Annotated in this window: 51 protein-coding genes and 1 pseudogene; 34 read left to right on the top strand and 18 right to left on the bottom strand. The window is 66.2% G+C overall.

The features are described 5' to 3' along the window. The 8 genes and pseudogenes from BRAO375_RS23940 to BRAO375_RS23905 form a co-directional block, all read left to right on the top strand. Nucleotides 1-288 (top strand): annotated as a pseudogene (locus BRAO375_RS23940) (carbohydrate ABC transporter permease); the annotation flags it as partial. A 14-nt stretch (nt 289-302) separates the two neighbouring features. Further along, nucleotides 303-1,310, top strand: coding sequence for an ABC transporter ATP-binding protein (locus tag BRAO375_RS23935; RefSeq protein ID WP_009030032.1), 1,008 nt, complete (start codon nt 303-305; stop codon nt 1,308-1,310). Nucleotides 1,311-1,358: 48 nt separating this feature from the next. Beyond that, nucleotides 1,359-2,132, top strand: a complete 774-nt coding sequence (locus BRAO375_RS23930) for an SDR family NAD(P)-dependent oxidoreductase (RefSeq protein ID WP_009030031.1) — start codon at nt 1,359-1,361, stop codon at nt 2,130-2,132. A 29-nt stretch (nt 2,133-2,161) separates the two neighbouring features. Next, nucleotides 2,162-3,808 (top strand): FGGY-family carbohydrate kinase, encoded by a 1,647-nt coding sequence (locus BRAO375_RS23925; RefSeq protein ID WP_009030030.1) that lies wholly within the window; start codon nt 2,162-2,164, stop codon nt 3,806-3,808. 2 nt (nt 3,809-3,810) lie between these two features. Beyond that, on the top strand, nt 3,811-4,758 hold the full coding sequence (locus BRAO375_RS23920) for a carbohydrate kinase family protein (RefSeq protein ID WP_009030029.1): 948 nt from the start codon (nt 3,811-3,813) through the stop codon (nt 4,756-4,758). Between the two features lie 144 nt (nt 4,759-4,902). Continuing rightward, nucleotides 4,903-6,168 (top strand): glucose-1-phosphate adenylyltransferase, encoded by a 1,266-nt coding sequence (gene glgC, locus BRAO375_RS23915; protein ID WP_009030028.1) that lies wholly within the window; start codon nt 4,903-4,905, stop codon nt 6,166-6,168. Beyond that, nucleotides 6,165-7,631: a glycogen synthase GlgA gene (gene glgA, locus BRAO375_RS23910; RefSeq protein WP_009030027.1), complete on the top strand. Its 1,467-nt coding sequence runs from the start codon at nt 6,165-6,167 to the stop codon at nt 7,629-7,631. The genes glgC and glgA overlap by 4 nt, the downstream gene beginning before the upstream one ends. A gap of 353 nt (nt 7,632-7,984) precedes the next feature. Beyond that, complete coding sequence (locus BRAO375_RS23905) at nt 7,985-9,451, top strand: N-acyl-D-amino-acid deacylase family protein (protein ID WP_009030026.1); 1,467 nt, start codon at nt 7,985-7,987, stop codon at nt 9,449-9,451. Nucleotide 9,452: 1 nt separating this feature from the next. Here BRAO375_RS23905 and BRAO375_RS23900 read toward each other — a convergent pair whose 3' ends face one another. From BRAO375_RS23900 to BRAO375_RS23890, 3 genes are read right to left on the bottom strand one after another with little or no spacing between them, the layout of a single operon-like run. Next, nucleotides 9,453-10,202 carry a CoA-transferase gene (locus BRAO375_RS23900; protein WP_009030025.1) on the bottom strand — a complete coding sequence of 250 codons (750 nt, stop codon included), beginning with the start codon at nt 10,200-10,202 and terminating at the stop codon, nt 9,453-9,455. Further along, the gene (locus BRAO375_RS23895; RefSeq protein WP_035641892.1) at nt 10,199-11,017 is read right to left on the bottom strand and encodes a CoA transferase subunit A; all 819 of its coding nucleotides are present in this window, start codon (nt 11,015-11,017) and stop codon (nt 10,199-10,201) included. The genes BRAO375_RS23900 and BRAO375_RS23895 overlap by 4 nt, the downstream gene beginning before the upstream one ends. Nucleotides 11,018-11,051: 34 nt before the next feature. Beyond that, nucleotides 11,052-12,134, bottom strand: coding sequence for a LacI family DNA-binding transcriptional regulator (locus BRAO375_RS23890; RefSeq protein WP_083842522.1), 1,083 nt, complete (start codon nt 12,132-12,134; stop codon nt 11,052-11,054). Nucleotides 12,135-12,256: 122 nt separating this feature from the next. Between BRAO375_RS23890 and BRAO375_RS23885 the strand changes: the two genes are divergently transcribed. Further along, a complete protein-coding gene (locus BRAO375_RS23885) occupies nt 12,257-13,558 on the top strand; it encodes a M24 family metallopeptidase (RefSeq protein ID WP_009030022.1) in 1,302 nt (433 codons plus the stop codon). 135 nt (nt 13,559-13,693) lie between these two features. Beyond that, complete coding sequence (locus tag BRAO375_RS23880; protein ID WP_009030021.1) at nt 13,694-14,659, top strand: NAD(P)-dependent oxidoreductase; 966 nt, start codon at nt 13,694-13,696, stop codon at nt 14,657-14,659. A 199-nt stretch (nt 14,660-14,858) separates the two neighbouring features. Here BRAO375_RS23880 and BRAO375_RS23875 read toward each other — a convergent pair whose 3' ends face one another. From BRAO375_RS23875 to BRAO375_RS23865, 3 genes are all read right to left on the bottom strand, one after another. Continuing rightward, nucleotides 14,859-16,172 (bottom strand): tetratricopeptide repeat protein, encoded by a 1,314-nt coding sequence (locus BRAO375_RS23875; RefSeq protein WP_009030020.1) that lies wholly within the window; start codon nt 16,170-16,172, stop codon nt 14,859-14,861. Nucleotide 16,173: 1 nt separating this feature from the next. Continuing rightward, complete coding sequence (locus BRAO375_RS23870; protein ID WP_009030019.1) at nt 16,174-17,184, bottom strand: aldo/keto reductase; 1,011 nt, start codon at nt 17,182-17,184, stop codon at nt 16,174-16,176. A gap of 191 nt (nt 17,185-17,375) precedes the next feature. Then, the gene (locus BRAO375_RS23865; protein ID WP_009030018.1) at nt 17,376-17,798 is read right to left on the bottom strand and encodes a PaaI family thioesterase; all 423 of its coding nucleotides are present in this window, start codon (nt 17,796-17,798) and stop codon (nt 17,376-17,378) included. A gap of 79 nt (nt 17,799-17,877) precedes the next feature. Here BRAO375_RS23865 and BRAO375_RS23860 point away from each other — a divergent pair, with 79 nt between their 5' ends. Both BRAO375_RS23860 and BRAO375_RS23855 read left to right on the top strand, forming a co-directional pair. Next, nucleotides 17,878-18,507 carry an NUDIX hydrolase gene (locus tag BRAO375_RS23860; RefSeq protein WP_009030017.1) on the top strand — a complete coding sequence of 210 codons (630 nt, stop codon included), beginning with the start codon at nt 17,878-17,880 and terminating at the stop codon, nt 18,505-18,507. Nucleotides 18,508-18,532: 25 nt separating this feature from the next. Continuing rightward, complete coding sequence (locus BRAO375_RS23855) at nt 18,533-19,708, top strand: hypothetical protein (protein ID WP_009030016.1); 1,176 nt, start codon at nt 18,533-18,535, stop codon at nt 19,706-19,708. A gap of 117 nt (nt 19,709-19,825) precedes the next feature. Here the strand turns inward: BRAO375_RS23855 and BRAO375_RS23850 are convergent, their stop codons facing one another. Continuing rightward, nucleotides 19,826-20,128, bottom strand: coding sequence for a hypothetical protein (locus BRAO375_RS23850; RefSeq protein ID WP_009030015.1), 303 nt, complete (start codon nt 20,126-20,128; stop codon nt 19,826-19,828). 172 nt (nt 20,129-20,300) lie between these two features. Between BRAO375_RS23850 and BRAO375_RS23845 the strand changes: the two genes are divergently transcribed. From BRAO375_RS23845 to BRAO375_RS23825, 5 genes are all read left to right on the top strand, one after another. Next, a complete protein-coding gene (locus tag BRAO375_RS23845) occupies nt 20,301-20,777 on the top strand; it encodes a hypothetical protein (protein WP_009030014.1) in 477 nt (158 codons plus the stop codon). Nucleotides 20,778-20,984: 207 nt separating this feature from the next. Beyond that, entirely contained in the window at nt 20,985-21,947 is a 963-nt protein-coding gene (locus BRAO375_RS23840) for a TAXI family TRAP transporter solute-binding subunit (RefSeq protein ID WP_009030013.1), read from the top strand. A 153-nt stretch (nt 21,948-22,100) separates the two neighbouring features. Then, the gene (locus BRAO375_RS23835) at nt 22,101-24,194 is read left to right on the top strand and encodes a TRAP transporter permease (protein WP_009030012.1); all 2,094 of its coding nucleotides are present in this window, start codon (nt 22,101-22,103) and stop codon (nt 24,192-24,194) included. Beyond that, on the top strand, nt 24,191-24,565 hold the full coding sequence (locus tag BRAO375_RS23830) for a DUF1850 domain-containing protein (RefSeq protein WP_009030011.1): 375 nt from the start codon (nt 24,191-24,193) through the stop codon (nt 24,563-24,565). The genes BRAO375_RS23835 and BRAO375_RS23830 overlap by 4 nt, the downstream gene beginning before the upstream one ends. Before the next feature lie 23 nt (nt 24,566-24,588). Continuing rightward, complete coding sequence (locus tag BRAO375_RS23825; protein WP_009030010.1) at nt 24,589-25,389, top strand: SDR family NAD(P)-dependent oxidoreductase; 801 nt, start codon at nt 24,589-24,591, stop codon at nt 25,387-25,389. A 161-nt stretch (nt 25,390-25,550) separates the two neighbouring features. On the opposite strand, the gene BRAO375_RS23820 is transcribed toward BRAO375_RS23825, so the two are convergent. After that, nucleotides 25,551-26,321: a hypothetical protein gene (locus BRAO375_RS23820; RefSeq protein WP_009030009.1), complete on the bottom strand. Its 771-nt coding sequence runs from the start codon at nt 26,319-26,321 to the stop codon at nt 25,551-25,553. A gap of 340 nt (nt 26,322-26,661) precedes the next feature. Here BRAO375_RS23820 and BRAO375_RS23815 point away from each other — a divergent pair, with 340 nt between their 5' ends. From BRAO375_RS23815 to BRAO375_RS23795, 5 genes are all read left to right on the top strand, one after another. After that, entirely contained in the window at nt 26,662-27,390 is a 729-nt protein-coding gene (locus tag BRAO375_RS23815) for a tetratricopeptide repeat protein (protein WP_009030008.1), read from the top strand. Nucleotides 27,391-27,473: 83 nt separating this feature from the next. Next, nucleotides 27,474-28,856: a tetratricopeptide repeat protein gene (locus BRAO375_RS23810; RefSeq protein ID WP_009030007.1), complete on the top strand. Its 1,383-nt coding sequence runs from the start codon at nt 27,474-27,476 to the stop codon at nt 28,854-28,856. Nucleotides 28,857-28,975: 119 nt separating this feature from the next. Next, on the top strand, nt 28,976-30,880 hold the full coding sequence (locus tag BRAO375_RS23805) for a propionyl-CoA synthetase (protein WP_009030006.1): 1,905 nt from the start codon (nt 28,976-28,978) through the stop codon (nt 30,878-30,880). A gap of 296 nt (nt 30,881-31,176) precedes the next feature. Continuing rightward, nucleotides 31,177-31,449: a hypothetical protein gene (locus BRAO375_RS23800; RefSeq protein ID WP_052536127.1), complete on the top strand. Its 273-nt coding sequence runs from the start codon at nt 31,177-31,179 to the stop codon at nt 31,447-31,449. A 194-nt stretch (nt 31,450-31,643) separates the two neighbouring features. Further along, on the top strand, nt 31,644-32,375 hold the full coding sequence (locus BRAO375_RS23795) for an OmpW/AlkL family protein (protein WP_009030003.1): 732 nt from the start codon (nt 31,644-31,646) through the stop codon (nt 32,373-32,375). Between the two features lie 359 nt (nt 32,376-32,734). Here BRAO375_RS23795 and BRAO375_RS23790 read toward each other — a convergent pair whose 3' ends face one another. Next, nucleotides 32,735-33,430, bottom strand: coding sequence for a DUF1013 domain-containing protein (locus BRAO375_RS23790; RefSeq protein ID WP_009030002.1), 696 nt, complete (start codon nt 33,428-33,430; stop codon nt 32,735-32,737). 300 nt (nt 33,431-33,730) lie between these two features. Here BRAO375_RS23790 and ispH point away from each other — a divergent pair, with 300 nt between their 5' ends. From ispH to rnhA, 3 genes are all read left to right on the top strand, one after another. Further along, on the top strand, nt 33,731-34,699 hold the full coding sequence (gene ispH / locus BRAO375_RS23785; RefSeq protein ID WP_035641886.1) for a 4-hydroxy-3-methylbut-2-enyl diphosphate reductase: 969 nt from the start codon (nt 33,731-33,733) through the stop codon (nt 34,697-34,699). 157 nt (nt 34,700-34,856) lie between these two features. Further along, nucleotides 34,857-35,828: a homoserine kinase gene (locus BRAO375_RS23780; protein ID WP_009029999.1), complete on the top strand. Its 972-nt coding sequence runs from the start codon at nt 34,857-34,859 to the stop codon at nt 35,826-35,828. Further along, a complete protein-coding gene (rnhA, locus tag BRAO375_RS23775; protein ID WP_175345358.1) occupies nt 35,819-36,289 on the top strand; it encodes a ribonuclease HI in 471 nt (156 codons plus the stop codon). Before BRAO375_RS23780 ends, rnhA begins: the two co-directional genes overlap by 10 nt. A 129-nt stretch (nt 36,290-36,418) precedes the next feature. Here the strand turns inward: rnhA and BRAO375_RS23770 are convergent, their stop codons facing one another. The 5 genes from BRAO375_RS23770 to BRAO375_RS23750 form a co-directional block, all read right to left on the bottom strand. Continuing rightward, a complete protein-coding gene (locus BRAO375_RS23770; protein ID WP_035641883.1) occupies nt 36,419-36,904 on the bottom strand; it encodes a peroxiredoxin in 486 nt (161 codons plus the stop codon). Between the two features lie 141 nt (nt 36,905-37,045). Beyond that, entirely contained in the window at nt 37,046-38,737 is a 1,692-nt protein-coding gene (locus BRAO375_RS23765) for a long-chain fatty acid--CoA ligase (protein WP_009029996.1), read from the bottom strand. 197 nt (nt 38,738-38,934) lie between these two features. Further along, nucleotides 38,935-40,353: a D-alanyl-D-alanine carboxypeptidase family protein gene (locus tag BRAO375_RS23760; RefSeq protein ID WP_009029995.1), complete on the bottom strand. Its 1,419-nt coding sequence runs from the start codon at nt 40,351-40,353 to the stop codon at nt 38,935-38,937. Between the two features lie 173 nt (nt 40,354-40,526). After that, on the bottom strand, nt 40,527-42,314 hold the full coding sequence (locus tag BRAO375_RS23755) for a glucan ABC transporter ATP-binding protein/ permease (RefSeq protein WP_009029994.1): 1,788 nt from the start codon (nt 42,312-42,314) through the stop codon (nt 40,527-40,529). Between the two features lie 90 nt (nt 42,315-42,404). Beyond that, nucleotides 42,405-43,460 (bottom strand): ABC transporter substrate-binding protein, encoded by a 1,056-nt coding sequence (locus tag BRAO375_RS23750; RefSeq protein ID WP_035641896.1) that lies wholly within the window; start codon nt 43,458-43,460, stop codon nt 42,405-42,407. Between the two features lie 273 nt (nt 43,461-43,733). Between BRAO375_RS23750 and BRAO375_RS23745 the strand changes: the two genes are divergently transcribed. From BRAO375_RS23745 to BRAO375_RS23725, 5 genes are all read left to right on the top strand, one after another. Continuing rightward, the gene (locus BRAO375_RS23745; protein WP_009029992.1) at nt 43,734-44,132 is read left to right on the top strand and encodes a hypothetical protein; all 399 of its coding nucleotides are present in this window, start codon (nt 43,734-43,736) and stop codon (nt 44,130-44,132) included. A 105-nt stretch (nt 44,133-44,237) separates the two neighbouring features. Continuing rightward, on the top strand, nt 44,238-44,639 hold the full coding sequence (gene hisE, locus BRAO375_RS23740) for a phosphoribosyl-ATP diphosphatase (protein WP_009029991.1): 402 nt from the start codon (nt 44,238-44,240) through the stop codon (nt 44,637-44,639). A 75-nt stretch (nt 44,640-44,714) separates the two neighbouring features. After that, complete coding sequence (locus tag BRAO375_RS23735; RefSeq protein ID WP_009029990.1) at nt 44,715-45,296, top strand: YqaA family protein; 582 nt, start codon at nt 44,715-44,717, stop codon at nt 45,294-45,296. A gap of 1 nt (nt 45,297) precedes the next feature. Next, nucleotides 45,298-45,933 (top strand): hypothetical protein, encoded by a 636-nt coding sequence (locus BRAO375_RS23730; RefSeq protein ID WP_009029989.1) that lies wholly within the window; start codon nt 45,298-45,300, stop codon nt 45,931-45,933. Between the two features lie 148 nt (nt 45,934-46,081). Beyond that, nucleotides 46,082-47,050, top strand: a complete 969-nt coding sequence (locus tag BRAO375_RS23725) for an NAD(P)H-dependent flavin oxidoreductase (protein WP_009029988.1) — start codon at nt 46,082-46,084, stop codon at nt 47,048-47,050. Between the two features lie 293 nt (nt 47,051-47,343). On the opposite strand, the gene BRAO375_RS23720 is transcribed toward BRAO375_RS23725, so the two are convergent. The 4 genes from BRAO375_RS23720 to BRAO375_RS38680 form a co-directional block, all read right to left on the bottom strand. Then, on the bottom strand, nt 47,344-48,915 hold the full coding sequence (locus BRAO375_RS23720; protein ID WP_244423259.1) for an ABC transporter substrate-binding protein: 1,572 nt from the start codon (nt 48,913-48,915) through the stop codon (nt 47,344-47,346). Between the two features lie 216 nt (nt 48,916-49,131). Further along, entirely contained in the window at nt 49,132-50,655 is a 1,524-nt protein-coding gene (locus tag BRAO375_RS23715; protein WP_009029986.1) for an ABC transporter substrate-binding protein, read from the bottom strand. Between the two features lie 139 nt (nt 50,656-50,794). Further along, nucleotides 50,795-52,405, bottom strand: coding sequence for an ABC transporter substrate-binding protein (locus BRAO375_RS23710; protein ID WP_009029985.1), 1,611 nt, complete (start codon nt 52,403-52,405; stop codon nt 50,795-50,797). Nucleotides 52,406-52,450: 45 nt separating this feature from the next. Next, nucleotides 52,451-53,092, bottom strand: a complete 642-nt coding sequence (locus BRAO375_RS38680; RefSeq protein ID WP_244423257.1) for a hypothetical protein — start codon at nt 53,090-53,092, stop codon at nt 52,451-52,453. A gap of 518 nt (nt 53,093-53,610) precedes the next feature. Here BRAO375_RS38680 and minC point away from each other — a divergent pair. The 4 genes from minC to BRAO375_RS23685 are packed head-to-tail and all read left to right on the top strand — an operon-like array spanning nt 53,611 to nt 56,209. Beyond that, nucleotides 53,611-54,306: a septum site-determining protein MinC gene (minC, locus tag BRAO375_RS23700; protein ID WP_009029983.1), complete on the top strand. Its 696-nt coding sequence runs from the start codon at nt 53,611-53,613 to the stop codon at nt 54,304-54,306. A gap of 20 nt (nt 54,307-54,326) precedes the next feature. After that, on the top strand, nt 54,327-55,142 hold the full coding sequence (gene minD / locus BRAO375_RS23695; protein WP_035641881.1) for a septum site-determining protein MinD: 816 nt from the start codon (nt 54,327-54,329) through the stop codon (nt 55,140-55,142). After that, nucleotides 55,139-55,414 (top strand): cell division topological specificity factor MinE, encoded by a 276-nt coding sequence (gene minE / locus BRAO375_RS23690; protein ID WP_009029981.1) that lies wholly within the window; start codon nt 55,139-55,141, stop codon nt 55,412-55,414. Before minD ends, minE begins: the two co-directional genes overlap by 4 nt. Nucleotides 55,415-55,435: 21 nt before the next feature. Then, a complete protein-coding gene (locus BRAO375_RS23685) occupies nt 55,436-56,209 on the top strand; it encodes a thioesterase family protein (RefSeq protein ID WP_175345357.1) in 774 nt (257 codons plus the stop codon). Nucleotides 56,210-56,273 lie beyond the last annotated feature (64 nt).

Genomic DNA, 56,273 nt, shown 5'->3' with positions numbered 1-56,273 from the left:
GGCCGCGAGCTGATCTACGTGCTGACGCCGATGGCGATCCCCGGCCTTGCCTCGACCCTGCTGCTCAACCTGATCCTGGCGTGGAACGAGGCGTTCTGGACCTTGAACCTGTCGACGTTGGAGGCGGCGCCGCTGACCACCTTCATCGCCTCCTATTCGAGCCCCGAGGGCCTGTTCTGGGCGCGGCTGTCGGCGGCCTCGACGCTCGCGATCGCGCCGATCCTGATCATCGGCTGGTTCAGCCAGAAGCAACTCGTGCGCGGGCTGACCTTCGGCGCAGTGAAGTAACGAAAGGGCTGATCATGGGACGGATCACGCTGGAAGGTGTGCAGAAATCGTTCGGGCCGGTGCACATCATCAAGGGCGCCGATCTCGACATTCCCGACGGCGCCTTCGTGGTGTTCGTCGGCCCCTCCGGCTGCGGCAAGACCACGCTGCTGCGATTGATCGCGGGGCTGGAGGATGTCTCCGGCGGGCGCATCCTGATCGACGGCAACAACGTCGTCGACGTGCCGCCGGCCAAGCGCGGCCTGTCGATGGTGTTCCAGTCCTATGCGCTGTATCCGCATATGAGCGTGCGCGGCAACATCGCGTTCGGCCTGAAGATGGCCGGCCTGCCCAAGGCCGAGATCAACCAGAAGGTCGAGGCCGCCGCGGCGACGCTGAACCTGACGCCCTATCTCGACCGCAAGCCGCGCGAGCTCTCCGGCGGCCAGCGCCAGCGCGTCGCGATCGGCCGCGCCATCGTGCGCGAGCCCAAGGCGTTCCTGTTCGACGAACCCTTGTCCAATCTCGACGCCGCGCTGCGCGTGCAGATGCGGCTGGAGGTGACGCGGCTGCAAAAGCAGCTCGGCACGACCGCAATCTACGTCACTCACGACCAGGTCGAGGCCATGACCATGGCCGACAAGATCGTGGTGCTGAACGCCGGCCGCATCGAGCAGTATGGCTCGCCGATCGAGCTGTATCAGCGGCCTGCGAATCTGTTCGTCGCCGGCTTCATCGGCTCGCCGAAGATGAATTTCATCGTCGGCGACGAAGCCGCGCAGCGCGGCGCCACGACGATCGGCGTGCGGCCCGAGCATATCGCGATCGTCGATGACGGCGGCGAGGGCTGGCGCGGCAAGGTGCTGATCGCCGAGCATCTCGGCAGCGACACGTTCCTTTACGTCGACGCCGGCGCGCTGGGCACGCTGACGGTGCGCTGCGTCGGCGAGAAGCGGCTCAGTGCCGGCGATGCCGTGACGCTCAGGCCGGAACCGAACCGCATCTACCGCTTCGACGAGAGCGGCCATTCCATTTTCGCATGACAGGTGACGTCCCCTCCGGGCGTCAACGACAACCAACGGACGACGACGATGTATCTGGAAAAATTCAAGCTGAACGGCAAGACGGCGCTGATCACCGGCGGTGCGCAGGGCATCGGCCTTGCCTGCGTCGAGGCGCTGGCGGAGGCGGGCGCGCATGTGGTGATCGCCGATCGCGATACAAAGGCGGCGGTGGATGCACAGGCCGCGATGAAGGCCAAGGGCTTCTCGTCCGAGACCGCGCAGATGGACGTGACCAATTCGGCGCAGGTGAGCGCGGTGGCCGATGATCTCGTCGCCCGCCACGGCAAGGTCGACATCCTCGTCAACAATGCCGGCATCGCCCGCAGCGAGACGCCGGCGGAGACGGTCACCGACGAGCACTGGCTCAACGTGCTCGACGTCAATCTCAACGGCACCTTCTGGTGCTGCCGCGCCTTCGGCAAGCACATGCTGGCGGCGAAGAGCGGCACCATCGTCAATATCGGCTCAATGTCCGGCTTCATCGTCAACAAGCCGCAGGAGCAGTGCTTCTACAACGCCTCCAAGGCCGCGGTGCATCATCTGACCAAGTCGCTGGCGGCCGAGTGGGGCGCGCGCGGCATCCGCGTCAATGCGGTGGCGCCGACCTATATCGAGACGCCGCTGAATGCCTTCGTGAAGAGCAACCCGCGCATGTACGACGCCTGGATTGGCGGAACCCCGATGGGCCGGATGGGACAGGTCGAGGAGATCGCCTCGGTGGTGCTGTTCCTCGCGTCGGAGGCGGCAAGTTTGATGACCGGCAGTGTCGTCGTTGTCGATGGCGGCTACACTTGCTGGTAAGCTCGCGTCAAATTTGACGGGAGCGAAACATGCTGCAGGCCTTTGTCGGTGTCGATGTCGGCACAACCAGCACGCGCGCCGGCATCTTCGACGAGAGCGGCCGCCTGCTTGCCGCGGCGCGGCACCCGATCCAGACCTGGCATGAGGCCGGCGATGTCGTCGAGCAGTCCTCCGACGACATCTGGCGCGCCTGCTGCGCGTCGGTCAAAGCCGCGATCGCGGAAGCGGGACTTGCGCCCGAGCTGATCAAGGGCATCGGCTTCGATGCGACGTGCTCGCTCGTGGCGCTCGATCCGCACGGCGCGCCGGTCACCGTCAGCAGCTCCGGCAACGCCGCCCGCAACGTCATCGTCTGGATGGATCATCGCGCGCTTGCGGAAGCCCGCGACATCAATGCGACCGAAGACGACGTGCTGCGCTATGTCGGCGGCTCGATCTCGCCGGAAATGGAGATGCCGAAGCTGCTCTGGCTGAAGCGGCATCTCCGCACGAGCTTTGACCGGGCCGGGCACTTCTTCGACCTCGCCGATTTCCTCACCTGGCGCGCGACCGGCTCGCTGGCGCGCTCGATGTGCACGGTCACCTGCAAGTGGAACTATCTCGCGCACGAGACGCGCTGGAGCGGCGACTATTTTCGCCGTATCGGGCTCGGCGACTTTGTGAGTGAGGACTATGCGCGGATCGGCACCGAGATCGTTCCGCCTGGTACGCCGCTCGGGCGCGGGCTGTCGCGCGAGGCGGCAGCAGAGCTGGGCCTTGCCGCAGGCACGCCGGTCGGCGCGGCGCTCATCGACGCGCATGCCGGCGGCATCGGCGCGATTGGCGGCCGGGGTGCCGAGGGCGGCGAGGTCGATGTCTGTGACCGCCTCGCCTACATCATGGGGACCTCGGCCTGCATCATGGCGACGACGCGCGCGCCGTCCTTCGTGCCTGGGGTCTGGGGGCCGTATTATCAGGGCATGGTCCCCGGCTTCTGGCTCAACGAGGGCGGCCAATCCGCCGCGGGCGCGGCGATCGACCATCTGCTGCGCTCGCATCCGGCATCGGCGGAGGCGACGTCTGCCGCACGGGCCGAGGGGCTCGATCTGATCAGCTACCTGGAAAAGCGCATCATGGCGCGCGCGCCGAGCGCCGGCGCGGCCGCACGGCTCGCGCGTGACGTGCATATCCTGCCCGAGTTTCTCGGCAACCGCTCGCCCTATGCCGACCCGGCTTCGCGCGCCGTCATCGCCGGCCTCGATCTCGACGCCGATATCGGCGCGATGGAGCGGCTGTTCGTCGCGGGCCTCTGCGGCCTCGCCTATGGGCTGGCCGACGTCATCGACGCCTTCGCGGCCAATGGCGTCACAAGCCGCACGCTGGTGATGGCCGGCGGCGCCTCGCGCAGCCCGTTGGTGCGCCAGATCATGGCCGACACGACCGGGATGACGGTGGCGCTGCCGGGCACCCAGGAGCCGGTGCTGCTCGGTGCGGCCATGTTAGGGGCGGTCGCCAGCGGCGCCTTCCGCTCGATCGGCGACACGATGGCCTCGATGTCCACGCTCGGCCGCCTGAGTGACCCGACCGAGCCGGCCATTGCCGACTTCCACCGCCGCAAGCGCCGCATCCACGGCCTGCTGCGGGCGCTTGATCGGGACAGCCGTTCCGTGATGCAAGGGGCCGGCGGGGAGGCGTGACCATGATCCTGAGCTGCGGCGATGCGCTGATCGATTTCGTCCCGGCCAGATCGGCCGATGGACGCGACGTCCTCAGGCCTGTCGTCGGCGGCTCCTGCCTCAACGTCGCCGTTGGGCTGGCACGGCTCGGCGCGCCGACCGGCTTCGTCGGCGGCATCTCGACCGACCTGTTCGGCACCATGATCGCCGCGCATGCTCAAGGCTCCGACGTCGATCTCGCTTATGCCATCCGCAGTCCCGACCAGACCACGCTGGCCTTCGTCCGTCACGTCGGCAACGAGGCGCAATACGCGTTCTATGACGCCGAGACCGCGGCGCGGAAATGGGCGTTCCGGCCGGGCAGCATCCCCTTTGCCGATATCGACGCCATCCATGTCGGTTCAACCACGCTGATCCATGAGCAGGGCGCCCGGGAAACGCGCGCGTTGATTGCCGCAACCCAAGGCGCGGTGACGATCTCCTTCGATCCGAACTGCCGGCCGAACCTCGTGACCGACAAGGCGGCCTACATTGCCGGGATGGATGGGTTCGCAGCGACCGCCGACCTGATCAAGATGTCGGACGTCGATTTCGACTATCTGCATGGCCATGACGATTACGCCGCGCGGGCCGCGGCGCTGCTGGCGCGCGGCACGAGCCTGGTCGTCGTCACGCGTGGTCCCAAGGGCGCGCTTGGCTGGCATGCGCAGGCCGGCGCGGTGGAGGTCGCGGTCCCCAAGGTTAATGTTGTCGATACGATCGGCGCCGGCGACACCTTCCAGGCCGGGATGCTGTTCGCGTTGCGCAAGCTCGGACGGATCGGCCGGGAGGCCCTTCAGGGATTTAGCCAGGCCGAATTGCGCCAGGTGCTGGCCTTTGCGGCCGCCTGCGCCGCCGTGACCTGCACGCGCGAGGGCGCCGACCCGCCGCGCTGGAGCGAAATGGCTGCGACCTGGGACCGCCTGGGCTGAAGCACCCCATTGCACTCGTCATTGGGAACTGGTTGGCTATTTCTCCGTCATATCTCTGAGTACCGACGGGTGGCTCGCGGTCGCAAGCCGCTCGCGCCGGGCCGCGGAATCATGACGCGACAACGAGTTGCAGGGAGGAGAACCATGGCATCCGCCGCAAGGACCGAGCCGCTGTCCCGTCACGCGCTGGCCTTCGTTCTGGCCGGCGGACGCGGCAGCCGCCTGCTGGAGCTGACCGACCGGCGCGCCAAGCCCGCGGTGTATTTCGGCGGCAAGTCGCGCATCATCGATTTCGCGTTGTCGAACGCCGTCAATTCCGGCATCCGGCGCATCGCGGTGGCGACCCAGTACAAGGCGCACAGCCTGATCCGGCATCTGCAGAACGGCTGGAACTTCTTCCGCCCCGAGCGCAACGAGAGCTTCGATATCCTGCCCGCGAGCCAGCGCGTCTCGGAGACGATGTGGTACGTCGGAACGGCCGATGCCGTGTACCAGAACATCGACATCCTCGAGAGCTACAATTCGAAATACATCGTCGTGCTCGCCGGCGACCACATCTACAAGATGGACTACGAGCTGATGCTGCAGCAGCACGTCGACCAGCGCGCCGACGTCACCGTCGGCTGCCTGGAGACGCCGCGGGCGGAATCCTCGGGGTTCGGCATCATCCACATCAACGAGGACGAGACGATCCGCGACTTCATCGAGAAGCCGGCCGATCCGCCGCCGATTCCCGGCAAGCCCGACAAGTCGCTCGCCAGCATGGGCATCTATGTGTTCGATGCCAAGTTCCTGTATGACGAGCTCAAGCGCGACGCCGCCGACCCCAACTCGAACCATGATTTCGGCCGCGACATCATCCCCTATATCGTCAAGAACGGCCGCGCGGTGGCACATCAGTTCAATCGTTCCTGCGTGCGCACCGAAAACGATCCGCGCAGCTACTGGCGCGATGTCGGCACGGTCGATGCCTACTGGGCTGCCAATCTCGACCTCACGGATGTGACCCCCGAGCTCGATCTCTACGACCGCGCCTGGCCGATCTGGACCTATTCGGAGATCACTCCGCCGGCTAAGTTCGTCCATGCCGAGGACGGCCGCCGCGGCGAGGCAGTCTGTTCACTCGTGTCCGGCGGCTGCATCGTCTCCGGCGCCTCGGTGCAGCGCTCGCTGCTGTTTACCGGCGCACATCTGCATTCATATGCGAAAGTACACAATGCGGTGCTGTTGCCCTACGTCAATGTCGCGCGGCACGCGCGGCTGAGCAACGTGGTGGTCGATCGCGGCGTGCAGATCCCTGAAGGGCTGGTCGTGGGTGAGGATCCGGAATTCGATGCCAAGCGCTTCAGGACGACGGAGAACGGCGTCACCCTGATCACCCAGCCGATGATCGACGGGCTCAATTCATGACGCCATTGCGCGTTCTGTCGGTCGCGTCCGAAGTCTATCCCATCATCAAGACCGGCGGCCTCGCCGACGTTGCCGGCGCACTGCCATGGGCGCTGATGGCGGAGGATATCGAGGTCCGCACCTTGATCCCCGGCTACCCCGCCGTGATGAAGGCGCTGGAGCAGGCCAGCGAGATCAGCTCGCTGCCGAACTTCTTCGGCGGCAATGCGCGGCTGCTCGGCGGCAGCCACGGCGCGCTCGACCTGTTCGTGCTCGACGCGCCGCATCTCTACGATCGCGAGGGCAACCCGTATCTCGGACCCGACGGCAAGGACTGGCCGGACAACCCGTTCCGTTTCGCGGCGCTGGCACGCGCGGCGTCCTATATTGGCCTGGGCGCTGTGCCGAGCTTCGTGCCGGATATCGTCCACGGCCACGACTGGCAGGCCGGGCTGGTGCCGGCCTATCTGCTCTACAGCCACCGGCCGCATCCCGGCACGGTCATGACCGTGCACAATTTGGCTTTCCAGGGCCGCTTTCCGCGTCACTTCCTGCCGCCGCTCGGCCTTCCGCCGGAATCGTTCTCGATCTACGGGCTCGAATATTACGGCGACATCAGTTTCCTGAAGGCGGGGTTGCAATTCGCCGACAAGATCACGACGGTGTCGCCGACCTATGCGCGAGAGATCCAGAGCGACGAGCAGGGCATGGGCCTCGGCGGCCTGTTGCGCCAGCGCTCGTCGGATCTCGTCGGCATTCTCAACGGCATCGACACCCATGTGTGGGATCCCGGCAGCGATCCCGCGATCCCGTCGCATTTCGGAATCGAAAAGCTCGAGGCGCGTGCGCCCAACAAGGCCGCGCTACAGACGCGCATGGGCCTGCAGGAGTCACCGGAGACGTTCCTGCTCGGCGTCGTCAGCCGCCTGACCTCGCAGAAGGGGCTCGACCTGCTGCTGTCGTGCCTGCCGACCTTGACCAGCGCCGGCATCCAGCTGGCGCTGCTCGGCGATGGCGAGGCCGAGTTGCGCGACGCGTTCCGCGCCGCGGCTGCGCGTCACCCCGGTCAGATCGGTGTTCTCATCGGCTATGACGAGCAGCTCGCGCATCTGATCCAGGCCGGCTGCGACGCCCTGGTCGTACCGTCGCGCTTCGAGCCCTGCGGACTGACGCAGCTCTGCGCACTGCGCTACGGCGCGCTGCCGATCGTCACGGCCGTGGGTGGCCTCGCCGATACCGTGATCGACGAGACCGAGGCCGGCGTCGCCGCCACCGGATTCAAGTGCGCGGCTGTCACCGCCGAGGCGCTCGACCAGACCCTGCGCCGCGCCGCCGCCGCGTTCTACGCCGCCCGCAGCAACGCCTCGAACTGGACCCGCATGCAGCTCAACGCGATGCTGACGGACGTGTCATGGCGGCATCGGGCCGGACGGTACGCCGAACTGTACCGGCAGATCGTCGCGCAGCGGCGGCCGGCGGGATAACGCCCAGCGGCTTCTGTGGACGCGAGCATTGCGTTGCTTGCGTCGCCTAACCTCTCCCCGCGCGTGGGGTCGCGACGAGCTGCGCTCGCGCTGAGAGGTCGGATTGCATCGCCAATGCAATCCGGGTGAGGGGGGCTCTCCGCGGGGGCGGTGGGTGTGGCTGCCCCTCACCCCAGCCCTCTCCCCGTGAAGGACGGGGAGAGGGAGCACACCATCGATGACGCGCGAGTTCGGGCTTAGCCGCCATTCAGGCAGGCCAGCCCAGCGTGAGGATCATATGGATCGCACTGGACGCATCGCGATGGCCCGCTGATAGTCACGGCCAGTTTTCATGCCGCGCTGTGCGAGACCTCATGCCCGACACCACGCCTTCGTCCTCCTTCGACCTCATCATCCGGGGCGGCACCGTCATCGATGGGACGCGAGCGCCGCGGTTCGAGGCGGATGTCGGCATCAAGGATGGCCGGATCGTCGCCATCGGAGAACTCGGTGGTCCGGCTCAGCGCGTGATCGACGCCACCGGCCGCATCGTCGCGCCCGGCTTTATCGACGCCCACACCCATGACGACAGCGCCGTGCTGGTCGATCCCGGCATGACCTGCAAGGTGTCCCAGGGCGTGACATCAGTGGTGACAGGCAATTGCGGCGTCAGCATCGCGCCGCTGAAGCCGGGCTCGCCGCGACCGATGCCGCTCGGGCTGCTGTCGCCTGGCGATGGCCGGATTGCGGAGTATGCCTCGTTCGCTGATTACGTGGCGGCCTTGCGCGCGGCGCCGGCCGCGGTGAACGTCGCGCCGATGGCCGGCCATACTTCACTGAGGGCTTCTGTCGTGCGCGATCTCGGCCGCGCGGCAACCGACGCAGAGATCGCCGAGATGCGCGATTACGTGCAGGAGGCGCTCGACGCCGGCGCGATCGGCGTCTCCACCGGAACGTTCTATCCGCCCGCCGAGGCGGCGCCGACCGAGGAGATCATCGAGGTCTGCCGTCCGCTGACAGGCAGCGGCGCCGTTTATGCGACGCATATGCGCAACGAGGCGGATGATGTCGTCAAATCGCTGGAGGAGAGCTTTGCCATCGGCAAGGCGCTCGACGTCCAGGTCGTGATCTCGCACCACAAGGTGGTGGGCCCGGCAAACTTCGGCCGCACCAGGGAAACGCTGCCGCTGATCTCCAAGGCGATGAGCTGCCAATGCGTGGCGCTCGACTGCTATCCCTACAATGCGTCGTCGACAATGCTGCACACGGACCCGGCCAAGCTGCAGGTCAAGGTCGTCGTCGCGGCGTCAGGGCCGCATCCGGAAGTCGCGGGCCGCGATCTCGCCGACATCGCCGCCAGCTGGGGCGTCGACCGGCTGGAAGCGGCGAAGCGGCTGCAGCCGGCCTCCGCCATCTATTTCTCGATGGACGAGGCCGACGTGCGGACGATCCTCGCTTTCGAGCCGACCATGATCGGCTCCGACGGCCTGCCGTTCGGCGAACGGCCGCATCCGCGGCTCTGGGGCACGTTCCCGCGCGTGCTCGGCTATTACTGCCGGGAGCTCGAGCTGTTCTCGCTGGAAACGGCGGTGTGGAAGATGAGCGGGCTGACCGCGCAGAACTTCGGCATCAAGGACCGCGGCACGCTGGCTGTCGGCAACCACGCTGACATCACGATCTTCGATGCCGCCCGCGTGCGTGACAGCGCGACCTATGACGAGCCCTGCGTGCCTGCCGCCGGCATCGAGGCGGTCATCGTCAATGGCGCGCTGACGTGGTGGCAGGGCGCGCACCAGAACGCGCGCGCCGGGCAGGTCATCCCGCGACGCGCGCGGCCGTGAGCTAAGCCGCCGCAGCCATGGTGCGTGCGAATTCCGGATAGCATTCGGCCAGCTCGTCGACGATCCGGCCACGAATCAGCTCGACCGTCGCCCGGTCGGGCATGGGTGTCGGCGGCACGATCTCGGGCGCCGCATAATCGAAACCGGTGCGATCGCGGACGTCGTCGGCGGTGTAGCCCGGATGCACCGAGCGCAGCCGGAAGCCGCCGCGCTCGCGATCGAAATCGAACAACGCGAGGTTCGTCAGCAGCGCATGCGGCCCGCCGCGTCGCTTCACCTCGGGTGTCACAGCGGCGGCGCTGACGAAGTCGACCTTCGGCACCAGCACGCGCGGCGAATGCTCCTCGCGAAACAGGATCACGCGCGGGATCAGGTGATAGAGATAGGCCGAGCCGAACGATCCCGGCCAGCGCACGTCCATGCGCGGATAGTCGCCGGTGCCGACCAGGTTGATATTGCCAGCGCCGTCGATCTGGCCGCCGCCGAGAAAGAACGCATCGACACGTCCCTGCGCCGCGCAGTCGAACAGCTCGACGCCGCCATTGGTGAAGAAGTTGTGCCGGCTCGAGCCGAGGATCGAAATGCTGATCGGCGGCTTGCCTTGTTGTTCGTTGCGGGCGCGCAGCAGCATCGCCCCGGCCGCCGGGATGGGTGAGGAGGCGCCGACCGCGACATGGCGGATGCCGTCGAGCAGGCCGGCGATGATGGTGATCAGCAGCTCCTTGCGCGCGCGATCGTCCTGCATGGTCATGCCACCTGCTTGCTGCGGCTCAGGAAAGCCGAGAGATAGGCGCGGAAGCCCTCATCCGTGCGCGCCATCGCGGCGTAGCGCGAAAGCTCCGCGCCATCGGTCTCGTATTCATCCCACAGCGGCAGCGGCCAAGCGCCGTTCTCTGCGACAGCGATGGCGTCGACATAGAGCGCCGGCAGCACGCCGGCCGCGGAGTCCTCGGTGGCCATCAGGTCGCGATCGACGATACGCTCGACGGTGACGAGCGTGCGCTTGGCTGCGTAGGCCATGGTCGCCAGCTCGCGGTAGCGTCCGATGCGGACATTGCCGAAGCGGTCCGCCTCCGGCGCATGAAACAGCGCGACGTCAGGCGTGATCGCGGGCACCACGACGACCTTGCCGGGCTCGCCGACCGGGCTGTCGATCACCTTCCAGTCGGGACGGACCTGCAGCAGGTCGCTGCCGATGATGCCGGCGATCGGCATGAACGGCACGCCCTTCTGCCCGGCCAGGAGGCCGGCATGGATCGCGGGACAGGTGGCGTCACGCAGCTTGATGCTGCCGTCGCGCACGGCCGCCACGAAGCGCGGCGCGCCGCCGGCCTCGCCGAGCGACACCGCGCTGGTCTCCACCACGGAGGCGACGCCGGCGCCGATCAGCAGATCGGCCTGCAGTCCACTGATCGGCACGCAGACGAGGTGCAGGCCGGTGAGGCCAGCGTCGATCATGGCCGCCGTTGCCGCCATCGAGACGCCGGCACGATCGACGGGGATCGCGATCGATTGCCCCGCTGCGATTGAAGCGACCAGCGCCTCCAGACCGACCATCTCCGCCATCGGCGTCTCCTCCTGCTGTTGCTTGGCGTCGAGTTTAGCGGGGCGGCGCGGACCTGTCAGGACCGCGTGCAATCGTCGAGCCGCGGATGACGAGCTCCGGCGCCAGCACGATGTGGTCGGTCGTTGTCTCGCGGCCGGCGAGGCGGTCGAGCAGCAGCCGCGCCGCGGCTTCGCCCATGTCACGCTGCGCGATGCGGACGGTGGTCAACGGCGGCGACACCATGTCGACGAACGGCATGTCGTTGTGGCCGACCACCGAGACGTCGCCGGGGCAGGCGAGGCCAGCCGCGGCGAGCGCGTCATAGACGCCGAGCGCCAGCAGGTCGTTGGCGGCGACGATCGCGGTCGGCCGTGTCCGGCGGGCCAGCAGGCGCAGCGCAGCCTCGCGGCCTGCCGCACGGGTATAGGTTTCCGCAACCTCGACGGGCGTGTGGCGCGCGGCCAGTCCGGCCACCCTGACGCTCGCTTCGAAGCCACCGCGGCGGCGGGCGCCGGTCGAGATGTGTTGCGGCCCTGCGATGTGGCCGATGCGCTGGTGACCGAGCGCCACGAGATGCTCGACGGCGAGCCGCATGCCAGCCGCATCGTCGCTGGCGGCGGAGGGCAAGAGGCCGGCCGCATCGACGCGATTGACCAGCACGACCGGCGGCGCCGCATCCAGACAATGCTGCACGACATCGTCCCGGAGCGTCACTGTCGCCAGCACCAGGCCGTCGACGCCGCGAGCGATCAGGCGATCGACGAGGTCCTGCTCCGAGCCATCGCGGCCGACGTCGACGACGATCGTCGCGTAACCCTGGGCGTTGAGCTGATCGGCGATTCCCGACAGCACCGGCGGGAAGCCGGGGTCGGCGATATCCGGCGCCAGCACGCCGATGAGGCCACTGCGTCCGGTACGCAGGCCTTTCGCCGCCATGTTCAGGCGGTAGCCGAGCGCATTGGCCGCCGCCTGAATTCGCTCCGCGACATCGGCCGCGACCAGATGTTTCATGGCCGGGCTGAGGGCGCGCGAGACCGTCGAGGGGTGCACGCCGCAGCGCGCGGCGACGTCCTTGATCGTCGGTCGCGTCGCCGCGGCCGTACGGGGGCCCAAGGCTGATGACAACGTCCGCTTCATATCCAGCTCCTGATGCCGCAGCGCAACGCCGTTTTCATTCTATCTTGCCTTGACACCCTTAACGCGAATGCAATAAATCCGGCTCTGCAATCGATTGCAATAACAGAATGGGAAACGTCCACATGACAGCCAGCGCGCTGAAGCCACATCTGGTCAGTCCCGAGCATCTCGATCCGCATTGGCGCTGGAGTCGGGCGATCCCGTCGCATGGCCACGTCTCGGTGGATTTCGAGCGCCGTGTCGATTTCGACCGTCTGCGGCGATACCGGCTGGCGCGGGCGCGCATGGCGCTGAAGGCCTCCGGCTGCGGCGCGCTGCTGCTGTTCGACGTCAACAACATTCGCTATGTCTCCGGCACCAAGATCGGCGAATGGGAGCGCGACAAGCTCTGTCGCTTTGCGCTGTTGGCCGGCGATGGCGAGCCGATCGTATGGGATTTCGGCTCGGCCGCTGTGCACCACCGCATCTTCTGCGACTGGCTGGCGCCGGAGAACTGCCGCGCCGGGATGCTGGGCATGCGCGGCACCGTGCCGCCGGCCGTCGGACTGATGAAGGCGCATGCCGAGGAGGTCATGAGCCTGCTGAAGTCGGCAGGCGTGGCCGACATGCCGGTCGGCGTCGACCTCGCCGAGACCGCGATGTTCTTCGAGCTGCAGAACGCCGGGATGAAGGTGGTCGACGGCCAGCAGATCATGCTGGACGCGCGCGAGATCAAGAACATCGATGAGATCATGCTCCTCAACCAGGCCGCGGCCATGGTCGACGGCGTCTATCATTCGATCTACGAGAACCTGAAGCCGGGCGTGCGCGAGAACGACATCGTCGCGCTGGCCAACAAGATGCTCTACGAGATGGGCTCCGACGACGTCGAGGCGATCAATGCGATCTCCGGCGAGCGCTGCAATCCGCATCCGCATAACTTCACCGACCGCATCCTGCGTCCGGGCGACCAGGCGTTCTTCGACATCCTGCAGTCCTATCAGGGCTACCGCACCTGCTACTACCGCACCTTCAATGTCGGACGTGCGACGCCGGCGCAGCACGACGCGTACAAGCGCTGCCGCGAGTGGCTCGACAACGCGATCGCGCTGATCAAGCCGGGCGTCTCGACCGACACCGTCGCCAAGGTCTGGCCGGCGGCGGAAGAGTTCGGTTTCCCGTCGGAGATGGCGGCATTCGGGCTGCAGTTCGGCCATGGTCTCGGTTTGGCGCTGCACGAGCGCCCGATCATTTCGCGATTGGTCTCGCTGGACAACCCGATGGAGATCAAGACCGGCATGGTGTTCGCGCTGGAGACCTATTGCCCAGCGACCGACGGCTTCTCCGCGGCGCGCATCGAGGAGGAGGTCGTGGTGACCGACAAGGGCTGTCAGGTGATCACGCTCTTCCCCGCGGAAGAGCTGCCGATCGCCAATCGGTACTAGGTGAATGCAATTTGGATTCTTCGTCATTGCGAGCGAAGCGAAGCAATGCAGGGCGGCGGGTGTGACTCTGGATTGCTTCGTCGCTTCGCTCCTCGCAATGACGACCGCCGTGACAGGTATGACGAGGAAACGACAATGACTGCAACGCATTCGCTCGGCTGGATCGGCATGGGGCGCATGGGCTATCCGATGGCCGAGCGGCTGCTGAAGGCCGGCCACAAGGTGTCGATCTACAATCGCACTCGCGCGAAGGCCGAACCGCTGGCCGCGAAGGGCGGTGTCATCGTCGACCATCCGAGCGATCTCGCCGGCTGCGACATCGTGTTTACGATGGTGTCGACCGGCAAGGATCTTGAGCAGGTGTATTTCGGCGACAACGGCCTGGTCGCGTCGAACGCGGGTCCTCGTCCGAAGATCCTCGTCGACTGCTCCTCGATCGGCATCGAACAGTCCGAGACGATCGCGACCAAGCTGAAGCAGCTCGATTGTGAGTTCGTGCGCGCGCCGGTGTCGGGCAACGGTAAATGCGTCAAGGCCGGGAAGCTGTCGTCGGTCGTCTCGGGTCCCAAGGCTGCGTTCGACATCATCGCGCCTTATCTCGCCAAGATCGCCGTCTCCGGCGTGTCCTATGTCGGCGAGGGTGAGCTCGCGCGCATTTGCAAGATCGCGCACAATGTCTTTCTCGGCGTCGTCATCCAGAACCTCGCCGAGATCACCATCCTGGCGCAGAAGGCCGGCGTGCCGCGCCATGCCTTCCTCGACTTCATGAACGCCAGCGTGATGGGTTCGACCTTCACCAAGTACAAGAGCAACGCGCTGGTCAATCTCGACTGGACCACGACCTTCACGCCGCCGCTGCTGCGCAAGGATCTTGATCTCGGCCTGTCGGCGGCGCGTCAGCTGGATGTCGCGATGCCGGTGACGGCGGCAACGCGCGAGGCACTGCAGGCCCATGTCGGCGCCGCCTCGCTGCAACAAGATCCCGCCGGCTATCTGGAGAAGGACTTCGCCGCGCTGCTGGAGACGGTCGCGCTCGCCGCCGGGCTCAAGCTGCAGCCGGAGAACGTGCCGATGCCGACCGGGCTGGAGACCGAGGGATAGCGCGTCCTCTTCGCCACGAATGGCATTCCGGGGCAAGGCCGCAGGCCTTGAACCCGGAATCTCGACATTGTCTTGCGGTTGTTTCCAACAATCTCCAGATTCCGGGTTCAATCGCCATCGCGCCGCCGCTTCGCGCCGTCGCATTGACGATCGTCCCGGAATGACGGCGAGACGTTGAAGCTCGCCAGGAGCAGCCGAACTACTCAGCCGCCAGCGCCCGCCACCGCGTGTCGCGCGCGGACGGCCGCCGGTGCAGGCGTGCATCGAGCACGGCTCGCGCCTGCACGAGATCGCCGCTGCGGATCAGCGCCAGGATGTAGGTGTCCTCGATCACCTCGCGCTGCGCGTGGCTGCCCCCAATGCGGGCGAGATCGCCCATGACAGGCGCGAGATCGCGCGCGCAGCCGCGCCAGTTGCCGTCGGCGAAGGCACGCAGCGCCCGCAGCATGTGGGGCACGATGCGGCCGGCGGGGAGCTTGCCTTCGGCCAGACGCCGCTCCATCGCGGCGAGGCGTCCCTTGAGGGCCGCGCTGTCATGCATCGCGGCGGCGATCATCATCAGATGCATCTCCACGAAGGCCAGGCTCGAACTCGTGAAGCGGTTGCTCGCATAGGCCGAGACGTCGCCCCATGCGTTCGATGGCACCGGCTGTCCTTCAGCCGTCAGCCGCCACAACAGGGAAGCGCAGTCCGACAGCGTGTTCAGCGGCGGCGCCGACTCCATTGTCGGCACCAGCACGTCGGTGTAGACGGCGAGCGCCTTGGCGGCGTCGCCGCGATCCAGCGCGCCGAGCGCCTGATGCCAGCAGATGTGGCCGTGGAGCATGCCGGTGCGGTCATAGTCGCCGATCCAGCCATCGACGAGCGCATCAGCCTCGCCATACGCGCCGGCTTCGAACATCGCATGCAGCAGCGCATGAACGGCGTAGGCATTGTGCCGGCGCAGCGCAAAGCTGCGCTCGGTGATCGCGCGCCCCCAGGTCACGTCGCCGGCCTCGGTCAGGGCCCAGCCATGGTTCGACAGGAACCACCAGTCCTCGCCGTATTCAGGGGCGAAGCGGTCGCAGAGATCACGCCGGGCAGCATCGTGATCGGCCCGGCCGGAGAACGCCAGCAGGCCGAAGGCGCCGAGCGGCAGCGCCATGATCATGGCATCGCGCGGCCAGCTCGCCAGATGCGTCAGCGTCGATGCCAGCGCCTCGGCGCCGCGGCCCTCGAGGGCGAGCACCAGGGTCGCGACATGGCTCTGCTCGCGCTCCGTGCCGCGCCTGGCGACGAGGTCACGCGCCCGCTTGATCGTCTGCAGCGCGGCCTCGCGCTGCTGGTAGATCGCGTGGACCCGGGCGCGGGCCGCATGCGCCAGCGCGAAATCCGGATCGAGCATGATGGCCCGCTCGAACGCGTCCGTGGCGCCGGGCCAGAACGCGAGCAGGAGATCCATGCCCTCGCGATAGGCGGCGGCCGCATCAGCGGAGGCGGTCGAGAGCTGCAGGCCGTAGCGATCCTCCTCCATGTCAACCCACCCGCGGCCTGCGGCCTTCGATCGGATAGGCCGGGTCGTTGTAGCCGGGTGTCGAGGCGTGCCCGGTGACCACCAGACCGTCGATCAGCGCCTCGTCGTCGGCGGCGAATGGATAGTCCAGCGCGCGGATGTAGTCGTCCCATTGCGCCTCGGTGCGGGGGCCCGCGATGACGGAGCTGATGACGGCCGAATTCAGCACCCAGGCGACGGCGAACTGGCCCGGGGTAAAGCCCTTGGCCTCGGCGTGGCGCTTGATCTCCTGCGCCAGCTTCAGCGACTCCGGCCGCCACTCGGTCTGCATCATCCTGGTGTCGTTGCGTCCGGCGCGCGTTTCCTTTTCGGGCGGCGCATCCGGACTGTATTTGGCAGTGAGCACGCCGCGCGCCAGCGGGCTGTAGGGCACGACGCCCAGGCCGTAATAGCCGCAGGCCGGCAGATGCTCGACCTCGGGCATGCGGTTCATCGCGTTGTAGTAGGGCTGGCTGACGACGGGACGGTCGATGCCCATCGCATCGCAGAGATTGCAGATCTCGGCGACGCGCCAGGCGCGGTAGTTCGAGACGCCGAAGTAGCGGATCTTGCCGGCGCGCATGAGGTCGCCGATCGCGCGCACGGTCTCCGCGAGCGGCGTCGCGTGGTCCTCCTTGTGCAGATAGTAGATGTCGATGTGCCCGGTGCCGAGCCGCCTCAGGCTTTCATCCGCCGCCTGCAGCACCCAGCGCCGCGACAGGCCGGCGCGGTTCGGATCATCGCCCATCGGATTGGCGAGCTTGGTGGCGACGATCCAGCGGTCGCGCTCCCTCGCGATGGCGCGGCCGACCACCTCTTCCGAGGCGCCCTTGTTGTAGGCATCGGCGGTGTCGATGAAGTTGATCCCGGCGTCACCAGCCTTGGCGATGATGCGCCCCGAGGTCGGTTCGTCGGTCGGACCGCCGAACATCATCGTGCCCAGGCAGATCGGCGACACTTTCAGGCCGGAACGGCCGAGCTGGCGATATTTCATAGAAGCCTCATTCCTGCCATAAGCGAGCATGGATTTGAAGAACGATAGCTCGCTCCGCGCGTCATTGCGAGCGCAGCGACGTGTCCGCCGAAGCCCGCAGGGCGAAGGCGGAAGCAATCCAGGGCCGGGTCGGGACTCTGGATTGCTTCGTCGCTTCGCTCCTCGCAATGACGGCGGATAGAGTAGGGCTCTCACTCGCTCTTCAGGATCTTGAACACGCCGGAGGCCATCGCGATCACGCGGTCGGCGGCCGTGACCTCGGTGGTGATGAACACCAGGCTGCGCGTGATCCGCACCACATGCGGCCGCGACACCAGCGTCTCGCCGATCTTGCCGGCCTCGACGAAATGCGTGTCGAACTGGATCGTCGCCATGTGCTCCTTGCCCGCGGCATAGCGAGCGGTCATGCCGCAGCTCCGATCCGCGAGCGTCATGATCACGCCGCCCTGGACCAGGCCGCGGCGATTGTGGTGCTTGTCCTCGGTCTGAATGGCGTATTCGTGGACGCCGTCGACGACGCGCTGCCACAGTGGGCCGATCAGATGCAGGAAGCCGGAGGTGTCGACGATCTCCCAGCCGTCGGACTTCATTTTCGCCGCGGCTGATTTCGTCATTTCGCACACCCCGTTGGTCGGCGCCATTTGCCGGCAGGTGGTCGTTTCATCTGCTGCGGGGCTGGTGTAGTCAAGCTGCATGGCCATGCCGTTCGACGATGCCACACGACGGAAAATCCAGAGCTGCTGTGCGGGATTCGTGCGCCTGGACGCGATGGCGGAGACGCGGCCGTTGAAGCGCGCCGCCGTGGCGATCGCGCTGGTCCCGCATCACGAGACCGGCACGACCACGCTGCTGCTCACCTTGCGTGCTGCCGGGCTGCGCAGCCATGGTGGCCAGTGGGCGCTGCCGGGTGGGCGCTGCGACCCCGGCGAGACACCGGTCGAGGCCGCCTTGCGCGAGTTGGCGGAAGAGCTCGGCCTCTCGCTGACGCCGGACGCCGTGCTCGGCCTGCTCGACGACTATCCGACCCGGTCGGGCTATCTGATTACCCCCGTCATCCTCTGGGCGACCAATGGCCGCACACTCCGGCCGAATCCGGACGAGGTCGCCTCGGTGCACCGGATCGGACTGGATGCGATCACGGCGGATGATGCGTTCGATTTCACGGCGATCCCCGAGAGCACGCGGCGCGTGATCCGCTTTCACGCCCGCGAGGGCCTGATCCACGCGCCGACGGCGGCCCTGATCTATCAGTTCCGCGAGGTGCTGGCCGGCCGCGACACCCGCGTCCACGAGTTGGAACAGCCGGTGTTTGCCTGGAAGTAACCACCGTTTCGGCTACAAGGACGGCATGCTGCATCAGCCGATTCGCAAGCTTGCCCTGATTCTCACCTGTGCTGTCGTGGGCGCGCCGCCTTTGCTGGCCGCGGAACCCGCTCCGGCCTTGCGCGATACTTTCGCCCAGATGGCCTCGCCGGCAGCGATTGCCGAGTACCAGCGCAAACTCGCCGAGTATCAGCAGGCGCGCGCCGAGTTCGATCAGGAAGCGGGCGCCTATTGGAAGGCGATTTCGGACAAGCGCCGCATCCGCAACGCCAAGCGCCGCGACCGTCAGCCGATCGGCCTCGACGACTACGTGCTGGAGCAGCCGCCGGTCTACAGCGGGCCGAAGCGGCCGGTGAACCCCGAGCCGGAGCCGGAGGGCGAGCCGCGCGAGCGGAAATATATCCCCGTCGTCGCCGATCTCCTGAAGGCGGCCCAGGAGCATTTCCAATGGTCGCCGCAGCGCCCGACCAACGACATCGATTTCAAACGCGCCTATGCCCGCTTCGCCGCGGCTTCCGGACTGACGCGTGAGCAGGCGGTCCGCGTCTACTCTTTCGAGACCGGCGGCAACGGCCGCCACGACTCGCAGTCCGGCTTCAAGGGCAATCGCGCGATTTCGACAGCGATTGGTTACAATCAGCTGCTCACCACCAACACGGTCGAACTGCTCGCGGAGCAGGGGCCGCTGTTCATCCGCGTGCTCGGCGAGCGCGTGGCGCAGACGTCAGGTCCGGCGCGTGGTGCGATGGAGCACAAGCTCGCCGTGCTGAAGAAGATGGTGGCGATCGCGCGCTCGGTGCCGGACGAATGGTCGGCGCATGAAAAGATCGGCAACACCCAGCAGGGCTGGGCGATGCATGCGATGGTGCTCGACATCGACGTCGGGCCGATGCTGCAGACCCACAAGCTCTTGACCTCGGTGTTGTTTGCGCGCGCCAAGGGCTACACGCGGCCGCTCTCGGCTGCCGAGCTCGAGATGATGAATCTCACCGGCGACGGCACCGGCTTCGATATGGTGACGATGCCGCTCGAGATGCGCGATCAGGTCCCCACCGCCAACTTTTTCCAGCGCGGCGGCTATGAGCGCAATCCCGTCGCCGTCCGTCACAACACGGTGGCCAAGCTGCTCGCGGTGACCGATGCCCGGATGGACTCGCTGAGCAGCCTTCCCGGCGCCAAGGAGCTGGCGGCGGCGTTCTGAGGAGTCGTCGCGTCTTGTCGGTGGGTGAAACGCGCTCGCGCCACATAAACCGCCGTCGTCCCGGCGAAAGCCGGGACGATGCTGGTCATGAGGCGCGTTCGTCACGTCTCCCAGGTCTCACTCGTCCGCGCCGAACGAGAAGCTGCCGTCGCCTTCGAGATAGGGCGCGGTCCGCATGTAGAGCTGGCCGTTCTGGCCGATGAAGAACAGCGTCCCCTTCGGCACCTTCTTGGCGCCCTTCAGCAGCATGTCGGCATTCTTGGTGCCCATCTTGTAGGCGAGCGTCTTGCCGTCCTTGCCGTAGGCATAGCCCATGTCCGGCTTGAGGTCCCAAGGCTCCGGGGGAGCTGCGCGGCTCACACTGGTCAGCGCGCATAGCGCTCCGGCGGCAATCAAGGCTTTCAGAACCAGGCGCTTCATGTCCTCCTCCAATTCAGCTTCGTTTGAACAAATCGCGAACATTTATGCAGCGTCAACGTCGGGCCGTGCGGCGCGGCGAACGCTTGCCGGATTTTCCATTCGCCCGTCTCGCGATTATCCTGCAGCGTGGTTTAGAAACAAATGCCAAGAAAACATTCTGGGGATGATTCGGATGAGTCTCGTCACGAAAATCGGTTGGGTCGCGACCTTGTCGCTGGTGGCGCTGACTTCAGCCCGGGCCGACGACTTCAAACTGTCCAACAACCAGCGCATTGCCTGCAGCCGGGGTCTCTCCGCCGGCAAGCTCAACACCGCCGTCTGCAAGTCCTACGCCTATCTCTTCAACGTGAAGACATCCGAGTATTTCCGCTGCCAGGTGTCGCTGTCGCTGACCCGGGACAACAAGGAAGTCCTGAACGTCCAGACTGACGGCAGCTGCACCAAGAAGCCGCGCGTGTTCGACACCGACTCGAAATACGAGTTCGATGCCACCGAGACCGAGCCGGCGAACACCAATTCCTTCTTCGGCAATGGCGGCTATTCGATCTGGGTGGCGGACGCCACCCAGCAGAAGCTGCGCGGCTGCATCACGATCTCCTCCGGCTTGGGGTCCGACATTTCCAAGTGCGTCGACATGACCTTCCAGTGAGCCGCCCGACCTGATTGTCGTCGCTCGACGCGATTCTGCATCTGCGGTTCAAGCGTCCGGCCGCGTCAATGCAGGGTTGAAGATGCAGGACCCCGTCCTTCAAGCCCTACGCTCCGGAAGCGGGCGCGGGGATGCGCCAGTCTTTCGGATGGGTTGACCCCGCGCCCGCAGCCGTCCAATTTGCCGGCAAAATCAATGGGAGGACCCATGCGTTTCCTTAAATTGTCGTGCACTGCAACCGGATTGTTCCTGGCCGCCGCCAGTCTGCTCGCCGCCCCCGCAGCGCAGGCGCAGAGCTTCATCAACGTGCTCACCGGCGGCACCTCGGGCGTCTACTATCCGCTGGGCGTCGCGATCGGGAAGATCTACGGCGACAAGATCCCCAACGTGAAGACCCAGGTGCAGGCGACCAAGGCCTCGGTCGAGAACCTGATCCTGCTGCAGCAGGGCCGCGGCGAGCTCGCCTTCGCGCTCGGCGACTCGCTGAAAGCGGCCTGGAACGGCGAGGAGGAAGCCGGCTTCAAGTCCAAGCTGGACAAGCTGCGCACGCTCGGCGCGATCTATCCGAACTACATCCAGATCGTGGCGACGGCCGACTCCGGCATCAAGACGCTGGCCGATCTCAAGGGCAAGAGCCTGTCGGTCGGCGCGCCCAAATCCGGCACCGAGCTGAACTCGCGCGCGATCCTGGCGGCCGCCGGCATGAGCTACAAGGATCTCGGCAAGGTGGAATATCTGCCGTTCGCCGAGTCCGTCGACCTGATGAAGAATCGCCAGCTCAGCGCCACGCTGCAGTCGGCTGGTCTCGGCGTCGCCTCGCTGAAGGACCTCTCGACCTCGTCGCCGATCACGGTCGTGTCGGTGCCGAAGGAGGTGGTCGACAAGATCGGTGCGCCGTTCGTCGCCGCGACCATCCCGGCCAATACCTATACCGGCCAGGACAAGGACGTGCCGACCGCCGCCGTGATCAACTATCTCGTCACCAGCTCGGCGGTCTCAGACGATCTCGCCTATCAGATGACCAAGCTGATCTTCGAATCCCTGCCGGAACTCGCCAACGCGCATGCCGCCGGCAAGGAGATCAAGCTGGAAACGGCCGCGCAGGACAGCCCGGTGCCGCTGCATCCGGGCGCAATCCGCTACTACAAGGAAAAGGGCGTCCTGAAATAAAGCCGCTGCTTGCCCGGACCGCCCTGCGGGCCGGATCGTTTGCATATGACTGCGCGGGAAACCTCCCGCGCAGTCTTGTCGTTAAAGCGGGATGCTAAGGGCCGGCCGGTTTCTGGGCGCGTTGGGGGAAACATGACGATCGAAGCCGTGAACATGGAGACGCCGGTCAAGGTCGAGTTCGACAATTTCGAGCACGGCTTTCCTGAAGGGTTTGGCCCCGGCCGCTGGGGTTACCTTGCCTATGGCATCGGTCTCGCCTTCGCGCTGTTCCAGCTCTATGTCGCCGCCTTCAACTATCTGCCGAGCCAGGTCGTGCGCGGTGTCCATGTCGGCTTCCTGCTGCTGCTGACCTTCGGCCTGATCGGCAACTTCACCGCGAAGACCGACGCCGGGCGGATCGCCGGATGGGCGATCGGCGCGGTGGGCTTTCTGTGCGGTCTCTACCAGTGGATCTTCTACGCCGACCTGATCGCGCGGGACGGTGATCCGACACGCGCGGATCTGGTGGTTGGAACGTTGCTCGCCGTGCTGATCTTCGAGGGCACGCGCCGGCTGATGGGTTTGGCGTTGCCGCTGATGTGCGGCGCCTGTCTGCTGTACTGGTTCTTCGGCCAGTATCTGCCGGCGCCGCTGAACCACCGCGGCTACGACTTCGATCAGATCGTGACGCATCTGTCGTTCGGCACCGAGGGCTTCTACGGCGTGCCGATCTATGTCTCCGCGACCTACATCTTCCTGTTCATCCTGTTCGGCTCGTTCCTCGAACACGCCGGCATGATCCAGCTGTTCACCGACGTCTCGCTCGGCCTGTTCGGCCGTACCCGAGGCGGCCCCGCCAAGGTGGCGGTGTTCGCCTCCGGCATGATGGGCACGATCTCCGGCTCCGGCGTGGCCAACGTCGTCACCGTCGGTCAGTTCACGATTCCGCTGATGATCCGCTTCGGCTATCGCCGCGCCTTCGCGGCCGGCGTCGAAGCTACCGCCTCGATGGGCGGCCAGATCATGCCGCCGGTCATGGGCGCGGTCGCCTTCATCATGGCCGAGACGCTCGGCGTGGACTATTCGGTCATCGTCAAGGCCGCCGTCATCCCCGCGATCCTCTACTTCGCGTCCGCCTTCTGGATGGTGCATCTCGAGGCCGGCAAGCACGGCCTGACTGGCATGAAGCCGTCGGAGATTCCGAGCGCCTGGAAGGCGCTGGTGGCGCGCTGGTATCTCGTGCTGCCGCTGGCCGCTCTCGTCTACATGCTGTTTGAGGGCTTTACGCCGCTCTATGCGGGCTCAATGGGCCTGGCGCTGACGGTGGCGCTGATCCTGGGCACCTCGATCACGATGGGCTTCTCGAACCAGGTGCTGCGCTACGTGTTCTGGATCGGGTTGGCGCTGGTGGTCGGTGCGCTGTCGCGCAACGGCCTGCAGATCGTGCCGGTCGCCTCGGTCGTGCTCGCCTTGGTCGTCCTCACCGGCTTCATGCGCGGTGGCATGGCCACGCTGCACGCCTGCCGTGACTCGCTTGCCGACAGCGCCAAGTCGGCGCTGACTGTGGGCATGGCCTGCGCCATCGTCGGCGTGATCATCGGCATGATGACCCAGACCGGCGTCGGTTCGATCTTCGGCAGCTGGGTGATCGGCTTGGGCAAGACCAGCCTGTTCGCGGCGCTGATCATGACCATGCTGCTGTCGATTCTGCTCGGCACGGGCATTCCGACCATCCCGACCTACATCATCACCGCAGCGCTCGCCGCCCCCGCGCTCGCCAAGCTCGGCGTGCCCCTGATCGCGAGCCACATGTTCGCATTCTACTACGGCATCATGGCCGACCTGTCGCCGCCGGTGGCGCTGGCGGCGCTGGCGGCCGCGCCAATCGCCAAGGAGAACCCGGACAAGATCGGCTGGGAGGCGATGCGCATCGCGCTCGCCGGCTACGTCATCCCGTTCCTGTTCGTCTATTCGCCGGCGCTGATGCTGCAGCCGGGGGACCCGATGGAGGCGCAGATCGGTTTCCTCGGAGCAGTGATGTACGCGTTCGTCAAGGCGCTGATCTCGATCGGCCTGTTCGGCATGGTCGCGATTGGCTTCCTGTACACGCGCATGACGGTCATCGAGCGCCTGCTGGCGTTTGGCGCATCCGTCTGCCTGCTCGGCGAGTTCCCGTATAGCGACCTCCTGGGTTTTGCGCTGGCGGTGGTGATCGTCGCCTGGCAATGGCGGCAGCGGCCGCCGTCGGCGATGGTGGCATCCGCTTGAGCCTCTGTCTCGCCTCCGCCGGCGTCGTGAAGGCGCTGGCGCTCGCGGCCTTCACGCTGGCCTGGACCCACTCGGTCGAGAAGACGGGGTGGCAGGAGGATTGGCGCGTCAGGGGAGATCGTCTGCAACTGGTGCAGGCGCGAGTCAAAGGCTCGGGTGCCGGCATGGAGCCGCCGCCGGAGGCCCGGCTGGTCGATGGCTGGTACGAATGGCAGGTCGACCGTGAGCCGCTGTCGCGCATCGTGCTCGCAAATTCCGGCGCGGCCGGCGAATGGCGGATCTGCAACGACGGACAATGCCGGACAATCTCGGAGATCTTCGGCCATGACATCGGCGCCGCCACCATCATGATGAGCGCCTGTGACCAATAACAAACAAGCGACGGGAGAACGCGATGGATCGTCTCAAGGGCAAGGTGGCGCTGGTGGTCGGCGCCGGCTCGATCGGGCCGGGATGGGGTAATGGCAAGGCCACTGCGGTGACATTCGCGCGGCACGGCGCCAGAGTGTTCTGCGTCGACCGCAACAAGGAAGCCGCGGCGGAGACGGCCGCGATCATTTCAGGCGAGGGCGGGCAGGCCGAGGCGTTTACCGCCGATGTTTCGAAAGCGGCCGAGGTCGAGGCGATGGTCAAGGCCTGCATGTCGGCATTCGGCCGCATCGATGTGCTCGACAACAACGTCGGGATCGCCGAGATGGGCAGCGTTGTCGATGTCGAGGAGGCCGAATGGGACCGCGTGTTCGCGGTGAACCTCAAGAGCGCCTATCTCGCGATGAAGCACGTCATTCCCGTGATGATCGGGCAGGGCGGCGGCTCGATCATCAACATCTCCTCGGTGGCGTCGATCCGCCAGGTCGGCATCTCCTATGTCAGCTACGGCGCCAGCAAGGCGGCGATGAACCAGATGACGCGGACGACCGCGGTCGAGTTTGCGCCCAAGCATGTCCGCGTCAACGCGATCCTTCCCGGGCTGATGAAGACACCGATGGTCGAGCACTCCGCGGGCCTGGCCGCGAGCTACGCCAAGGGCGACGTCGAGGAGATGTGGCGCAAGCGCGACGCGCAGGTGCCGATGGGACACATGGGCGACGCGTTCGACGTCGCCAACGCGGCCTTGTTCCTCGCCTCCGACGAGTCGCGCTACGTCACCGGCATCACGCTGGTGGTGGATGGCGGACTGACCTGCCGGAGTTGATGTTTGATCGCTCCTGCGTCATTGCGAGCGAAGCGACGCGTCCGCCGAAGCCTTCTTAGGCGAAGGCGGAAGCAATCCAGAGTCGTCGTGCGCCCCTGGATTGCGTCGTCGCCTTCGGCTCCTCGCAATGACGAGGGGTGTCGGAGGGATCAGTTGCGCGGCTATTGCGCCATCGCCAACATGCCGCCGGCGATCGTATGCCACGCCGACGTCATGCTGATCGGCCAGTTGAGGAGCTTCACCGCGATCAGCGCAGTCCCGCCATAGACATAGACCGGATGGACGCGTCCGAACGTGCGGCGGTCGTAGACGATGGCGACGACGAGCAGCAGATAGGCGACCAAGGCCGGCGGGATCGTCACGAACACCGGCGGCGGACCGAGCGGGCCGGGCGGCGCGAGGAAGGTCAGGAACCAGCGCGCGACGGCAGCATCCAGCAGCGAGATGCCCGCGAGCAGCATCAGCCGCTTGTGCGTTTCCGGCCGCCGCGCCTGCATCACGGCGAGCGCGAACACGATGGCGAAGAAGGCGATGCCGCTGAGCGGCACGATCGCGAAAGCGATGCCCTCGTTGGGCTGGCCGATCGCGGCGGACCGCTTCATCGCTTCGATTGCCACGAGGAAGCCGAAGATCGTCATCGCCGTGGCGAGCGACACCCCGAAGATGCCGAGCGCGCGGTGCCAAGCGGTGCGGCCTGACGCCGCAAGCCAGCTCTGCAGCGTGAAGTACAGGGTCCAGGTGAAGAACAGGAAGCCGTGGAAATGAACCACGGGCGCGCCGGAGAACGAGCCGCGCGCCAGCGGCAGCCAATAGGTCGGTGCAAATCCGAGGAACGCCGTGGCCATGCAGGCCAGGGCCATTTTGAAATAAAAAGTGCGCGCAGGGGACGCGATGACGCCGCGTGCGCGCGAATGCTCTGTCAGGATCGTCATGGAGGTTCTGTCTGCTCCGGGCGCCACAGGTTCACTGTCGTGGCGATCGCGACCGACCCGCTGCAGCCACGAGGTCGCGAGCGGAACGCGTCAGCGGATCACGCGCAATTCAATTGCCTGACCGCTCGTGATTGGGGATGGGCGCTCGCGAATCCTTGGTCTCATGGGAAGCACTTCCGCGGCTACCCCGCCGCTGTATAGTGATGGTCGACGAAGGACGTTGATTTCCCGTCGATCTCCGGTTTGTCCACGCTTGAGAGAAACAGCCGCCTTGCTGATATCCGCTTCATTACGGGCCAGGGCCGTTCGCCGCGGCCACGCGTGGCGGCTGGCCGCGCTCGTGGCCTTCGGGCTGTTGTTCGCAACAGCGGCACATGCAGTCGGCGCGGCCGAACCGGCAAAGGAGCCGGCGGTCGATGCCGCCGCCTGCATCGCCGCGTCGGAGGCGCGTGACGGCGACAAGGTGCTCACCGAATGCGGGGCGCTGATCGACAATACCAAGGTTCCAAAGAGCGACCGCATCAATGCGTTGATCGCGCGGGCCTCGATCTACATCACCAGGGGGGAGACCGATCGCGCCATCGCCGATTACGGCATTGCCCTGCAGCTCGATCCGACGCTCGCCAACATCTTCAACGCGCGCGGCGAACTGTATCGGAAGAAGGGTGACCGGCCAAAGGCGCTGGCCGATTTCGCGGCCGCGCTGCGGCTCAACCCGGATCACGTCGGCGCGCGCAGCAACTATCATATGCTCGCCGTCGAGCTCGAGCGTCTCGGCGCGCAGATGGCCGTCGCCGGCCGGCCGAGCTTCAATTGCGCGACGGCGCGGCGCGCCGTCGAGAAGGCGATCTGTGCCGATCCGGAGCTTGCCAATCTCGACCGCGAGATCGACGGCTCGCATGCCCGGGTGGTTCGCGAGGCGTCGGGGCCGGCCGCGGCCCGCGCCCTGCAGCGCGAGCAGGATGCGTTCATCGCCCGCCGCAATGCCGCGTTCGGCCGCAGCGGTTACGATCTGAAGAAGGCGATGCAGGACCGTCTGCGGCGGCTGAACGGGGCCGACGGCTATTAACCATCAGGATGGCGGCTTGAACCCAGTTCCGGCCGGGGACGACAACGGGACAGTTGACCCGTCCCGTCCAAGGTCCTACGCCGATGCGCGCATCTGCTCTTTCGATCTCGTCCTGCTCATCTTACCGCACGCTCTGTCTCGTCGCCGGCTTCGTCGCGGCTCTCGGCGTCGTGCCGGCGCGCGCCGCGGACACCGAATGTGCCCTGGGAAGCAAGGCACAGCCCTCGCAGCTGATCAGCGCCTGCAGCGCCGCGATCGAGCAGGCCTCGGCCTCGCCCAGGGATCAATCCATTGCTCTCGTCGCCCGCGCTGACGCTCACGCCCGTACCACGGGGGGAATGACCCAGGCGCTAAGGGATCTCGACCGCGCCATCGCGCTCGATGGCAAGAATGCGCGCGCCTATCGGCTGCGTGGCGACCTGATGCGCGAGGCCGGCGGCGATGCCGGCAAGGCCACGGCCGATCTCAGCATGGCGATCTCGCTCGATCCCGATGACGCCGAGGCCTATGAGCTGCGCGGTGTTGTCTATACCGGGCAGCGCCGGCTCGATCGCGCGCTGGCCGACTACGACCAGGCCATCCGGCTGAAGCCGGATTATGCGCAGGCCTATGCCGACCGCGGGGTCGCGTTCTATCTGCGCGGTGACAACGAGAAGGCGGTGCAGGACTACAATGAGGCCATCCGGCTCGATCCGGACCGTCCGCGCACCTTCACCAATCGCGCCGCCGCCTACAAGAAGCTCGGCCAGATGGACAAGGCACTGGCCGACGATCACGAGGCGATCCGGCGTGATCCGAAAGTGCCGGAATATTTCGACAACCGCGGCCTCACCTATCAGTCGCTCGGCGACTACGACAAGGCGATCGCCGATTACGACCAGGCGATCAAACTGCAGCCGAAGCCGAATTTCCTGACCAATCGCGGCGACTCGCATCAGTTCAAGAACGAGCTCGGTGCCGCGCTGAGCGATTACGACGCGGCGCTGCGCCTCGATCCGAATTTTGCGCTCGCCTATAACAATCGCGCGGTGCTGTTCCGCAAGATGGGCGAGCGCGCCAAGGCGCTGGCGGACTATGAGGCCGCGCTGCGGCTGGATCCCGGCAACGACAACGCCGCGAGCGGCCGCCGCGTCATGCTGGCCGAGATCAAGAAGTTCGGTGCCGAGCCGCCGCGTCCCTTGAATGCGCCGTCGGAGCGCAGCGGCCCGTCGTTCGACTGCGCCACGGCTGTGCGCGAGGTCGAGAAGGTGATCTGTGCCGACCCGCAGCTCTCGGTGCTCGATCTCGGCATTTCCGAAAGCTACGCGCGGCTCCTGAAGGGCTCCCGCGGCCGCGCCGCGGCTGAGCTGCGCAGCACGCAGCGCGACTTCATCGCCGAGCGCAACGCCCGTTTCGGCAAGCCCGGCTACGACCTTCGTCTAGCCATGCAGCGTCGCCTGGATACCCTGCGCGACGCAGCGCATTGATCCAGCCTGGAAAATTGCCGGAGGTTCAGGCCCGCCTGATCTGGATCAATTCATGACGGCTTGAACTGTCGCTTTGTCCCGGACAATAGTCGGGAATAAACACAGATTGGGGAAACGTCATGAGCGCTGCGAGCCGCTATCACGAGGTCCATGCACGGTCGCTGCAGGATCCGGAAGGGTTCTGGGCCGAGGCCGCCCGCGCGATCGACTGGATCGAGCCGGCCAAGAAGGTCTTCGACCCGTCGATCGGCGCCTATGGGCGCTGGTTCGCCGGCGCCGTCGTCAACACCTGCTACAATGCGCTCGACCGTCACGTCGCCGCCGGCCGCGGCGACCAGCTGGCTCTGATCCACGATTCGCCGCTGACGAACTCCGTCACCAGGATCACCTATGCCGAAATGCTGAAGGAGGTGCAGACGCTCGCCGCGATCATGCAGGATTTCGGCGTGGCCAAGGGCGATCGCGTCATCCTCTATATGCCGATGGTGCCGGAGGCGATGGTCGCGATGCTCGCCTGCGCCCGCATCGGCGCCGTGCATTCGGTGGTGTTCGGCGGCTTCGCGGCCAAGGAGCTCGCGACCCGCATCGACGATGCGACCCCGAAGCTGGTGCTGTCGGCGAGCTGCGGCATCGAGCCCGGCCGCATCGTGCAATACAAGCCGCTGCTCGACCAGGCGATCGAGCTCGCCGACAACCGGCCGCAGGCCTGCATCATCCTGCAGCGGCCCGAGCATGTCTGCGAGCTGAAGCCCGGCCGCGACTATGATTGGGCGGCGCTGCGCAAATCCGCGCTCGCCAACGGCAAGCTCGCGCCCTGCGTGCCCGTGCTGGCGACCGATCCGCTCTACATCCTCTACACGTCCGGCACGACCGGCAAGCCGAAGGGCGTGGTGCGCGACAATGGCGGGCATCTCGTCGCGCTGAAATGGTCGATGGAAAATCTCTACGGCATCAAGCCCGGCGAAGTCTGGTGGTGCGGCTCGGATATCGGCTGGGTGGTCGGCCACAGCTACATCATCTACGGTCCGCTGATCCATGGCGCGACCTCGGTGATGTATGAGGGCAAGCCGGTCGGCACGCCCGATGCCGGCGCGTTCTGGCGCGTCATCAGCGATCACAAGGCGGTGGCTTTGTTCACCGCGCCGACGGCCTTCCGCGCCATCCGCAAGGAGGACCCGGAAGGCACGTTCCTGCGCAAATACGATCTGTCGCAGTTCCGCACGCTGTTCCTGGCCGGCGAGCGCGCCGACCCGCCGACGGTGGAATGGGCCGAGCAGCAGCTCAAGGTGCCGGTGATCGACCATTGGTGGCAGACCGAAACCGGCTGGTGCATCGCCGGCAATCCGGTCGGCCTTGGCCTGCTGCCGGTCAAGCATGGCTCGCCGACGGTGCCGATGCCGGGCTATCAGGTCGACATCGTCGACGAGGCCGCCAAGCCCGTGCCCGCCAACACGATGGGCTCGATCGTGATCAAGCTGCCGATGCCGCCGGGCTGCCTGCCGACGCTGTGGCAGCAGGAGGACCGCTTCAAGGAATCCTACCTCAGCGAATTCCCCGGCTACTACAAGACCTCCGATGCCGGCTTCAAGGACGAGGACGGCTATGTCTTCGTGATGGGCCGCACCGACGACATCATCAACGTCGCCGGCCACCGGCTCTCCACCGGCGGCATGGAGGAGATCCTCGCCTCGCATCCGGATGTCGCCGAATGCGCGGTGCTCGGCATCAAGGACGCGATCAAGGGCGAGGTGCCCTGCGGGTTCCTCGTGCTCAAGGCCGGCGTCTCGCGCAGCCCGTCGGTGATCGAAAAGGAAATCGTGGCGCTGGTGCGCGACAAGCTCGGTCCGGTCGCCGCTTTCAAGCTCGCCATCACCGTCGGCCGGCTGCCGAAGACGCGCTCCGGCAAGATCCTGCGCGGCACCATCAAGAAGATCGCGGATGGCGAGCAATGGAGCATGCCGGCCACGATCGAGGATCCCAAGGTGCTCGAGGAGATCGGCGAGGCGCTGAAGAGCAGGGTGTGACGTCGCGGCGCTGACAGCTGCGGCCGACTTGACCCGCAGATCTACCGCATTGACCGTCGCAGTTTTCGCGTCCGTCTATCTCAGCGTCGTCATGGCCGGGCTTGTCCCGGCCATCCACGTCGAGCGGCACACTGGGAACGACGTGGATGCCCGGGACAAGCCCGGGCATGACGGAGTGACTAACTGGTCACCTCGTCTGGCGTGACAGCCCCGTGGCGGACGATTGGCAGGGCTTGACCCCGGCATCCATTGCCGTCAAGCAACGGCCAGCCCGATTGACGACAATGGATCCCCCGATGCGACAGACCTCCGCCCGACTGGCCCTGGTGCTGATGGCCGCGCTTTCGCTCACGGCCTGCGCCTCACGCAATCAGGGCCCCGCGGTCGCGCTCGGCAATGATGACGACGATGCGGTCTGCCAGGCCGGCGGCAAGGTCGCGGTGGGCTCTTCGGAATACGTCGCATGCCGCAAGGATCGCGACGTGCAGCGGCAGCGCGCCGAGGCGCGCGCCGATCGCCGGCAGCGCGATCTCGGCGAATACATGATGAACCATCCCGATCGTCCCTGAGCGCGACTGCAACCGCCTCTCATGGCGCGTGTCGCGTATGCAACAGTTTGGCGACATCGGCCCTGCAACAGCGCCGATTGATTGAGATCAAATCCAACGCCATGGCGTCCCTGCCACATCTGTGACCGCAAGAGCGCGGCTTGCCTGCGCGAACTGAGCGGAAGTGCAGCTCAAGTGTGGCTATGGGGATCTCGATGAATAGAACCTTCCAACTCTCGTCGTCGATGCTGGTGCTGGCGGCGATCTGCGGAGCGACGGGCTCTGCGCAGGCAGCCGATCTGCCGGCGGCGCCGGTCTATACCAAGGCGCCGGTGGTCGAGGCATGGAATCCCTGGATGATCCGCGTCCGCGCGCTCGGCGTGCTGCCGGACGCCGGCGGATCGACCGTGAACGTCGCCGGCGTGCCGGCGCTGTCGTCGCCGAACTCCGGCCTGAAGATCTCCAATCAGGTCGTGCCCGAGCTCGACATCAGCTACTTCTTCACCAAGAACATCGCGGCCGAGCTGATCCTCGGCGTCACCCGTCACTCGATCAGCGGCACCGGCGCGCTCGACGGCCTCAATGTCGGCAAGGCCTGGCTGCTGCCGCCGACCCTGACGCTGCAATATCACTTCACCGATTTCGGTGCGTTCAAGCCGTATGTCGGCGCCGGCGTGAACTACACGGTGTTCTATAATCAGAGCGCGGCCAACCAGGTGTTCAACGGCCTCGCCGTGACCAACCTGCACATCTCGAATCAGTGGGGCGCCGCGGTCCAGTTCGGCTTCGACTACATGCTCGACCGGCACTGGGGCTTCAACGTCGACGTCAAGAAGTTGTGGCTGCAGCCGAACTACTCGGCGACCGTCAACGGTGCGATTCCCGTCACCGGCCGCGCCAACATCGACCCGTGGCTGGTCGGCGCCGGCATCACCTACAAGTTCTGATTTGTTGCGTTCCTCCCAGACTTGCATGGCGCCGGCATCCCCGGCGCCATTTTTTTCGGGAGCGTCTTTTAGAGGTTTTCGGCAGCCAAACTATCAGCTTGAGGTGAGCTCGCGCCTCCCCATCGCTGTCGTCCCGGCCTTGAGCCGGGACCCATACGCCGCAGCAGGAGTGAGGACAGATGCGCTGAGTCACAACCAGCCTGGGCCGTTTCGTCGCCCTGTGGTTATGGGTCCCGGATCTGCGCCCGCCGCCGCTACGCGTCGGCAGGCTTGTCCGGGACGACACCGAGCATTGTTTCGCGCACCGGTGCCAGGAGCGAGGTCGAGATGATATTGAGGCGCGTCGGACGCCCTCGCGTTTACTCCTCGTCCTCGTCGTGCTTCTTGCCGCCGATGGTCTTGAGCTTGGCGAACACGGCGTCGACGTTGAGGTCGTCCTCGTCGCGGCCGGCCGGCTCGTACTCGTCCTTGCGGGTGGTCTCGGAAGCCGGCAGCAGCGTAGCGCCGCTGTAGTTGGCGTCGAGCGGCTTCTCCTTGGCGGCGCGCTGCACCTCGAAATCGAGCTCGATCTGCGAGCACAGGCCAAGCGTCACCGGATCCATCGGCGTCAGGGTCTGCGCGTTCCAATGGGTGCGGTCGCGGACGCTGGCGATGGTGGTCTTGGTGGTGCCGACCAGACGCATGATCTGCGCGTCCTTCAGCTCGGGATGGTTCCGCACCAGCCAGAGGATGGCGCTCGGGCGCTCATGGCGGCGCGACACCGGGGTGTAGCGCGGCCCCTTGCGCTTCGGCTGCGGCGGCAGCACGACCTTGCTCTCCTGCAGGCGGAGCCGGTAATTCGGGTCGCGCTCGGCCTTCTCGATCTCCTCGCGGGTGAGCTGGCCGGTCGAGATCGGGTCCATGCCCTTGATGCCCTGGGCGGCGTCGCCGTCGGCGATGGCGCGCACCTCCAGCGGGTGCATCTTGGTAAAATCGGCGACCTGGTCGAAGGTCAGCGCGGTATTGTCGACCAGCCACACGGCAGTTGCCTTCGGCATCAGCGGGGCGTTGCTCATGGCAAATCTCCTTTGTGCTCCGCCCCGGCCCTGGGAGGCGAAACCTGCGGTCATCGGCGATGACGGGGAATTCGCCCTATATAAGCCGTCCCGGGGGCAGGGCGCAATGGCCTGACGAAAACGGCCTTGACAGGGCTCGAAAGCAGTCCCAAGTCCTATTCGAAAGCGTCCTACTCAAACGCAATCTAGCTCGAAGCCGTGCCGTCTCGACCGCCCCCGCTTGCCGGCCCGGGGTGCTCCGGTCGCCGCAACCAGCCCGCACAGATCAGGCCCTTAGATCAGCCCATGTCAGATCACCCGATGGCAGCCAAACCAGACCTCAAAATCGTGCTCTGCTCGCCGCGCGGCTTCTGCGCCGGCGTGGTCCGCGCCATCGATACCGTGGAACGGGCGCTCGCCATCTATGGCGCCCCGGTCTATGTCCGCCACGAGATCGTGCACAATAAATACGTCGTCGACAGCCTGAAGACCAAGGGCGCCATCTTCGTGGAGGAATTGGCCGAGATCCCCGACAGTACCAACGCACCGGTGGTGTTTTCCGCCCATGGTGTGCCGAAGTCGGTTCCCGCCGAGGCCCAGGCGCGCAATTTCTTCTCGCTGGACGCGACCTGCCCGCTGGTCACCAAGGTCCACCGCGAGGCGGCGATCCATTTCAAGCGTGGGCGCGAGATCCTGCTGATCGGCCATTCCCACCATCCGGAGGTGGTCGGCACCGTCGGCCAGCTGCCGCCCGGCGCCGTGACCCTGATCGAGACCGCCGAGGACGCGGCGACCTTCACCCCGAAGGACCCGAACAACCTCGCTTTCGTGACCCAGACTACGCTGTCGATCGACGATACCGCCGACATCGTGGCGGTGCTCAAGGGCCGCTTCCCGAATATCTCGGGCCCGCACAAGGAAGACATCTGCTACGCCACCACCAACCGCCAGCTGGCGGTGAAGAAGGTGGCGCCGGTGGTCGATGCGCTGATCGTGGTCGGCGCGCCGAATTCGTCGAATTCGCAGCGCCTGCGCGAGGTCGCCGAGCGCGAGGGCTGCCCGATCGCGGTGCTGGCGCAGCGGGCCTCGGACATCGACTGGAAGCGCTTTGAGGGCATCAAGAGCCTTGGCATCACCGCCGGCGCCTCGGCCCCCGAGGTGATTGTCGAGGAGATCATGGGCGCGTTCGCCGAGCGCTATGTGCTGCATGTCGAGACCGTCTCGGCGGCCGAGGAGAACGAGTTCTTCCCGCTGCCGCGCTCGTTGCGGCCGGAAGCGGCGGCCGAGTAAGACCTCCGCCCGCGATTGTTCTTTATCGGCCCGCGGTGGCGCATCGGTCTTGAACGATGCGCCGGCATGCGCGATGAAAGGTCCATTGATCCGCCCCGGTGACGAAGTTCGCGTCGGGGGAGGTGGGGCCGGCGAACTTCGAGAATCAGGACAGCGCATGGCGGTCTACACCGACGTCGCCGCCGACGAGCTTGCGGACTTTCTCAAGACCTACGACATCGGCGAGCTGCTCTCCTACAAGGGCATCGCCGAGGGCGTCGAAAACTCCAACTTCCTGCTCCACACCACCAAGGGCTCCTACATCCTCACGCTCTATGAGAAGCGCGTGGCGGTGGACGATCTGCCGTATTTTCTCGGCCTGATGGCGCATCTCGCCGAGCGCGGCGTCAGCTGCCCGCAACCGGCGCGCAACCGCGACGGCGCGGTCTATTCGAGCCTGTCGGGCCGCCCGGCCGCGATCATCAACTTCCTCGAAGGCATGTGGCCGCGCAAGCCGGCGGTCGTGCATTGCGCCGGGGTCGGAGAGGCGCTGGCGCGGATGCATCTCGCAGGGCGCGATTTCCCGCTGGTACGCAAGAACCCGCTGTCGGTCTCGGGCTGGCAGTCACTGTTCGCCCAGGCCGCCGATCGCGCCGACACCGTGCAGCCCGGGCTGTCCGCGCTGCTCTCGACCGAGCTCGATCTGCTCGCACGCACCTGGCCGACGCATCTGCCGGAGGGCGTCATCCACGCCGACCTGTTCCCGGACAACGTGTTCTTCCTCGGCGATCATTTGTCGGGGCTGATCGACTTTCCGTTCTCCTGCAATGACATCCTCGCCTATGACGTCGCGATCTGCCTGAACGCCTGGTGCTTCGAGGCCGATCATTCTCTCAACGTCACCAAGGCGCGCGCCTTCTTCAATGCCTATGGCCGGGCGCGACCGCTGTCGGAGGCCGAGCTCGAGGCGCTGCCATTGCTGGCGCGCGGCGCCGCGATCCGCTTCCTGCTGACGCGCCTGGTCGACTGGCTCAACGTGCCCGCCGGCGCGCTGGTGAAGCCGAAGGACCCGCTCGAATATGTCCGCAAGCTGCGCTTCCACCAGGCGGTGACCAGCGCGCGCGATTACGGCATCGGAGCATCGGCATGAGCGAGCTTCCGGTCGTCAGCATCTTCACGGATGGCGCCTGCTCGGGAAATCCCGGCCCGGGCGGCTGGGGCGCGATCCTGCGCTTCGGCGACAAGGAGAAGGAGCTGAAGGGCGGCGAGCCGCACACCACCAACAACCGCATGGAGCTGATGGCCGCGATCTCGGCGCTGGAGGCGCTGAAGAAGTCCTGTCAGGTCGAGCTCTACACCGACAGCCAATATGTCCGTCAGGGCATCACCGGCTGGATCCACGGCTGGAAGCGCAACGGCTGGAAGACCGCCGACAAGAAGCCGGTCAAGAACGCCGAGCTCTGGCAGCGCCTCGACACCGCGCTGAAGCCGCACAAGATCACCTGGCACTGGGTCAAGGGCCACGCCGGCCACCCGGAGAACGAGCGCGCCGACCAGCTGGCGCGCGATGGCGTGGCGATGGCGCGGATGCAGAAGAACGTGCGGGGCTGAGGTCTTCTTCTGTTGCGAGTGACCGCCGTCATTCCGGGGCGACGCGTCAGCGTCGAACCCGGAATCTCGAGGTTCCGGGTTCGCTTCGCGCCCCGGAACGACTGATCATCTACAGCAAAGCGCTCTAACTCACAGCTGCCCGAGCAGCGTGTCGCCGCCGGAGACCTCGACCTTGCCCGGCGCGGCTTCGAGGTTCAGCTTCGTCACCTTGCCGTCCTCGACCAGCATCGAGTAGCGCTTGGAGCGGATGCCGAGGCCGGCACCGGAGGCGTCGAGCTCCATGCCGATGGCCTTGGTGAACTCGGCATTGCCGTCGGCCAGGAACACGGCCTCGTCGCGCTGGTCGGTGTCGCGCTTCCAGGCGTTCATCACGAAGGCGTCGTTGACCGAGACGATCGCGATGCTGTCGACGCCCTTGTCCTTCATCGCATAGGCGTTGAGGAAGATGCTCGGCAGATGCATCTTGTGGCAGGTGCCGGTGTAGGCGCCGGGCACCGCGAACAGCGCGACCTTCTTGCCCTTGAAGATATCGTCGGTGGTTTTGACCTGCGGGCCTTCGCCGGTCATGACGCGGAACTGGGCCTGCGGCAGCTGATCGCCAACCTGAATGGTCATTCGAGTTACTCCTTCCCCTGGATGTGTCTTGCGAGCGTGTCTCGCGCGTGGCGCGCTACACTATGCGGCGGGCCGCAAACGGCAACGGCCCGCCGTGATCACGACTCCGTCATCGCACAACGGTGTTGCGCCGCCAACGGATCAAGCCGCGGCCGCCGGATTCTTCTTCTCGTCTCGCAGCTCACGACGCAGGATCTTGCCGACATTGGTCTTGGGCAGCTCGGTCCTGAACTCGATCTGCTTGGGCACCTTGTAGTTCGTCAGCTGCTCGTGGCAGTGCTTGATGATGTCCTCGGGCGTGAGGTTGGGATCCTTCTTCACGACGAACGCCTTGACCACCTCGCCGGTCTTCTCGTCCGGCAGCCCGATGACCGCGGTTTCGAGCACGCCCGGATGGGTCGCGATGACCTCCTCGACCTCGTTGGGATAGACGTTGAAGCCGGAGACCAGGATCATGTCCTTCTTGCGATCCACGATCTTGACCGAGCCGTCGGCGGCCATCACGCCGACGTCACCGGTGCGGAAGAAGCCGTCCGACGTCATCACCTTGGCGGTCTCGTCAGGCCTGTTCCAGTAGCCGGCCATCACCTGCGGGCCCTTGGCGCAGATCTCGCCGGGCTGGCCGAGCGGCACCTCGTTGCCGTCATCGTCGCGGATCGACAGCAAGGTCGAGGGCAGCGGCAGGCCGATCGTCCCGGTGAACTCGGTCGAGGTCGGCACGTTGCATGTCAGCACCGGCGCGGTCTCCGACAGGCCATAGCCTTCGGCGATGCTGCAGCCCGTCACCTGCTTCCACTGCTCGGCCACCGGACGCTGCACGGCCATGCCGCCGCCGTTGGAGACCTTCAGCTTGGAGAAGTCGATCTTCTTGAAGTCGGGGTGATGCAGCAGGCCGTTGTACAGCGTGTTGACGGCCGGGAACGTGTTCACCTGATACTTCATCAGCTCCTTGATGAAGCCCGCGATGTCGCGCGGATTGGGAATCAGCAGATTGGCGCCGCCGGCGCGCACCGCGAGCAGGAAGCAGCAGGTCAGCGCGAAGATGTGATAGAGCGGCAGCGCGCAGACGATCAGCAGCTGATCGACATGCGGCGGCTTGTCCATGACCGGCTGCAGCCAGGCATCGTTCTGCAGCACGTTGGCGACGACGTTGCGGTGGAGCAGCGTGGCGCCCTTGGAGACGCCGGTGGTGCCGCCGGTATATTGCAGGAAGGCGACGTCGTCGGGACCGATGACGGGCTTCTGGAAGCGCTTGCCGCGCCCGGCGGCGAGCGCGTCGTTGAACGGCACCGCGCCTGGCAGCGAGAACGCCGGCACCATCTTCTTCAGGCGGCGGACGACGAGATTGACGATCACCCCCTTGAAGCCGAGCAGGTCGCCCATGCTGGCGATGACGATGTGCTTGACCTGGGTGTGGCCGACCACCTGCTGCACGGTGTGGGCGAAATTCTCCAGCACGATGATCGCCTCGGCGCCGGAATCCTTGAGCTGGTGCTCGAGCTCGCGCGGCGTGTACAGCGGATTGACGTTGACCACCGCGTAGCCGGCGCGCAGCACGGCCGAGATCGCGATCGGATATTGCAGCACGTTCGGCATCATCAGCGCGACGCGCGCGCCCTTCGCCAGCCCCAGGCCCTGCAGATAGGCGCCCATCGCGACCGACATCTCGTCGAGCTCGCGGTAGCTGATCGCCTTGTCCATGCAGATGAAGGCGCGACGGTCGGCGAATTTCTTGAAGCTCTCCTCCAGCAGATCGACCAGCGACGGGTATTGGCTGGGATCGATATCGGCGGGAACGCCGGCCGGATAGTGCTTGAGCCAGATGCGCTCCATGAACCTTCCTCTCCTGATCGTCTCTTATGGTGATCGTCTTTTATGGTCGCTTGATGGGTCTGCGGCGCCGGTCGGTTCCGGGCGGCATTCGGCGGCCAAAATCTCACCTCCGGCCGGGCAAGGCAAGCGGCCGGGGCGTAGACGAAAGAGGAAGGTGAACACGGGGGACGCCCCCGTGCCGCAGACGCGGCGCGAGATCAGCCGTTCTTCGGTGCCGGCTTGCCGTCCGCCTTAGGCTTGGCGGCCGCCTTGGGCTTGCCGGGCTTCGCCGCGCTGTCCGATGCCGGTTTTTCCGCTGATTTTGCCGCGGAGTCGGGCTTGGCGGCGACGTGCCGCGCAGCGGCGGGCTTGGCATCGGCTGCTTTGGGGTCAGGCTTGGTGGCCGGCTTGGCCTCGCCATCGCTCTTGGCCGCCGTCCGGGTCGCCGGCTCGACGTCCTTCTTGGCGGCTGCATGCGCCTTCTTGCCGCGGTGCTTCGGCGGGGTCTGGGCATCGGCGTCAGCGGCCACGGCGGCGATCAGGGCCGCACCGGTGCGCGTCGGGCCGGTATAGACCACCACGGGCTCGGACGGCGCGGGCGCTGCCGCCAGGATTTCCGATGGCTTCAACGCCGGGGTCTGCAGCCCGGCGAGCAGCGTGCCGCCGGTCGTCGTCTCGCCCTCGGTGCTGGCCTCTTCGCCGTCGTCATCGCTGGCGGGCCGGTGCCGCCGGCCGTTGCACATGTCGTCGCGCAGGTTCGGCGGGGTGGCATCGACCGGCACGAGCTGCTCGACATTGCCGAGCGGCGCCTTCAGCCAGCTGAGCTGATTGCCGTTGAAGCCGCGGTCGAGCATCTGGATCGCGCGCACGGCGCGCGCCTGGCCCGAGGAGGCGCCGAGCACGACCGCGATCAGGCGCTTGCCGTTGCGGGTCGCCGACGCCACCAGATTGTAGCCGGAGGCGCAGATGAAGCCGGTCTTGAAGCCGTCGGCGCCGGGATAGCGTCCGATCAGCCGGTTGAAGTTCTGCACCACGCGGCGCCCGTAGCGGATCGAGGGGATGTGGACGAAGTACTCGTATTCCGGCAGGTCGCGGATGATGGCGCGCGCGAGGATCGCGAGATCGCGCGCCGAGGTGATCTGGCCGTCGGCCGGCAGGCCGTTCGGATTGACGTAGCTCGTCTGGGTCATGCCGAGCCGCTGCGCGGTCTCGTTCATCATGATCGAGAAGCCGTCGATCGAGCCGCCGATGCCTTCCGCCAGCACCACCGCCATGTCGTTCGCCGACTTCACCAGCATCATCTTCAGCGCGTTGTCGACGGTGATCTGCGTGCCCGGCCGGTAGCCCATCTTCGACGGCGACTGCGACGCCGCCGTGGGCGACACCGTCAGCAGCGTGTCGAGCGAGGCCTTGCCGTCCTTCACCGCCTTCAGCGTGACGTAGGCGGTCATCAGCTTGGTGACGGAGGCGGGGTACCACGGATAGGTCGCGTTCTGCGCCTCCAGCACCTTGCCGGAGTCGGCCTCGACGAGCAGCAGCGCCTCGGCATTGGCCAGGCGCGGCGCGAGCACGAGCGCGGCAGCAACAGCGATGATCTTCAGCGGGGAATAGCGGAACAACAGGCGAAGCGTCTGCACTGGTCTGGTCCGGTCCTTTGAGAACCCGCCTCGCGAGCGAGATGGGCAAACGGGCTTTCGGGTTTCAAGCGTGTCCGGCGCCGCGTCGGTTGCGGCAGGTCGCGAACCTATACCGGCTCGATGCTGGTTAACAGAGCCCAGCCATTCAATTCCACGATGAAAGCGTCCCGCCATCAGGCCTTGACGGAGTCGTCGGCCTCGTTTGCACCGAGCGCCGCGCGTGCGGTCTCTTGCACCATGAATTGGGCTTTCGCGAGTTCCGCGAAATGACCGCCTTTCGCCACGAGTTCATCGAACGTTCCGCTTTCGATCACGCGTCCGTTCTCGAACACCAGGATTCGGGTCGCGTTGCGGATGGTCGAGAGCCGGTGCGCGATCACGAAGGTCGTTCGGCCCTTCATCACCTCATCGAGCGCAGCGTTGAGCTTGGCCTCGGTGACGGCATCGAGCGCCGACGTCGCCTCGTCGAGAATCAGGATCGGCGGATCCTTCAGCAGCGCACGCGCGATCGACAGCCGCTGGCGCTCGCCGCCCGAGAGCATCCGGCCGCGCTCGCCGGCATTGGTGTCGAAACCCTGATCGGCGCGGTCGATGAACTCCAGCGCCTGGGCGCGGCTGGCTGCGGTGCGCAGCTCCTCGTCGGTGGCGTCGGGCTTGCCGACCAGCAGGTTCTCGCGGATCGAGCGGTTGAACAGCAGCGCCTCCTGGAACACCACGCCGATGTTCCGGCGCAGCGCCGCCAGCTTCAATCCGCGCACGTCCATGCCGTCGATCTTGATGAAGCCGGACTGCGGATCGAAGGCGCGATGCAAGAGCGCGATCGCCGTCGACTTGCCGGCGCCAGTCGGGCCGACCAGCGCGATGGTCTGGCCGGGCAGCGCGGTGAAGGTGAGGTCCTCGACCGCCGGACGCTTGCCGTCATAGGAGAACGAGACGTCATTGAGCTCGACGAGGCCGGACAGACGGGCGACATCGATCGCGTCGGGACGGTCGCGCACCGCGGGCACGGCATCGAGCACGGTGAAGAACTCGGCGAGCCGCGGCGCCTCCATGAACACGTTGTTGATGAAGGACACGACCTGCTCGAGCTTCTGGATCAGCATGGTCGCGAACGACACAAACATCACGATCTCGCCGACCGAGGTCAGCCCGGCCTGATGCAGCGCAATGCCGAGCGTGAAGATCGCGAGCACGGTGATGGTGGTCGAGGCGCGCGTGATCACCGTCACCAGCGCCCACCAGCCGAGCACCGGCATCTGCACCGACAGCAATTGTCCGGCGACGTGGCGCAGGCCCTGCACCTCGGCATCGATGCGGACGAAGCTCTGCACCAGCGCGACATTGCCGAGCGCGTCGGAGGCGCGTGCGGAGAGATTGCTGTAATGCTCCTCGACCTCGCTCTGCATGCCGTAGGTCTTGCGCACGACCAGCGTGGTCAGCACCGTAAAGACGACGCAGAGCACGAACAGCAGGATCGCGAGCCGCCAGTTGAGATACAGCGACAGCGGCAGCAGCACGACCACCGACATGATCGCGGCGAAATGCTCGCGGAAGAACGACAGCCACAGATGCCACAGCGCATCGGTGCCGTTGATCATCACCTTCATCAGCCGTCCCGAATGCGTGCCGGAGTGGAACGTCAGCGGCAGCTGCAGGATGTGCTCGAAATAGCTGGTGAGCACCGCATGGCGCTGGCGATGGGCCAGCCGGTCGGCCTGCAGCGCGACCCAGGCGCTGGCTGCGATCGTAAACAGGCCGAACGCGGCCCAGGCCCCGAGCAGCGGCCAGGCCGTCGCGGTCGATGCGTTGCTGGACAGCGAATCGACAATGCGTCCGAACAGCACCGGCTCGGCGAACTGCGCCACCGCCAGCGCGAGGTTGGCGATCGCCACGATCCAGCCGAGCCGCGCCTCCTTTCCCAGCAGTTGGAGCACGCGGATGTAGACACGGAGCAGGGACATGGGCGAGGCGCTTTTTGATCAGGCGGAGGCGGAATCGCGCCGGAGGGCGCGTCCGCATGTTAGCAAGGGATGGGCGACCGCGGCGAGCGCTCAATTCACCAGGCGGCTGTCGGCAGGCGGCAGGAAGCCGTTGTCGAAGATGTCGGCGGGATGCGGACGCTTGTGGACGAATTTGCGGTCCTCGGCGATCTGGTCGAGCGCGCGCTCGAACCGGGCGGGATCGATGCCGCCGATGCCATCGCGGCGCACGTCCGATGTCAGCACGTTGTCGGCCAGGACCGTCTGCAGCCGCTCCAGCTCGAGCTCGCGTGAGCCGTCCTCCATCCGGCTCACCACGTCGGCAATCGCGCCCTGAGGGTCCTTGATCGCGAGCTGGAGGCCGGACGTCAGCGCCCGCAGGACAGCTTTCACCGCGGCCGGCTGCCTGGCGGCGAAGCCGGGACTGACGATCACCGCGTGGCCATAGGCCTCGCAGCCATAGTCGGCGAAGCGCAGCACGGCGAGATCGGCGGCGGGCACGCCGCGGTCGCGCAGATTGATCGCCGAGAGGTAGGAGAAGCCGCTGACCGCGTCGACCTGGCCCGCCGACAGGATCGGCTCGCGCACGGCGGCGCCGACGCGCGACAGCTTGATGGTCTCGGGCTTCAGATGATTCTGCTTCACGACCGCCGGCCACAGCCGGATCGACAGATCGCCCTCGGCCACGCCCAGCGTCTTGCCCTCGATGTCGGCGAGGGCGTTGATGCCGCGGCTCTTGCGGGCGATGATCGCGTAGGGCGCGCGGTTGAACAGCACGAACACGGCCTTGACGCCCTGGCTGCCCGCACCGTCGCGATAGCGGATCAGCTCGTTGATGTCGGCGAGCGCCATGTCCGCCTCGCCCGACGCCACGCGCGCGATCGCATCCGGCGAGCCCTTGGCGTTCGTGAGCGTGACCGTCACGCCCTCGGCGCCGAACAGCCCGCGGCTGCTCGCGAGCACCACCGGCGCCATGCTGCCGTCGAGCGGGCGGTCCAGCGCGAACATGACGGCGACGGGACGTTTCGGCTCGTCGGCTGCAGCGCGCGGCTGCGACAGCCAGGCAGGCACGACGAAGGCCGCGACGAGCGCAAGGGCGAGCATGGTGACGGGTCGTCGCATACGCATCAGGTCACGCCGGTATTCGCAGGCCACACCGGTCGGTCACGCCGGTATCCTAATCAGTTCATCCGCGCCTCCGCACGCGCGTCACACGCTTCGATATGTCAAACTCGTGACAAACGCCCGGGCCGGCGGCGCCCGATCATGGCTGAACGAACCTGAACGGTCCATGAGCAAGGCCTGCGGCGATTTGCGGCTTCGACTCCTGGTTTCCAGAGGGGAACTGTCACCCCAGTTGAGGCGTTGGGTTCGCGAAATTTAATCGTACGGAGGTTCCCCATGATCGCACAGCGCGGAAATGTTTCACGCGCCGGCCGTGCTACTGTCCTGGCGACGGTGGCCGCGGTGACATTGACGGCCGTTCAGCCCACCCTCGCTTTCGCCGGATCGGCGCCGGCCGAGAAGGGCGTTGTCGCCAAGACGGTCAATGACGGCGGGCTGACCGATGTCAGCGCCCGCCGTCGTCACTATCGCGGCAATGGCGGCGCGGCTGCAGCCGCGGCCTTCGCCGGCATCGTCGGCACCGGCCTCGCCATCGCCGCGGCCCAGAATCGTCGTTCGTATTACGAGGATCACTACTACTACGGCCGGCCGGCCTATTACGGCGGCTACGGCCCGGGATATCACTATTATGGCGGCGGCCCGTATTACGGCGGCGGCTACTACAATCCCTGGTGATCATCGATGAGTGAGAAAGATCCGCCGGCCTCAGCGCCGGCGGATTTTTTCATGTCTGCGGCAGACGTTAACACCGCTGCCATTGATTTTAACTATTGTGTGCCGATGACTGATTCGATCGAGCGGCTCTATCGCGCAATCCTGGCGGCGAAGGACCAGGATCCCTCGCGCTCGCGCACGGCCAAGCTGCTGCAGCAGGGCACTGGCAAGATGGCCAAGAAGCTCGCCGAGGAAGCCATCGAGGTCGCGATCGACGCGGTGGGCGGTAACGCTGAGGCGGTGGTGCGCGAGAGCGCCGACCTGTTCTACAATCTGGCGGTGCTGTGGGCCGAGCTCGGCATTCAGCCGGAGGACGTCTGGCGCGAGATGGAACGGCGCGAGCTGCTCCTGGGCATTGCGGAGAAGCTGCCGAAATCGGCCTTGAAGATTGCCAAGGTCGCGCCGGGGCGGGTGGCGGAGCGACCGATCGTCGCGGCCGAGGAGAGGACGATCCGCAAGCGGCACTAGTGCCACGGGTCTCCATGTCGGCCTTGCGCATATGAGCCATGGACAAACGCGGCCCGGTTTGCTTCATCGCCAGCCATGCTCAGACGGATCTATGACTGGTGTATCGACGCCGCCCACAAGCCGCATGCCCTCTGGATCATGGCAGCGATCGCCTTCGCTGAAAGCTCGTTCTTTCCGGTGCCGCCGGATGTGATGCTGATCCCGATGTCGCTGGCGAAGCCGCAGCGGGCCTGGCTGTTCGCCGGCGTCTGCACCGCGGCCTCGGTCGCCGGCGGCGTGGTCGGCTATGCCATCGGTGCGCTGCTGTATGACTCGCTCGGCCAGTGGCTGATCCATCTCTATGGCCTGGGAGACAAGGTCGAGGCCTTCCGCGCCTCCTATGCGGAGTGGGGCGCGATCATCATCCTGCTGAAGGGGCTGACCCCGATCCCCTACAAGCTCGTGACGATCACCTCGGGCTTCGCGGGCTACAATCTCTTCCTGTTCATCGTCTGCTCGATCGTGGCGCGCGGCGGCCGCTTCTTCATCGCCGCGATCGTGCTGAATCGGTACGGCGAATGGATCCGGGTGCACATCGAAAAGCATCTCGGCCTGTGGGTGGCGCTCGGCGCGGCCGTGCTGGTGGCCGGCTTCGTCGTCGCGCTGAAGCTGATCTGATATGTCGGCGTTGCGCCAACGGCTGATCGCAGCCCCGGCGCTGCTCGCCATGGCGCTTTTGGCCGTGGGGCTGCCGACGCCATCATCGGCGCAGTCGGCGCCGGCCGCCGGCTTGCGCGAGGCGCCCCCACAGCCGCCGCCCGCGCCTGCTGCACCCGCGTCGCCGCCGTCCAATCCGGGGCTGGTGGAGGAGCTCGGCAAGCTGTTCGAGAAGATGTCGATCATCCCGCTGAAGCGTCCGGCCGAAGCCAGTGGCGAGCCGGCCGCCGGCGTCCCCGGGGACGCCGCGGGCCCGGCTCCCGCCGAGCAGCCGCCCCGCCAGCCCGCCCCTCCAGCCGGGAGCGGCGGCGCTGCGCAGGGCGGTGCCCTGAAAGAGACTGGCGACGCGCTCTCGCGGCTCACCAAGCCCTCCAGCATGGCGACGGGCCGCGTGGTCTGCCCGATCGCCGCCAACGGCACGCCGGATTGCAAGCTCGGGGCTGACAAATTGTGTCAGGGCAAGGGCTACAAGGAAGGCAAGAGCCTCAACACCGATTCGGCCGAGACCTGCTCGGCCCGGGTGCTGATTCCCGGCCGCCAACGCAAGCCGGGCGACTGCCGCACCGACACCTTCGTGACATCAGCGTTGTGCCAATAGGGACCGGCCGCTCCCGCCAGCGCCTCAACGCAAGACCCTCCACGGGCTTTTCCGGTCCCTCTGCGAGCGAATTGCCATGACGGCATGATGTCGGGCATGCTTGCGCGCAACGAGCATCACCGCATTTCACCAAGAGGAATTCCTGTCCATGTCCATGCCCGCCTTGTTCAAGGGGCGCCTGTCGATCCCGGTGATCGGCTCGCCGCTGTTCATCATCTCCGTGCCCGATCTGGTGATCGCACAGTGCAAGGCCGGCGTGGTGGGTTCGTTTCCGGCGCTCAACGCGCGGCCGGCCGCGCTGCTCGATGAATGGCTGGCGCGCATCACGGAAGAACTCGCCGCCTACGATCGCGCGCACCCCGAGCGTCCGTCGGCGCCGTTCGCGGTCAACCAGATCGTGCATCGCTCCAACAACCGGCTCGAGCAGGATCTGGCGCTGTGCGAGAAGTACAAGGTGCCGATGATGATCACCTCGCTCGGCGCGCGCGAGGAGCTGAACCAGGCGGCGCATCGCTGGGGCGGCATCGTCTTCCACGACGTCATCAATCAGTTCTTCGCCCACAAGGCGATCGAGAAGGGCGCTGACGGCCTGATCCTGGTCGCGGCCGGCGCCGGCGGCCATGCCGGCACGATCTCGCCATTCGCCTTCGTGTCGGAGACGCGCAGCTGGTTCGACGGCCCGATCGCGCTGTCGGGCGCGATCGCCAACGGCCGCGCCATCCGCGCCGCGCGCGTGCTCGGCGCCGACTTCGCCTATATCGGCTCGGCCTTCATCGCCACCAAGGAGGCGAATGCCGTCGAGGCCTACAAGGACATGATCACCAAGTCGGGCGCCGACGACATCGTCTATTCCAACCTGTTCACCGGCGTGCACGGCAACTACCTGAAACCGTCGATCGTCAACGCCGGCCTCGACCCCGACAACCTGCCGACCTCCGACCCGTCGAAGATGAGCTTCGGCACCGATGCCTCGGGCGAGCGTGCCAAGCCGAAGGCGTGGAAGGAGATCTGGGGCTCCGGCCAGGGCATCGGCGCCATCAAGGATGTCGTGCCGGCCGCCGAGCTGATCGCCCGCTTCAAGAAGGAATACGACGAGGCGATCGACCCGCCGCTGTGAGATGGCGCAGGCGCCGCCTGGCAAGACCGTGCCTCACTCTCGATGTCATTCCGGGGCGACGCGCGCCAGCGCGGCGAGCCCGGAATCCATCGGGCTTCGTGATCCGGCGTGAGATGGATTCTGGGTTCGTGCTGCGCACGCCTCGGAATGACAGCTGACAATACCGCGCTCATCTCGGTTCGCCTTGGGCGTGAGGCAGGCTCGGGCGCGAGGCAAGGGAGACCGTCAAACGAAAGACGCGGCAGCCGGGGGCTGCCGCGTCGTTTTTGTGAACCTGAGTTCGAGGGCTCGAACTACTCCAGCTCGATCGCCTGGAACTTGCCGCGCTCGTCGAGCGCCGTGCCCCAGATCTTGTGCGACGCCTGGTGCTCGGCGCGGCCGAAGCCGAGCTTGGCGCCAAGGCCGAGATCGACGCTCTGCATGTTCTCCAGCGTGTCGATCAGAGCCTCAGTGTCGAGCTGCGGACCGACCTTGCGCAGGGCCTGGATCAGCACGTTGGCGGCGACGTAACCCTCGAACGAGACGTAGGACGGCGCCTCACCCGGGAAGTACTTCTCCAGCGCGCCCTTGTACTCGAGCACGGCGCTGGAATAGCCGCCGACGGCCGGCACCACCTGGGTGACGATCACGCCGCTGGCATAGCGCGGGCCGAGCAGCATGAGCTCGTCGGACAGCTCGGTCGATCCCACGAACGAGACGTTGGTGTAGATCATGCTGGGGTACAGATCGCGCGTCTTCTCGATGAACTTCGCGGCCGCCCGATAGGTCGCCACCATGACGATGGCCTTGGGCGGGTTCTTCATCGCGCGCAGCTGGTTGACCGCCTCGTCGACGTCGACCGTGTTGCGCTTGTAGTTGAAGCGCACGATCGAGGTATCGGCCAGGCCGAGCGAGCGGAACGCCTTCGCGACACCGGAGAAGCCGGCATCACCATAGGCGTCCTGCTGCGCGAACACGGCGATGTCGCGCGGCTGCAGACGGCGCAGCTTCACCAGATAGCGCACGACGGTGTCGGTCTCTTCCGCGTAGCTCGCGCGATAGTTGAAGACATAGCGATCCGGCGGATCGTTGCGCAGGATGTTGGCGCCGGTGAACGCGCCGTAGAACAGCGTGCGGCGCTGCAGGGCGTAGGGCATGGCGACCGCCGAGGTCGGCGTGCCGACATTGCCGATGAAGCCGAACACCTTGTCCTTTTCATAGAGCTGCTTCATCGCATCCAGCGTGCGCGACGGCTCGTAACCGTCGTCCGCCGAATAGAGTCGCAGCGACCGGCCGGCGATGCCGCCGGAGTCGTTGGCGCGATTGAAGGCGGCCTCGATGCCCAGCTTCATCTGCCGGCCCAGCTCCTTCGACGCGCCCGAGAACGGCGCGGCGATGCCAAAGCGGATTTCGTTGGCGCTGACGCCCTGGACGTTGCTCGCCGAGGGCGGCGGCAGCGTCGCCGTCGGCGCCGTGGCGGCAACCGCCGCCGACGGGGCGATCACCCCGGCGAGGCTGGTGGCGGTCTGGCTCGGCGCGGTCTGGCCCAGCGATCGCTCCAGCTCTGCGAGCTGGCGACCTGCGGTGTTGCAGTCGGTCTGAGCTGCGCCCACGCGGTTGCGTCCGTCGGCGACGTAGCCGTTGAACACGCGCGTCAGCTCGTCGCGATCCGAGCCGCCGGTGGAAGCCTCCCGGATCACCTCGCGAAACTTGTCGACAATGGCCTGGACGCGGCCCTGGTCGATCGCCTGACAGGCGGATGCTGCTCCCACGATCGGCCCGACCCGGCTCGCAAGATTACGCACCACATCCGCATTGGTGCCCGCCGCGCTGGCGGGCGTTGCGAGCAATGCCGCAACCAAGAACACGCTAGAACGAAAGCTCATTGCCACTATCCCACTATGGACCCCATCCAGGTCTTCCGCCTGGTGATTTGACGCTCTGTGTCTGCGACGGATTAGACTTACGACCGCCATCATGCACAGACCAGCTTTTCCTAAGAGCATGACCATTTCGGTAACCAGGCACGCCTTTCTCCGATCATGCTTTAGAAGCGGCTAATACGTCGCCTACAACCAGTTCTTTTCCCCTCAATCTTTAGTCTATTCCAGTTCGATCGCCTGATACGTGCCGTTCTCGTCGAGCGCGGTGCCCCAGATCTTGTGCGAGGCCTGATGCTCCGCGCGTCCAAAAGCAAGTGGAGTCCCGAGGCCGAGATCGAGGCTGCGCATCGATTCCAGCGTGTCGACCAGCCGTTCGGTGTCGAGCGGGTTGGTCTGCTTCAGCGCCTGCACCAGGATCGTCGCCGCGATGTAGCCTTCCAGAGACGTGTAGTCCGGCGCCTCGCCGGGCGCGAATTTCGCCAGCGCATTCTTGTAGTCGAGCACGAGACTCGAATAGCCGGAAACGGCCGGAACGCCCTGCGTCACGATGACGCCGTTGGTGAAGCGCGGACCAAGCAGCTTCAGCTCGGTCGCGAGTGAGGTCGAGCCGACGGCGGAAACGTTGGCGTAGATCAGGCCGGGCACGGCATCGCGAGTCTTCTCGATCAACTTGGCGGCGGCACGATCGGTCGCCACCATGATGATGGCCTTCAATCCCGGCTTGTGCGCCTTGATCTGATTGACGGCCTCCTCGACGTCCATGGTCGCGCGCGGATAGCTGAAGCGCGTGACGGGATCGGCGATGTTGAGCTGCCGATAGGCCTTGGCGACCCCTGCAAAGCCGTCGTCGCCGAACGCGTCCTGCTGGGTGAAGACGGCGATCTGCTTCGGCGGGATGCGCTTCATCTTCACCAGGTAGCGCACGATCGCAGCCGTCTCCTCGGCGTAGCTCGCGCGATAATTGAAAACGTATCGATCGGGCGGGTCGCGTCTCACCACGGCCGCACCCGTGTTCGGTGCGAAGTAGAGCGCCCGCCGTTCAAGCGCGTAGGGGATCGCGACCTCGGAGTTCGCGGTGCCGACATTGCCGATGAAGCCGAACACCTGCTCCTTGTCATAGAGCTGCGACATCGCCCCCAGCGTGCGGTTCGGATCGTAGCCGTCATCGGCCGCGACGAGGCGCAGCGTGCGGCCGTTGATGCCGCCGGCTTCGTTGGCCCGCGCGAACGCGATCTCGATGCCCTGCCGCATCTGCCGCCCGGTCTCCTTGCGGATCCCGGAGAACGGCAGGACCATGCCGAACCGGATCTCGCGATCGGTGACGCCGCGGACCGGACCGGAGGTGACGGCGCCGGTTGTCGCCTCGGCCCGCGACGTCGGGCCCGCGGCGGCCGGCTGGCTGAGCGAGCGCTCGAGCTCCGCGAGTTGCTGCTCCGCGGCTGCACAATTTCCCTGCGACGACCCCGTGCGACTACGGCCCTCGGCGATGTAGCCGTTGAACGTGCGCGTCAGCTGATCGCGCTCGCCGTCATTGTTGGAGGACTGACGAATGGCCTCGCGGAATTTGTCGACGATGGTCTGAACGCGCCCTTGCGCGATGCCCGGGCAGGCCGATGCCTGTCCCACGATCGGACCAACCCGACCGGCGAGATCCCTGACGGCGTCGGTTGCCGCCGCAAAAGCGGGGCTGATGGACGCGGAAACCAGGCTTCCGATGATCAACGCGGACCAATGAACTGCCATCGTACTATCTATCCGTCTGCTCTACGAGCTGCTGCTAATCCTCACCGCTCTGCTATTCGTGGCATTTCGAATTAATGTCGGGTTTCTCTGTCGCTGTTTTATCGTGGTCGTCGGGGGCTGGTTTTGGGCCAGCGGTATTCTAGTCAAGCTCGATCGGTTGATAGTTGCCGGTTTGGTCCAGCGCCGTGCCCCAGATCTTGTGCGAGGCCTGGTGCTCCGAGCGGCCGAAGCCGAGCTGGACGCCGAGGCCGAGATCGAGGTTGCGCAGGGTCTCGAGCGTCTCCACCAGCTGCTCGGTGTCGAAGCTGCGGCCGGCGCGCTTCAAGCCCTCGATCAGCACGCTGGCCGAGATGTAGCCCTCCAGCGACATGTAGTCGGGAGCCTCGCCGGGGAAGTATTTCGCCAGTGCATTCTTGTAGTCCAGCACCAGGCTGGAGTAGCCGGAGACCCCCGGCACCGTCTGGGTGACGATGACGTTGTCGGTGTAGCGCGGGCCGAGCAGCGTGAGCTCGCTGGCGAGCGCCGAGCCGTCCACCGCCGAGATGTTGGCGAACACCGCGCCCGGAAAGACGTCGTGGGCCTTCTCGATGAACTTGGCGGCGGCGCGGGTGGTGGCCAGCATGATCACGGCGCGGACCGGCGTCTTCAACAGCCTGAGCTGGCTGATGGCGTCGTCGACCTCGACGCTGTTGCGCGGATAGTTGACCCGCACGATCGTGTTCTCGTTGGCGCCGATAGTGCGGAAGGCCTTGGCAACGCCGGCGAAGCCCGCGTCGCCAAACGCGTCGTTCTGCGCGAACACGACGATCTGGCGCGGCTGCAGCTTGCGGACCTTCACGAGATAACGGACCAGCGCATCGGTCTCCTCGGCATAGCTCGGCCGGTAGTTGAAGACATAGCGATCCGGCGGATCGTGCCGCACGACGTTGGCGCCGGTGTAGGGCGCGAAGAACAGCGCGCGGCGCTCGAGCGCATAGGGTATCGCGACGGCCGCAGTGGCGGAGCCGAAATTGCAGAGGAAGCCGAGGACCTGATCCTTCTCGTACAGCTGCTTCATCGCATCGAGCGTGCGCGACGGATCGTAGCCGTCGTCAGCGGTGACGAGCTTCAGCACACGGCCATTGACGCCGCCGGCCTCGTTGACGCGGTTGAAGGCGGCCTCGACCCCGATCTTCAGCTGCCGCCCGCTCTCCTTCACCGGGCCGCCATAGGGGATGACCATGCCGAACTTGATGTCGCTCTGGGTGACGCCGCGCGTCTCGACCGCGGGCGGCAGGATCTGCGCCGGCATTGTCGCCGCGACGGCGCTCGACGGCGCGAGCGTCACGGCGGGCAGGTTGGGTCGGGTCGGGGCCGGTGCCGCGATCGACTGTTCGAGATCGGCGAGCTGGCGGTCGGCGCTGCGGCAGTCCATCCGGCCTGATGTGACCAGGCTTCGGCCCTCAGCCACGTAGCGATCGAGCAGGCGGGTCAATTCGTCGCGGTCGGCCTCGCTGGCGGCGGCCTCGCGGATGACGAGCTGAAACTTCTCGATGATCGCCTGAATGCGCGGCCGGGCGATGTCGCGGCAGGCGAGCGCCGAGCCAACGATCGGTCCGACGCGGCTGCCGAGCTGGCGCGCCACGCTCACATTTTCGCCGGACGCGGCGAAGGCTCCGCTGGTCACGATGCTCCCGAGCAGGACGACTGCGATACGGGCGTGAGCTAACGGACCGCGTGCTGCCGCTTTCTGCGGTAGGACGTCGATCATGATCGCCTTGAGAGAGATGTTGGCTGTCGGCTCAGTCGAAGCGGATTAGCGAACCCGCTCCATCTGACCCGTCTTCTGATTCCACTGCATGAACTGCTGCAGCATCGGCTTTTCGGGAGTGTCGGTATCAGCTGCAGGCGTGGGCGCCGGGGCGTCCGCGAGCAGCGACTTGAACTGCGACAAAGCGGGAGCCTGCGGCTCGGCGCGCTCCGGCAGCGAGCTGGTCTGGTCGGCCTTGGCGTCCTGGGCATCGGCCGCGACCGGCGGCAGCGTCTTCATTGACTGCACGGCGGCGACGAAGGACGAGCTCGCATCGGGCTGGCGCCACACCGGAACGATGTTGACGAAGAACAGCGCGACGACGGCGGCGACGCCGGTGGCCGCCGCGAAGCGGCCGGCGATCTTGAACACGACCGAGCGGCGGTCGCGGTCGCGCTCGAATCCGGGCGGCTCGCCCATGACCTGAGGGTTCAGCGACTGACGAAGGGATTCGAACACGGCGGTCTCCAGGCGAGCATCGAGCGGTCCTTGCTGTCCCGAAGCGGGACGCTCGGCCGCCTCCGCTGCCTTGGTGGTGTCACCGACGAGAGATAGACGCGCGGCTTCCGGACGTTCACGCAACCACCGCGGTGCATAGTGCAGCGGGTCCTGCGGGTTCATCGGATTCTGTTCACTCAACGAACTCATACGCTACTCCTCTGACGCTCGATTCCGGTCAACTGTTCGCTTCTGTCACGGTCGTATGAGAGCAAGTTTCAAACGAAGGACGGGAGCGGTTCTGCCACTTCAGTTCACACGGAATCATCTGCAGAATCAGACGTTTCGCGCGGATCGAGGATCGCACGTCGAAGGTCCCTTCCTGCCGGACGCCCTGGCACGTTGACCGTGCCTTTGACGCCACCTTTGAAGCCATGCCCCGCCCCCTGACGAGTGTCAATTGTTCGGAACCGCCTAAAGCCGTCGGTTCCGGATTATATGTACGTTAAAGTTATCATCATGATGTGATCGAAATGAGGCATAAAGAGTCTTGACGCAGATGCTCAGGATTTGCGTCTCATTCGTGCCCAATTTGCGCCTTGATTCGATCATCATCGAACTATGTCGGGCGCGCCGCTGTCGATTTTCGAGCGGCTTAGCGTCGATTTAACCATCCGTTAACCATCTGGCGCCGACAGTTAACCAATCACTAAGAAGGGTTGGGTCGGATGGTCATGAGTGCCAGCGCTGAAACGGTGCGTCCTGTTATTCGTCTGCGCGGGCGCTCCTACGTCGCCTTCGTGTTTACGCCGGTCGTGCCGATCGCCGACTGGCTCGGCGAGCTCGATGCGACGCTCGCAGGCTCGCCCGGCTTCTTCGTCGGCAAGCCGATCGTGCTCGACCTCTCCGCCGTCGATCTCAGCCCGCTCGCGATCACGCACCTCATCAAGAGCATCGAGTCGCGCAACATCCGCGTGCTCGGCCTTGAAGGCGTCGAGCAGGGCCGGCTGTCGCTCGGCATGCCGCCCTTGTTGTCCGGCGGCCGTCACTGCGCCGTGCAGGAGATCGAGCCGGAGAAGCCACAGCTGCAGCAGCCGACCTCGCTCTTGCTTGACCAGCCCGTGCGCTCCGGCCAGTCGATCGTGTTTCCCGACGGCGACGTCACCGTGCTCGGCGCGGTGTCCTCGGGCGCCGAGATCGTCGCCGGCGGCTCGATCCATGTCTACGGCGCGCTGCGCGGCCGCGCGATGGCCGGCATCAACGGCAATTCGGCGGCGCGCATCTACTGCCAGAAGATCGAGGCCGAGCTGGTCGCGATCGACGGCTACTACCAGACCGCCGAGCAGATCGACGCCGGCCTGCGCGGCAAGGCCGCGCAGGCGCGGCTCGAAGGCCATTCCATGAAGATCGTAGCTTTGAGCTGAGTAGCAGGAGGATTCCCAAGATGACCAAAGTACTTGTTGTGACGTCGGGCAAGGGTGGCGTCGGCAAGACCACCACGACGGCGGCGATGGGCGCGGCGCTGGCGCAGGCCGGCGAGAAGGTCGTGGTGGTCGATTTCGACGTCGGCCTGCGCAATCTCGATCTCGTGCTCGGCGCCGAGCGCCGCGTCGTGTTCGATCTCATCAACGTCGTGCACGGCGTCGCCAAGCTGCCGCAGGCCCTGATCCGCGACAAGCGGCTGGAGAATCTGTGGCTGCTGCCGGCCTCGCAGACCAAGGACAAGGACGCGCTCACCGAGGACGGCGTCGGCCGCGTCATCCACGAATTGCGCAAGACGTTCGACTGGGTGATCTGCGACAGCCCCGCCGGCATCGAGCGCGGCGCGATGCTCGCGATGCGCTACGCCGACGAGGCGATCATCGTCACCAATCCGGAAGTGTCCTCGGTGCGCGATTCCGACCGCATCATCGGCATGCTCGATTCCAAGACCGAGCGCGCGGAGAACGGCGAGCGCGTCGCGAAGCACATCCTCATCACCCGCTACGATGCCGGCCGCGCCGCGCGCGGCGAGATGCTGTCGATCGAGGACGTGCTGGAGATCCTGGCGACGCCGCTGCTCGGCATCGTGCCGGAGAGCCAGGACGTGCTGCGCGCCTCCAATGTCGGCTGCCCGGTCACGCTCAACAGCCCGGCCAGCGCGCCGGCGCGCGCCTATCACGACGCGATGCGCCGCCTGCTCGGCGAGGAGGTCGAGATGCAGATCCCGACCGAGCGCAAGGGCCTGATGAACCTGCTGCTCGGACGGAGGGCTGCATGAGCGTATTGCGGCTCTTTACCGGACGCGCAGCCTCTGCGCCGGTCGCGCGGGAGCGGCTGCAGATCCTGCTCGCGCATGAGCGCAGCCTGCGCGGCCAGCCCGATCTCCTGATGCAGCTGCGCGAGGAAATCCTCGCCGTGGTTTCGCGCCATGTGCTACTCGATCCGGACAAGGTCATCGTCCGCATGGACCGGGGGAAGCATGTCTCGACGCTCGAGGTCGACATCGAACTGCCCAACGGCGCCGATCGCGCCTTCGCCAGCGCGGGCTGACGCGTGGGAAAGACTGCGCTGATGCGGCCGATCTTCCGCGTCACGGACGCCAGCGTCGTCGTCAGTCCCGATGCCGCGGGCCCCTGGGACCCGACGATGCAGCACGGCTCGGCGCCATCGGCGCTTGTCGTGTGGGCGGCCGAGCGCATCGCGACCAAGTCGCCGATGCGCATCGCCCGCGTCACCATCGATCTGATGCGCCCTGTGCCGCTCGCCGAGCTCACGGTCGAGACCGAGGTGCTGCGCGAAGGCCGCAAGATCCAGCTCTGCGCCGTGCGCCTGCGCGCCGGCGACACCGTGGTGGTCACGGCGACGGTGCTCAAGATCCGCCAGGATGCGGTGCCGCTGCCGGAAGATGTCCGCGAGCTGCCGGTCGATCTCGTCGGCCCCGACGACGCGCAGCCGGAGCCGGCGGACTTCTCCACCAGCCCGTTCGTCCGCGGCATGACCCTGCGCGCCGCGCGCGGCCGCTTCGGCGTCCGGGGGCCCGGTGCGATCTGGTATCGCGTCGACTGGCCACTGGTCGAGGGCCACGCAGTGTCGCAAGCGATGCGCGCGGTGGTCGCCAGCGACTTCTGCAACGGCACGTCGGCCGCGCTCGACTTCCACAGCTACACGTTCCTCAACGCCGACCTCACCGTCAACATGGCCCGCGAGCCGGTCGGCGACTGGATTCTGCTCGATGCCGAAAGCTGGATCGGCCCCGATGGGGCAGGGCTCGCGATGGCCCGGCTGGGCGACGCCAAGGGCTATTTCGGCCGCGTGGTGCAGAGCCTGGTGATCGAGAAGCGGTGAGGGGGAGTGCACCCGATCGCGTCTCGATCGTGATCTAGCGGCACTGTGTCCCTGCAGACGGTGC

Source organism: Bradyrhizobium sp. ORS 375, assembly GCF_000239775.1.
GTDB lineage: Bacteria > Pseudomonadota > Alphaproteobacteria > Rhizobiales > Xanthobacteraceae > Bradyrhizobium.
The sequence above is the reverse complement of the archived record's forward strand: the minus strand, read 5'-3'. Positions and strand labels throughout refer to the sequence as shown.

Coding starts and splice junctions, on each gene's coding strand:
- BRAO375_RS23935 (WP_009030032.1), top strand. CDS start 303: ATGGGACGGATCACGCTGGAAGGTGTGCAGAAATCGTTCGGGCCGGTG.
- BRAO375_RS23930 (WP_009030031.1), top strand. CDS start 1,359: ATGTATCTGGAAAAATTCAAGCTGAACGGCAAGACGGCGCTGATCACC.
- BRAO375_RS23925 (WP_009030030.1), top strand. CDS start 2,162: ATGCTGCAGGCCTTTGTCGGTGTCGATGTCGGCACAACCAGCACGCGC.
- BRAO375_RS23920 (WP_009030029.1), top strand. CDS start 3,811: ATGATCCTGAGCTGCGGCGATGCGCTGATCGATTTCGTCCCGGCCAGA.
- glgC (WP_009030028.1), top strand. CDS start 4,903: ATGGCATCCGCCGCAAGGACCGAGCCGCTGTCCCGTCACGCGCTGGCC.
- glgA (WP_009030027.1), top strand. CDS start 6,165: ATGACGCCATTGCGCGTTCTGTCGGTCGCGTCCGAAGTCTATCCCATC.
- BRAO375_RS23905 (WP_009030026.1), top strand. CDS start 7,985: ATGCCCGACACCACGCCTTCGTCCTCCTTCGACCTCATCATCCGGGGC.
- BRAO375_RS23900 (WP_009030025.1), bottom strand. CDS start 10,202: ATGACCATGCAGGACGATCGCGCGCGCAAGGAGCTGCTGATCACCATC.
- BRAO375_RS23895 (WP_035641892.1), bottom strand. CDS start 11,017: ATGGCGGAGATGGTCGGTCTGGAGGCGCTGGTCGCTTCAATCGCAGCG.
- BRAO375_RS23890 (WP_083842522.1), bottom strand. CDS start 12,134: ATGAAGCGGACGTTGTCATCAGCCTTGGGCCCCCGTACGGCCGCGGCG.
- BRAO375_RS23885 (WP_009030022.1), top strand. CDS start 12,257: ATGACAGCCAGCGCGCTGAAGCCACATCTGGTCAGTCCCGAGCATCTC.
- BRAO375_RS23880 (WP_009030021.1), top strand. CDS start 13,694: ATGACTGCAACGCATTCGCTCGGCTGGATCGGCATGGGGCGCATGGGC.
- BRAO375_RS23875 (WP_009030020.1), bottom strand. CDS start 16,172: ATGGAGGAGGATCGCTACGGCCTGCAGCTCTCGACCGCCTCCGCTGAT.
- BRAO375_RS23870 (WP_009030019.1), bottom strand. CDS start 17,184: ATGAAATATCGCCAGCTCGGCCGTTCCGGCCTGAAAGTGTCGCCGATC.
- BRAO375_RS23865 (WP_009030018.1), bottom strand. CDS start 17,798: ATGACGAAATCAGCCGCGGCGAAAATGAAGTCCGACGGCTGGGAGATC.
- BRAO375_RS23860 (WP_009030017.1), top strand. CDS start 17,878: ATGGCCATGCCGTTCGACGATGCCACACGACGGAAAATCCAGAGCTGC.
- BRAO375_RS23855 (WP_009030016.1), top strand. CDS start 18,533: ATGCTGCATCAGCCGATTCGCAAGCTTGCCCTGATTCTCACCTGTGCT.
- BRAO375_RS23850 (WP_009030015.1), bottom strand. CDS start 20,128: ATGAAGCGCCTGGTTCTGAAAGCCTTGATTGCCGCCGGAGCGCTATGC.
- BRAO375_RS23845 (WP_009030014.1), top strand. CDS start 20,301: ATGAGTCTCGTCACGAAAATCGGTTGGGTCGCGACCTTGTCGCTGGTG.
- BRAO375_RS23840 (WP_009030013.1), top strand. CDS start 20,985: ATGCGTTTCCTTAAATTGTCGTGCACTGCAACCGGATTGTTCCTGGCC.
- BRAO375_RS23835 (WP_009030012.1), top strand. CDS start 22,101: ATGGAGACGCCGGTCAAGGTCGAGTTCGACAATTTCGAGCACGGCTTT.
- BRAO375_RS23825 (WP_009030010.1), top strand. CDS start 24,589: ATGGATCGTCTCAAGGGCAAGGTGGCGCTGGTGGTCGGCGCCGGCTCG.
- BRAO375_RS23820 (WP_009030009.1), bottom strand. CDS start 26,321: ATGACGATCCTGACAGAGCATTCGCGCGCACGCGGCGTCATCGCGTCC.
- BRAO375_RS23810 (WP_009030007.1), top strand. CDS start 27,474: ATGCGCGCATCTGCTCTTTCGATCTCGTCCTGCTCATCTTACCGCACG.
- BRAO375_RS23805 (WP_009030006.1), top strand. CDS start 28,976: ATGAGCGCTGCGAGCCGCTATCACGAGGTCCATGCACGGTCGCTGCAG.
- BRAO375_RS23800 (WP_052536127.1), top strand. CDS start 31,177: ATGCGACAGACCTCCGCCCGACTGGCCCTGGTGCTGATGGCCGCGCTT.
- BRAO375_RS23795 (WP_009030003.1), top strand. CDS start 31,644: ATGAATAGAACCTTCCAACTCTCGTCGTCGATGCTGGTGCTGGCGGCG.
- BRAO375_RS23790 (WP_009030002.1), bottom strand. CDS start 33,430: ATGAGCAACGCCCCGCTGATGCCGAAGGCAACTGCCGTGTGGCTGGTC.
- ispH (WP_035641886.1), top strand. CDS start 33,731: ATGGCAGCCAAACCAGACCTCAAAATCGTGCTCTGCTCGCCGCGCGGC.
- BRAO375_RS23780 (WP_009029999.1), top strand. CDS start 34,857: ATGGCGGTCTACACCGACGTCGCCGCCGACGAGCTTGCGGACTTTCTC.
- BRAO375_RS23770 (WP_035641883.1), bottom strand. CDS start 36,904: ATGACCATTCAGGTTGGCGATCAGCTGCCGCAGGCCCAGTTCCGCGTC.
- BRAO375_RS23765 (WP_009029996.1), bottom strand. CDS start 38,737: ATGGAGCGCATCTGGCTCAAGCACTATCCGGCCGGCGTTCCCGCCGAT.
- BRAO375_RS23755 (WP_009029994.1), bottom strand. CDS start 42,314: ATGTCCCTGCTCCGTGTCTACATCCGCGTGCTCCAACTGCTGGGAAAG.
- BRAO375_RS23750 (WP_035641896.1), bottom strand. CDS start 43,460: ATGCGTATGCGACGACCCGTCACCATGCTCGCCCTTGCGCTCGTCGCG.
- BRAO375_RS23745 (WP_009029992.1), top strand. CDS start 43,734: ATGATCGCACAGCGCGGAAATGTTTCACGCGCCGGCCGTGCTACTGTC.
- hisE (WP_009029991.1), top strand. CDS start 44,238: ATGACTGATTCGATCGAGCGGCTCTATCGCGCAATCCTGGCGGCGAAG.
- BRAO375_RS23735 (WP_009029990.1), top strand. CDS start 44,715: ATGCTCAGACGGATCTATGACTGGTGTATCGACGCCGCCCACAAGCCG.
- BRAO375_RS23730 (WP_009029989.1), top strand. CDS start 45,298: ATGTCGGCGTTGCGCCAACGGCTGATCGCAGCCCCGGCGCTGCTCGCC.
- BRAO375_RS23725 (WP_009029988.1), top strand. CDS start 46,082: ATGTCCATGCCCGCCTTGTTCAAGGGGCGCCTGTCGATCCCGGTGATC.
- BRAO375_RS23720 (WP_244423259.1), bottom strand. CDS start 48,915: ATGAGCTTTCGTTCTAGCGTGTTCTTGGTTGCGGCATTGCTCGCAACG.
- BRAO375_RS23715 (WP_009029986.1), bottom strand. CDS start 50,655: ATGGCAGTTCATTGGTCCGCGTTGATCATCGGAAGCCTGGTTTCCGCG.
- BRAO375_RS23710 (WP_009029985.1), bottom strand. CDS start 52,405: ATGATCGACGTCCTACCGCAGAAAGCGGCAGCACGCGGTCCGTTAGCT.
- BRAO375_RS38680 (WP_244423257.1), bottom strand. CDS start 53,092: ATGAGTTCGTTGAGTGAACAGAATCCGATGAACCCGCAGGACCCGCTG.
- minC (WP_009029983.1), top strand. CDS start 53,611: ATGGTCATGAGTGCCAGCGCTGAAACGGTGCGTCCTGTTATTCGTCTG.
- minD (WP_035641881.1), top strand. CDS start 54,327: ATGACCAAAGTACTTGTTGTGACGTCGGGCAAGGGTGGCGTCGGCAAG.
- minE (WP_009029981.1), top strand. CDS start 55,139: ATGAGCGTATTGCGGCTCTTTACCGGACGCGCAGCCTCTGCGCCGGTC.
- BRAO375_RS23685 (WP_175345357.1), top strand. CDS start 55,436: ATGCGGCCGATCTTCCGCGTCACGGACGCCAGCGTCGTCGTCAGTCCC.